Annotated in this window: 49 protein-coding genes and 3 pseudogenes (1 of these 52 running past the window's edge); 15 read left to right on the top strand and 37 right to left on the bottom strand. The window is 45.7% G+C overall.

Translation table 11 applies throughout. The features are described from left to right. The 4 genes in view from pdxA to apaH are tightly spaced (at most 60 nt apart) and all read left to right on the top strand, a layout consistent with a single transcriptional unit that may run on beyond the window. Positions 1 to 120, top strand: the final stretch of a protein-coding gene (gene pdxA, locus VOR_RS0115585) for a 4-hydroxythreonine-4-phosphate dehydrogenase PdxA (protein ID WP_010320629.1). It extends 873 nt beyond the left edge of the window; only the last 120 of its 993 coding nucleotides appear in the window; its start codon lies off the left edge, out of view; the stop codon is at positions 118 to 120. A 13-nt stretch (positions 121 to 133) separates the two neighbouring features. After that, complete coding sequence (rsmA, locus tag VOR_RS0115580; protein WP_010320628.1) at positions 134 to 940, top strand: 16S rRNA (adenine(1518)-N(6)/adenine(1519)-N(6))-dimethyltransferase RsmA; 807 nt, start codon at positions 134 to 136, stop codon at positions 938 to 940. Between the two features lie 60 nt (positions 941 to 1,000). After that, positions 1,001 to 1,381, top strand: a complete 381-nt coding sequence (gene apaG / locus VOR_RS0115575) for a Co2+/Mg2+ efflux protein ApaG (protein ID WP_010320627.1) — start codon at positions 1,001 to 1,003, stop codon at positions 1,379 to 1,381. A gap of 10 nt (positions 1,382 to 1,391) precedes the next feature. Further along, complete coding sequence (apaH, locus tag VOR_RS0115570; RefSeq protein ID WP_010320626.1) at positions 1,392 to 2,195, top strand: bis(5'-nucleosyl)-tetraphosphatase (symmetrical) ApaH; 804 nt, start codon at positions 1,392 to 1,394, stop codon at positions 2,193 to 2,195. Positions 2,196 to 2,257: 62 nt separating this feature from the next. Here the strand turns inward: apaH and folA are convergent, their stop codons facing one another. The 6 genes from folA to rplU form a co-directional block, all read right to left on the bottom strand. Continuing rightward, positions 2,258 to 2,791: a type 3 dihydrofolate reductase gene (gene folA / locus VOR_RS0115565; protein WP_033197485.1), complete on the bottom strand. Its 534-nt coding sequence runs from the start codon at positions 2,789 to 2,791 to the stop codon at positions 2,258 to 2,260. A gap of 72 nt (positions 2,792 to 2,863) precedes the next feature. Continuing rightward, positions 2,864 to 3,337: a threonine/serine exporter family protein gene (locus tag VOR_RS0115560; protein WP_010320624.1), complete on the bottom strand. Its 474-nt coding sequence runs from the start codon at positions 3,335 to 3,337 to the stop codon at positions 2,864 to 2,866. Positions 3,338 to 3,339: 2 nt separating this feature from the next. Next, complete coding sequence (locus VOR_RS0115555; protein WP_010320623.1) at positions 3,340 to 4,101, bottom strand: threonine/serine exporter family protein; 762 nt, start codon at positions 4,099 to 4,101, stop codon at positions 3,340 to 3,342. Between the two features lie 133 nt (positions 4,102 to 4,234). Further along, positions 4,235 to 5,407 (bottom strand): Obg family GTPase CgtA, encoded by a 1,173-nt coding sequence (gene cgtA / locus VOR_RS0115550; RefSeq protein WP_010320622.1) that lies wholly within the window; start codon positions 5,405 to 5,407, stop codon positions 4,235 to 4,237. 221 nt (positions 5,408 to 5,628) lie between these two features. Then, a complete protein-coding gene (gene rpmA / locus VOR_RS0115545) occupies positions 5,629 to 5,886 on the bottom strand; it encodes a 50S ribosomal protein L27 (RefSeq protein WP_010320621.1) in 258 nt (85 codons plus the stop codon). Between the two features lie 21 nt (positions 5,887 to 5,907). Then, complete coding sequence (gene rplU / locus VOR_RS0115540; protein ID WP_010320620.1) at positions 5,908 to 6,219, bottom strand: 50S ribosomal protein L21; 312 nt, start codon at positions 6,217 to 6,219, stop codon at positions 5,908 to 5,910. A 272-nt stretch (positions 6,220 to 6,491) separates the two neighbouring features. Between rplU and ispB the strand changes: the two genes are divergently transcribed. Then, positions 6,492 to 7,463 carry an octaprenyl diphosphate synthase gene (gene ispB / locus VOR_RS0115535; RefSeq protein ID WP_010320619.1) on the top strand — a complete coding sequence of 324 codons (972 nt, stop codon included), beginning with the start codon at positions 6,492 to 6,494 and terminating at the stop codon, positions 7,461 to 7,463. A gap of 97 nt (positions 7,464 to 7,560) precedes the next feature. Here the strand turns inward: ispB and VOR_RS0115530 are convergent, their stop codons facing one another. Continuing rightward, positions 7,561 to 8,967, bottom strand: coding sequence for a basic amino acid/polyamine antiporter (locus VOR_RS0115530; RefSeq protein ID WP_010320618.1), 1,407 nt, complete (start codon positions 8,965 to 8,967; stop codon positions 7,561 to 7,563). Positions 8,968 to 9,260: 293 nt separating this feature from the next. After that, entirely contained in the window at positions 9,261 to 10,196 is a 936-nt protein-coding gene (gene mdh, locus VOR_RS0115525; protein WP_010320617.1) for a malate dehydrogenase, read from the bottom strand. 325 nt (positions 10,197 to 10,521) lie between these two features. Between mdh and argR the strand changes: the two genes are divergently transcribed. The 5 genes and pseudogenes from argR to VOR_RS17440 all read left to right on the top strand — a co-directional run bounded on the left by argR (position 10,522) and on the right by VOR_RS17440 (position 16,384). Beyond that, a complete protein-coding gene (gene argR / locus VOR_RS0115520) occupies positions 10,522 to 10,995 on the top strand; it encodes a transcriptional regulator ArgR (protein ID WP_010320616.1) in 474 nt (157 codons plus the stop codon). Positions 10,996 to 11,461: 466 nt separating this feature from the next. Continuing rightward, positions 11,462 to 12,430: a TAXI family TRAP transporter solute-binding subunit gene (locus tag VOR_RS0115515; protein ID WP_010320615.1), complete on the top strand. Its 969-nt coding sequence runs from the start codon at positions 11,462 to 11,464 to the stop codon at positions 12,428 to 12,430. Positions 12,431 to 12,727: 297 nt separating this feature from the next. Further along, positions 12,728 to 15,314: pseudogene (locus tag VOR_RS18055) on the top strand (TRAP transporter permease). 71 nt (positions 15,315 to 15,385) lie between these two features. Next, positions 15,386 to 15,823: a universal stress protein gene (locus VOR_RS0115505; protein ID WP_010320612.1), complete on the top strand. Its 438-nt coding sequence runs from the start codon at positions 15,386 to 15,388 to the stop codon at positions 15,821 to 15,823. A 168-nt stretch (positions 15,824 to 15,991) separates the two neighbouring features. Next, complete coding sequence (locus VOR_RS17440; RefSeq protein ID WP_010320611.1) at positions 15,992 to 16,384, top strand: DUF2061 domain-containing protein; 393 nt, start codon at positions 15,992 to 15,994, stop codon at positions 16,382 to 16,384. A gap of 11 nt (positions 16,385 to 16,395) precedes the next feature. Here the strand turns inward: VOR_RS17440 and VOR_RS18050 are convergent. Together VOR_RS18050 and rraB are read right to left on the bottom strand one after the other, a co-directional pair. Further along, a pseudogene (locus VOR_RS18050) lies at positions 16,396 to 17,199 on the bottom strand (glycosyl hydrolase 2 galactose-binding domain-containing protein). Between the two features lie 165 nt (positions 17,200 to 17,364). Further along, positions 17,365 to 17,790 carry a ribonuclease E inhibitor RraB gene (gene rraB, locus VOR_RS0115490; protein WP_010320609.1) on the bottom strand — a complete coding sequence of 142 codons (426 nt, stop codon included), beginning with the start codon at positions 17,788 to 17,790 and terminating at the stop codon, positions 17,365 to 17,367. 691 nt (positions 17,791 to 18,481) lie between these two features. Between rraB and arcA the strand changes: the two genes are divergently transcribed. Then, complete coding sequence (gene arcA / locus VOR_RS0115480) at positions 18,482 to 19,702, top strand: arginine deiminase (RefSeq protein WP_010320608.1); 1,221 nt, start codon at positions 18,482 to 18,484, stop codon at positions 19,700 to 19,702. A 117-nt stretch (positions 19,703 to 19,819) separates the two neighbouring features. Here arcA and tldD read toward each other — a convergent pair whose 3' ends face one another. The 26 genes from tldD to VOR_RS0115350 all read right to left on the bottom strand — a co-directional run bounded on the left by tldD (position 19,820) and on the right by VOR_RS0115350 (position 50,059). Continuing rightward, positions 19,820 to 21,265, bottom strand: coding sequence for a metalloprotease TldD (gene tldD / locus VOR_RS0115475; RefSeq protein ID WP_010320607.1), 1,446 nt, complete (start codon positions 21,263 to 21,265; stop codon positions 19,820 to 19,822). Then, complete coding sequence (locus VOR_RS0115470) at positions 21,262 to 22,095, bottom strand: carbon-nitrogen hydrolase family protein (RefSeq protein ID WP_010320606.1); 834 nt, start codon at positions 22,093 to 22,095, stop codon at positions 21,262 to 21,264. Before VOR_RS0115470 ends, tldD begins: the two co-directional genes overlap by 4 nt. A gap of 10 nt (positions 22,096 to 22,105) precedes the next feature. After that, entirely contained in the window at positions 22,106 to 25,990 is a 3,885-nt protein-coding gene (locus VOR_RS0115465; RefSeq protein WP_033197484.1) for a YhdP family protein, read from the bottom strand. 10 nt (positions 25,991 to 26,000) lie between these two features. Next, positions 26,001 to 27,470, bottom strand: a complete 1,470-nt coding sequence (rng, locus tag VOR_RS0115460; RefSeq protein WP_010320604.1) for a ribonuclease G — start codon at positions 27,468 to 27,470, stop codon at positions 26,001 to 26,003. Positions 27,471 to 27,492: 22 nt separating this feature from the next. Continuing rightward, the gene (locus VOR_RS0115455) at positions 27,493 to 28,059 is read right to left on the bottom strand and encodes a Maf family protein (RefSeq protein WP_029627273.1); all 567 of its coding nucleotides are present in this window, start codon (positions 28,057 to 28,059) and stop codon (positions 27,493 to 27,495) included. Then, positions 28,056 to 28,544 (bottom strand): rod shape-determining protein MreD, encoded by a 489-nt coding sequence (mreD, locus tag VOR_RS0115450; RefSeq protein WP_010320602.1) that lies wholly within the window; start codon positions 28,542 to 28,544, stop codon positions 28,056 to 28,058. Before mreD ends, VOR_RS0115455 begins: the two co-directional genes overlap by 4 nt. Further along, complete coding sequence (mreC, locus tag VOR_RS0115445; protein WP_010320601.1) at positions 28,534 to 29,421, bottom strand: rod shape-determining protein MreC; 888 nt, start codon at positions 29,419 to 29,421, stop codon at positions 28,534 to 28,536. The genes mreD and mreC overlap by 11 nt, the downstream gene beginning before the upstream one ends. Positions 29,422 to 29,472: 51 nt before the next feature. Further along, complete coding sequence (locus VOR_RS0115440) at positions 29,473 to 30,516, bottom strand: rod shape-determining protein (protein WP_010320600.1); 1,044 nt, start codon at positions 30,514 to 30,516, stop codon at positions 29,473 to 29,475. A 170-nt stretch (positions 30,517 to 30,686) separates the two neighbouring features. After that, positions 30,687 to 34,418, bottom strand: a complete 3,732-nt coding sequence (locus tag VOR_RS0115435; protein ID WP_010320599.1) for a DUF6701 domain-containing protein — start codon at positions 34,416 to 34,418, stop codon at positions 30,687 to 30,689. Beyond that, on the bottom strand, positions 34,411 to 34,833 hold the full coding sequence (locus VOR_RS0115430; protein ID WP_010320598.1) for a hypothetical protein: 423 nt from the start codon (positions 34,831 to 34,833) through the stop codon (positions 34,411 to 34,413). Before VOR_RS0115430 ends, VOR_RS0115435 begins: the two co-directional genes overlap by 8 nt. After that, positions 34,805 to 35,575, bottom strand: a complete 771-nt coding sequence (locus tag VOR_RS0115425) for a PilW family protein (protein ID WP_010320597.1) — start codon at positions 35,573 to 35,575, stop codon at positions 34,805 to 34,807. The genes VOR_RS0115430 and VOR_RS0115425 overlap by 29 nt, the downstream gene beginning before the upstream one ends. Beyond that, on the bottom strand, positions 35,575 to 36,132 hold the full coding sequence (locus tag VOR_RS0115420) for a prepilin-type N-terminal cleavage/methylation domain-containing protein (protein ID WP_010320596.1): 558 nt from the start codon (positions 36,130 to 36,132) through the stop codon (positions 35,575 to 35,577). The genes VOR_RS0115425 and VOR_RS0115420 overlap by 1 nt, the downstream gene beginning before the upstream one ends. Beyond that, positions 36,122 to 36,619, bottom strand: coding sequence for a prepilin-type N-terminal cleavage/methylation domain-containing protein (locus tag VOR_RS0115415; RefSeq protein WP_010320595.1), 498 nt, complete (start codon positions 36,617 to 36,619; stop codon positions 36,122 to 36,124). Before VOR_RS0115415 ends, VOR_RS0115420 begins: the two co-directional genes overlap by 11 nt. Positions 36,620 to 36,758: 139 nt before the next feature. Then, positions 36,759 to 37,196: a type II secretion system protein gene (locus tag VOR_RS0115410; RefSeq protein ID WP_010320594.1), complete on the bottom strand. Its 438-nt coding sequence runs from the start codon at positions 37,194 to 37,196 to the stop codon at positions 36,759 to 36,761. Between the two features lie 37 nt (positions 37,197 to 37,233). After that, on the bottom strand, positions 37,234 to 37,809 hold the full coding sequence (locus VOR_RS0115405) for a prepilin-type N-terminal cleavage/methylation domain-containing protein (protein WP_010320593.1): 576 nt from the start codon (positions 37,807 to 37,809) through the stop codon (positions 37,234 to 37,236). A gap of 94 nt (positions 37,810 to 37,903) precedes the next feature. Then, positions 37,904 to 38,365 (bottom strand): hypothetical protein, encoded by a 462-nt coding sequence (locus tag VOR_RS0115400; protein WP_010320592.1) that lies wholly within the window; start codon positions 38,363 to 38,365, stop codon positions 37,904 to 37,906. Between the two features lie 18 nt (positions 38,366 to 38,383). Then, positions 38,384 to 39,601: a type II secretion system F family protein gene (locus VOR_RS0115395; RefSeq protein ID WP_010320591.1), complete on the bottom strand. Its 1,218-nt coding sequence runs from the start codon at positions 39,599 to 39,601 to the stop codon at positions 38,384 to 38,386. A 12-nt stretch (positions 39,602 to 39,613) separates the two neighbouring features. Then, positions 39,614 to 41,338, bottom strand: a complete 1,725-nt coding sequence (gene mshE, locus VOR_RS0115390) for an MSHA fimbrial ATPase MshE (RefSeq protein WP_010320590.1) — start codon at positions 41,336 to 41,338, stop codon at positions 39,614 to 39,616. Further along, complete coding sequence (locus VOR_RS0115385) at positions 41,328 to 42,503, bottom strand: tetratricopeptide repeat protein (RefSeq protein ID WP_010320589.1); 1,176 nt, start codon at positions 42,501 to 42,503, stop codon at positions 41,328 to 41,330. The genes mshE and VOR_RS0115385 overlap by 11 nt, the downstream gene beginning before the upstream one ends. Further along, positions 42,500 to 43,345: an ExeA family protein gene (locus VOR_RS0115380; protein ID WP_010320588.1), complete on the bottom strand. Its 846-nt coding sequence runs from the start codon at positions 43,343 to 43,345 to the stop codon at positions 42,500 to 42,502. The genes VOR_RS0115385 and VOR_RS0115380 overlap by 4 nt, the downstream gene beginning before the upstream one ends. Before the next feature lie 5 nt (positions 43,346 to 43,350). Then, positions 43,351 to 44,961 carry a pilus (MSHA type) biogenesis protein MshL gene (mshL, locus tag VOR_RS0115375; protein ID WP_010320587.1) on the bottom strand — a complete coding sequence of 537 codons (1,611 nt, stop codon included), beginning with the start codon at positions 44,959 to 44,961 and terminating at the stop codon, positions 43,351 to 43,353. 14 nt (positions 44,962 to 44,975) lie between these two features. Beyond that, positions 44,976 to 45,302 (bottom strand): MSHA biogenesis protein MshK, encoded by a 327-nt coding sequence (locus VOR_RS0115370; RefSeq protein ID WP_033197482.1) that lies wholly within the window; start codon positions 45,300 to 45,302, stop codon positions 44,976 to 44,978. Continuing rightward, a complete protein-coding gene (locus VOR_RS0115365) occupies positions 45,292 to 45,936 on the bottom strand; it encodes a type II secretion system protein GspM (RefSeq protein ID WP_010320585.1) in 645 nt (214 codons plus the stop codon). Before VOR_RS0115365 ends, VOR_RS0115370 begins: the two co-directional genes overlap by 11 nt. Further along, entirely contained in the window at positions 45,933 to 47,375 is a 1,443-nt protein-coding gene (locus VOR_RS0115360) for a hypothetical protein (protein WP_010320584.1), read from the bottom strand. The genes VOR_RS0115365 and VOR_RS0115360 overlap by 4 nt, the downstream gene beginning before the upstream one ends. 12 nt (positions 47,376 to 47,387) lie before the next feature. Further along, positions 47,388 to 49,376, bottom strand: coding sequence for an RNase E specificity factor CsrD (csrD, locus tag VOR_RS0115355; RefSeq protein WP_010320583.1), 1,989 nt, complete (start codon positions 49,374 to 49,376; stop codon positions 47,388 to 47,390). A gap of 143 nt (positions 49,377 to 49,519) precedes the next feature. Beyond that, the gene (locus VOR_RS0115350; protein ID WP_010320582.1) at positions 49,520 to 50,059 is read right to left on the bottom strand and encodes a single-stranded DNA-binding protein; all 540 of its coding nucleotides are present in this window, start codon (positions 50,057 to 50,059) and stop codon (positions 49,520 to 49,522) included. Between the two features lie 285 nt (positions 50,060 to 50,344). Here VOR_RS0115350 and VOR_RS18045 point away from each other — a divergent pair. The 4 genes and pseudogenes from VOR_RS18045 to VOR_RS0115330 all read left to right on the top strand — a co-directional run bounded on the left by VOR_RS18045 (position 50,345) and on the right by VOR_RS0115330 (position 56,815). Next, positions 50,345 to 50,992, top strand: a pseudogene (locus VOR_RS18045) (LuxR C-terminal-related transcriptional regulator). Between the two features lie 117 nt (positions 50,993 to 51,109). Next, positions 51,110 to 51,979 (top strand): UTP--glucose-1-phosphate uridylyltransferase GalU, encoded by an 870-nt coding sequence (galU, locus tag VOR_RS0115340; RefSeq protein ID WP_010320581.1) that lies wholly within the window; start codon positions 51,110 to 51,112, stop codon positions 51,977 to 51,979. Between the two features lie 185 nt (positions 51,980 to 52,164). After that, positions 52,165 to 54,987, top strand: coding sequence for an excinuclease ABC subunit UvrA (gene uvrA / locus VOR_RS0115335; RefSeq protein WP_010320580.1), 2,823 nt, complete (start codon positions 52,165 to 52,167; stop codon positions 54,985 to 54,987). A 67-nt stretch (positions 54,988 to 55,054) separates the two neighbouring features. Next, complete coding sequence (locus VOR_RS0115330) at positions 55,055 to 56,815, top strand: PglL family O-oligosaccharyltransferase (protein ID WP_010320579.1); 1,761 nt, start codon at positions 55,055 to 55,057, stop codon at positions 56,813 to 56,815. Between the two features lie 114 nt (positions 56,816 to 56,929). Here VOR_RS0115330 and mgtE read toward each other — a convergent pair. Next, on the bottom strand, positions 56,930 to 57,671 hold a 742-nt coding region (gene mgtE / locus VOR_RS0115325), incomplete at its 5' end, for a magnesium transporter (protein ID WP_029627270.1).

Here is a 57,671-nt window from a genome sequence, read left to right as displayed (position 1 = left end):
AGAACATCGGTCGATCATGGCACCGCACTCGAATTGGCAGGGAAAGGGCTTGCGGATACAGGGAGCTTTAGAACAGCACTCGCCTACGCGATTGACTTGGTAGAAAAGAAACCTAATTAATTTCGAGAAAACTATGAGAAATGATGTCCACTTAGGGCACAAAGCGCGTAAACGTTTTGGTCAAAACTTCCTAAACGATCCATACATTATTGATGGCATCGTCTCTGCGATTAACCCTCGTCCGGGGCAAAATTTGGTTGAGATCGGCCCAGGTCTAGGGGCGATAACTGAGCCAGTCGGCCGCGAAGTGGATAAATTCACTGTTATTGAGCTAGACCGTGACTTAGCTGAGCGCCTACGCAACCACCCAGAATTATCGAGTAAATTGACGATTCACGAAGGCGATGCGATGCGCTTTGACTTCACGCAACTAGTGAAACCGAATAATAAACTGCGCATTTTCGGCAACTTGCCATACAACATTTCAACGCCATTAATGTTCCACTTATTTGAATTTCATAAAGATATTCAAGACATGCACTTCATGCTGCAAAAAGAAGTGGTCAACCGTTTAGCTGCCGGTCCCGGCAGTAAAGCTTACGGGCGCTTAACGGTTATGACGCAGTATTTCTGCAAAGTGGTTCCTGTGTTAGAAGTTCCGCCAACGGCTTTTGTGCCGCCACCGAAAGTTGATTCAGCCGTGGTGCGTTTGGTGCCTTATGAAGTACTGCCGCATCCCACGACCAACATGAAGTGGTTAGAGCGTGTCTGCCGAGAGGGTTTTAACCAACGCCGTAAAACCGTACGCAACTGCTACAAAGGTTTGATTGAGGTGGAAACACTAGAAGAACTTGGGGTCAACCCTGGCATGCGCCCGGAAAACCTAACACTTGAACAGTTTGTTGCTATGGCAAACTGGTTAGACGCTCATCACGCCTAATAACGATTGAGCGATAAACGGCCAATGTCTATCGCTCATCTATAAAAACAAGGAGTTAACATGGATATCTCTGAACCTTGTATTAAAATCCAAGTCCATACCCAGTACCTACCCGAGCAGTCCAATCCCGATTTACACCGCTATATCTTTGCCTATGTGATCACCATCCGTAATCTCAGCAACCAGCAGGTACAGCTGATGAGCCGCCGTTGGTTAATTACCGATGCAAATGGCAAACAGATGCTAGTAGAAGGTGATGGAGTAGTCGGGGAACAACCGATTATCTTGCCCAATGACGAATATCGCTATAACAGTGGTACCGCGTTGGAAACGCCAGTCGGTGTCATGCAAGGCCACTATATTATGTTAGATGAAATGGGCGCTGAATTTACTGTTGAAATAGAACCGTTTCGTCTCGCGGTTCCCAATGTTTTAAATTAAAGAGGTAGCCGTGGCGAACTATATTGTCGGCGACATTCAAGGCTGTTTTGATGAGCTGCAGTGCTTACTGGCTCAAGTGCAATTCCAACCACAGCAAGACACACTGTGGGTCGCTGGCGACTTAGTTGCAAGAGGCCCTAAATCTCTAGAAACACTACGTTTTATCAAACAATTAGGTAGTGCGGCGCGTATCGTTCTAGGCAATCACGATCTTCACCTACTGGCCGTCTCACAGGGCATCCACCCATGTAAACCTCGTGATAAAACCTTACCCATATTACAAGCGAACGATGCAGCAGAGCTGCTCACTTGGTTGCGCCATCAACCGCTCCTCGCTGAACATGCTGACTTTGTCATGTGCCATGCGGGGATCTCTCCTCTGTGGGATCTTGAAACAGCGCGCCAAGCAGCAAAAGAAGTCGAAAGTATTTTGCAAAGTGATCGTTGGTGTTGGCTTATCGAGCAGATGTACAGCAACACACCTGATATGTGGAGCTCGAAGCTAGAAGGGATTGATCGCTATCGCTATACCATCAATGCCTATACTCGGATGCGTTTTTGCTTTGCTGATGGGCGTCTTTATATGGCGTGCAAACTTCCCCCTCAAGAAATAAAAGATGAAGAATTGTTACCGTGGTTTGCCCTGCCTAAACGCATTAAGCTCGATAAAACCGCTCTCTTTGGCCACTGGGCCGCTTTAAAAGGTTACCGCAGCAAGGAAGTGATAGGGCTTGACACTGGCTGTGTGTGGGGAGGATGTTTGACCATGCTACGCTGGGAAGATAAGCAGTATTTTGTTCAAAAAGCGCTTTAAAATAACTACTCCAAAAAAAAGCTGGCAACTATCGCCAGCAATATTTGAAAGTAAAAGTACTTCTAACTATTTTTCTCAAGCACTACAAAATGCATGTCAAACTTGTTTCCGCTATCTTTCTTGTATGTTCGTTGTTCAGCTACTTTCCAATCAGCTCCCCATTCAGGGAATCTAGTGTCACCATTAATATCAGCTTCAATAAAGGTCAAATACAATTTTCCAGCTAAGGGGAGAAAAGCTTTATAGATGGACCCACCACCGATAATCATTATTTCATCCACATTGCCAGCGGAACTGATGGCTTCTTCAACAGACGAGACAACTGTAACGCCTTCAATTTCTAGTGATGAATCACGACTGATTACAATATTATGGCGTTCAGGTAACGGACGACCTATAGACTCATACGTCTTACGCCCCATTACAACAGGTTTACCTAACGTATGTTCTCGAAACCAAGCAAAGTCAGCTGGCAAATGCCAAGGCATCGAATTCTCGTTACCGATAACCCGAGAACTAGCATTAGAAAGACACATATCTTGAGATTTATCTATCTTACCGCCATGGGCCATAGCCGCGATCATGCTAATTAACACGTCAAATATACCTTAGAATTCTTGGAGAAAACGGATTATACCTAATTCCCTTATTAGTACAAACCATTGCCCTTACACTATGGGTTTGCGCCGATAGAATAACAAACCCGGCACCGCAAGGCCAACCGCTAAACCTGCGATAATAAACATCGCTTTTAAAAAGTTAGCCATTAGGATCGCCAGCAACTCAGGCGTAAAGCCTAGATGATTAATTTCGACCATTGCAATCATCGCTTTAAAGGCAAAAACGCCGGGAACCATTGGGATCAATGCCGCTACCGTAAATACTTTAGGGTGAGCTAAAAATTTACGCGACCAACGCACGCCAATCATTCCAACGATAGTTGCAGCAAAAAAGCTCGCCCACTCAATGGGAATACCAAATTGCATCATTAGGTAACGTGAGCCATGACCGATCGCGCCACCTAACGCACAATATTTTAGTGCTGGTACAGGAACATTGAACACCAAAGCAAAACCAACGGCCGGGATTGCAGCAAAAAACATGTCATTGGCTAGACCGAGTAATAAATTCATCCAATCCATCGCTACCAACCCCACACGCCGGTTAAACTCATCGCCGCAACGATGCCTAAGCTGGTAGCCAGTGTCAGCAAACTTGCCATCACAAAACGGGCAATACCCATGTTGATATAACCTTTAAGCATATCCGCGACGGCATTAATTAAAGGAAAACCGGGCACCAACATCAACACCGAAGAAGCCATCACAATGGTTGGTTTATTACCTAATTGATAGATGATGGCCTGCGCTGAAATGATCGAAGTGACAAACGAAGTCACCGTAAAGTTGACGAGCGGATTAAATTGTCGATGCCCAATCTCTTGGCGGACGATCATACCGACGGCGGACGCAAAAAACGTCATCATAAATACCATCCAATCTCCGCCAGCTAAACGGGCAAAAGCTGCGCAAGAGAGGCCAATCATTACCACAACCAACCAACGGTTATAACGTTCATGACTGATTTTATTGAGTTTTTTTTGAGCAAAAGAATAATCTAAAATCCCTTTTTCCATCATGATGCAGATGCGCTGGACTTGCGTCACTACCCGCATATTGATCCCACGATCAGGACAACGGCGCGCAGTCGTAATGCAATGGCCATCGTAAACCGTGGTTAGCACAAGTGAACTCGCCGAGAGCGATACTTCCACTTCACTCATGCCACACGCCGCTCCCATGCGACGCATAATATCGCCCACCAGTGTGCTTTCCGCACCATGAGCCAACAACATTTGCCCTGCTTGAGCGATCAATCGAGAAACTGGTCTCTGTTTGGATGTCATGATTCCTTTCCGAACGTCCTAAAAGCCCAATAGTGTGCCCGAAATTGGGTGCTTTAAATATGATTTAGCTATAAAAAATCCGCAATAATTATTGCGGCTCAATCAATTCTGGAAAATTAATCACGAACGAAAATTAATCACGAACATAGATAACGTGACCGTCATCTTCTTCGTCGTCCCAATCATCCCAGTCATCACCATCTTCAGTGATCACATTTTGGCTGTTCATCTCATCTTTATGGTAATCATCCCACATGAAATCGACTTTCTGAGCTTCACTGAGCTCTTCCTGCTCACGAGGTAGCGTTTCCATATAGTCAGCCAACTCACGGCACAAATCAGCCGTACCTTGTTGGTTTACGGCCGAAATTTTGAAGTATCGCCCTTCCCAAGCTAGCGCATCTAAGATCTCTTGGATCTTTTCATCAGCTTCTTCTTCAAGCATCAGATCAACTTTGTTGAACACCAACCAACAAGGTTTTTGTGACACTTTTTCGCTGTATTGCTCTAGCTCATCAAAGATGGTCAGCGCATTTTGCGCAGGATCACTTTGATCAATAGGAAGAATGTCGATCATATGCAGCAACACTCGGCAACGTTCTAAGTGCTTTAAGAAGCGAATACCTAAACCAGCACCATCGGCCGCGCCTTCAATCAAGCCCGGAATATCAGCGATCACGAAACTTTTCTCAGGAACCACACTCACCACGCCTAAACTTGGGATCAGCGTAGTGAAGGGGTAATCAGCGACTTTTGGCTTCGCTGCTGAAACAGAACGAATAAAGGTTGATTTACCCGCATTCGGCAAGCCAAGCATACCCACGTCAGCTAACAGTAAAAGCTCAAGGCGCAATTCGCGCACCTCACCTTTTTTACCCATGGTTTTTTGGCGTGGTGCACGGTTAACGGATGACTTAAAGCGAGCATTACCTAAACCATGCCAGCCACCTTTAGCGACCATCACTTTTTTGCCATGCTCTGCAACTTCACCCACCACTTCATTGGTGTGAATGTCAACCGCTCGAGTCCCAACAGGCACCTTCAAAGTAATGTCTTTACCGCGCTTACCTGTACAGTTAGCACCGCCACCATTTTGGCCGCGCTCAGCAGCGTAAAAGCGTTGGAATCGGTAATCAACCAAGGTATTTAAGTTTTCATCGGCTTGGATATAAACGTCGCCGCCATCGCCGCCATCGCCGCCATCAGGGCCGCCTTTCGTCACGAATTTTTCACGCCAAAAGCTCACGACACCGTTACCGCCATCACCCGCTTCGACTTTAATTATCGCTTCATCAACGAATTTCATTTGTTACTCCACGCTCTTTGCGTTGCGATATCATTGTCACACAATGATATAAATTCTAGCAGATACACATTCAGGATCGACCGTGATCATCCTTCGTTTTATCCACAATTGGAACACATAAGGAGAAACTCTAGTGATTAGAGTGTCTTCTTTTCTGTTCGGCTGATAAATAAAAAACCCCACCGTAACGGCAGGGCTTTTGAGTTCAGTTAGGTATAAATTTATTCAGCGTCGATGCTAACAAATTTACGGTTTTTAGGACCTTTAACTTCAAATTTCACTTTACCTTCAGTAAGAGCGAAAAGAGTATGGTCTTTACCGATACCAACGTTAGTGCCTGCGTGGAACTTAGTACCACGTTGACGAACGATGATGTTACCTGCAAGAACAGATTCACCACCGAAACGCTTAACACCAAGACGTTTGCTTTCTGAATCGCGGCCGTTACGAGTAGAACCGCCAGCTTTTTTGTGTGCCATTGTTAAACTCTCCTAAATTACTTAAGCGTTGATGCCAGTGATTTTCACTTCAGTGAACCACTGACGGTGGCCTTGTTGTTTACGAGAGTGTTTACGACGACGGAACTTAACGATTTTAACTTTATCGCCACGACCGTGTTGTACTACTTCAGCAGTAATTTTACCGCCTTCAACAAGAGGTGCCCCAACAGTGATTTGCTCACCGTTAGCAACTAGTAGAACTTTATCAAATTCAACAGTTGCACCAGTTTCAACGTCTAATTTCTCTAAACGAAGAGTTTGACCTTCGCTTACACGGTGTTGTTTACCACCAGATTGGAAAACAGCGTACATATTTTACTCCGCTCTTTCCGCACAGCCGTATGCTTTTTATTTGAGCAATTTGGGTGTGCGCTAAACTAATCATCAATAGGGCGCAGATTCTACGCGAATGAGTACCCCAAGACAAGCCATATTTTGAAAAAATTGGCGAAAAGCTAATCGCCAATGAAAAGTGGCGCAATCATGCCTTTAAGCCTTGTATTAATCAACGTTTTTTAGTGTATTATTCGAGAATTATAGAAGAACACAACACCTTATAGGTTCTAACTTCAGCCGGATTAACCATGGATTTTAAAGCTATCCAAACGCTTACTGCCAATGACATGGCAAAAGTGAATGAAACGATTCAAGCTCAGCTCAACTCTGATGTATCTTTAATCAATCAATTAGGATTCTACATCGTCAGCGGAGGTGGGAAACGCCTGCGTCCTTTGCTGGCTATTTTGTCGGCTCGAGCCCTTGGTTATCAAGGTGAAGCGCACACGACTACCGCTGCATTTATTGAATTCCTCCACACGGCAACCTTGCTGCATGACGACGTTGTCGATGAATCGGATATGCGCCGTGGCAAAGCAACAGCGAACGCAGCATTTGGCAATGCAGCGAGCGTGTTAGTGGGGGATTTCATCTACACGCGTTCCTTCCAAATGATGACTACACTAGGATCGTTAAGGATCCTTGAGCTGATGAGTGATGCGGTGAACGTTATCGCTGAAGGCGAAGTGCAGCAATTGATGAACTGTAATGATCCAAACACTACCGAAGAAAATTACCTACAAGTGATCTACTCGAAAACAGCGCGTTTGTTTGAAGCTGCGACCCAGATTGGTGCGATATTAAGTAACGCTTCTCCTGAAATTGAAACGGCACTACAGAACTATGGTAAGTACCTTGGCACAGCCTTCCAGCTCATTGATGACGTGATGGATTACACCTCTGATGGCAGTGAAATGGGCAAAAATGTGGGCGATGATTTAGCAGAAGGCAAACCAACACTTCCTCTATTGTACGCAATGCAGCATGGTACACCCGAGCAAAAAGAGATGATCCGTGAGGCCATCGAGAAAGCCAATGGCATAGAACAGCTTGATGCGATTCTAGCGGCAATGATACAAACAGGCTCGCTTGAATACACAACCAACAAAGCGCTCGAAGAAGCCGATAAAGCGATCAATGAGCTGTCTATCCTGCCAGAAAGTGAATATAAACAAGCACTGATAGCTCTAGCTCATATGGCTGTGAATAGAACAAAGTAGAACAGCCGCTAGCTTGGACGAAGAATCGATCTTTGCCTAGAAATGCACCGCTACAAAAAGAGCCTCAGTTGAGGCTCTTTTTGATTCTAAGCGTTATTTAAAACCCGCCTTGCCAAATCATGCCAAATGCAAAAACAGCCACGATCGTTAAAGCACAAGCTCCTAACTTTTCTTTGCCTTGAAAAGGATCAATGCCCTGCTCTCGTTTGGCTTTCATGTAGAAATAGAGCCCAGGTAAGTAGAGTAGCGCGGAGAGCATCAAATAGTGCAAACCAGAGGCATACAAAAGCCAAATTCCATAAATGGTGGCACAAGAACCTATTACCAAAAGTTTGCCTTTATTCTTCTGTTCAATCGCGATCTTTAACGTAAAGGCGCCGATCAAAAAATAGGGAACAAGGATCATTTCTGAAGCGAAGATCAGCAGCGTATCGTAGGTGCTGCCTGCGTACATCACCAGAATCAGTGAGACCTGAATGCAGACATTGGTTAGAGTTAAGGCTTTTACTGGGCTCCCCGCTTCGTTTTGCTCGGCGTAGATGGCAGGAAACATCTTATCTCTGGCACATAAAAATGGCGCTTCAGAGGCTAGGACCGTCCAGCTAAGAAAAGCACCGCACACCGAAATAATTAATCCAACACCTATGATGTACTCACCCCAAGGACCAAGAATAGTCATCAGCACTTTGGCCATTGAAGGATTCTGATATTGCGCCAATTCAACGGGTTTAATCACGCCCATCGACAATAAGGTGACCAATACATAAATGGTCAACGCCGTAAGCAAACCGAGAATAGTCGCTTTACCGATATCAGCACGGTGGCGAGCGCGGCTTGACACAACAACCGCTCCCTCTATTCCGATGAACACCCATACCGTGATCAACATGGTGCTTTTTATTTGATCCAGCAGATCATGGCCAGCACCGAAGTGCAAGCCTGTAAAATCCAATGTGAATTTGTCCCAAGAAAAAGCAAAAGCGGCACAAATGATGAACAACACTAGAGGGATCATTTTCGCAAAGGTGGTAATCAGATTAATAAATGCGGCCGTTTGTACTCCTTTTTTGACCAACGCATGCACTAACCAAAGTAAGACCGATGCACTCACAATCGAAAGCCACGTATTACCCGCACCAAACATCACGTTATCTGGTGTATCAAACAACATGCCTAAGGTACTAAAAACAATCACCAGATAGGAGACATTAGCCACCATGGCGCTAAACCAGTAGCCCCATGCGGAACAAAAACCCGCAAAGTCACCAAATCCTTCTCGAGCAAAACCAAATACACCACTATTGATATGAGGTTTATGGATGGCAAGTTGTTGAAAAGAGAGCGCAAGGAAGATCATACCAACGCCAGTAATCCCCCAGCCGATCATGACCGCCAAAGGGCTAGCGACTGAGGCCATGTTTTGTGGCAGGCTAAAAACACCAGCGCCAATCATTGAACCAATGACCAGTGCTGTCAGTGAGCCCAAACCAAGCTTATTATCCATGAGAACTATCCAGTGAGTATCGACACATTAGAAGAAGGCGCTATTTTAGAGAACATATTTACCAAACATCAATCCCTATGTGGTCGCGGTCACTGAGATAGTGAGTCAATAGTCAAATTCATTGCTAGGGATCAAAGAGTTTATAAGTTCACGACGAAAATAGTGCACTGCTCAGTAAAAAAAACCGCATATTACACAGTTCAAAGCATCATCATACAAAAATATCGGTAAAAACCATAAAAAATGCCGCTTGGATGAGCAAGCGGCATTTTTGTATAAGATAAGGTTACTCTTTATTTGGCGAAATCAACACCCAGTTGAATATCACCTTTCAGTGTTGTCAGCATTCCATCTAACGCGGCTTGTTCATAGGCACTCAATGCACCATAGCTCAACACTTCTTCGACACCCTCTTTACCGAGTTTAATCGGTTGTGCAAAGAATGAAGCATGCTCACTACCACCGTCAACGTAGGCACATTCCACAACACCTGGTTCACCTTGCAGTGCTTTGACTAATGATAAGCCAAAACGGCAAGCCGCTTGACCCATTGACAGTGTTGCACTGCCGCCACCCGCCTTCGCTTCCACCACTTCGGTGCCTGCGTTTTGAATGCGCTTAGTTAGGGCTTCCACTTCTTCGGCCGTGAACTCAACCCCTTCAATTTGTGAAAGCAAAGGAAGGATAGTGACGCCTGAGTGGCCGCCAATCACAGGCACAATAATCTCGCTAGGGTTTTTATCTTTTAGCGCCGCGACAAACGTTTCTGAGCGGATCACGTCCAACGTTGTCACACCAAATAACTTACGCTTGTCGTAAACGCCTGCTTTTTTCAAGACTTCCGCTGCAATAGGTACTGTTGTATTGACAGGGTTGGTGATAATGCCCACACAGGCTTTTGGACAGACAACCGCAATCTTTTCAGTCAATGCTTTCACAATGCCAGCGTTAACATTAAACAGATCCGCGCGATCCATACCCGGCTTACGAGCGACACCAGCAGAAACAAGGACTACATCCGCACCTTCAAGCGCAGGTGTTGGATCTTCGCCAGCATAGCCTTTGATCGATACAGGGGTAGGAATGTGGCTTAGATCGGCAGCAACGCCCGGAGTCACCGGTGCGATGTCATACAGCGCCAGATCGGAGCCAGCAGGAAGATGGTTTTTAAGTAGAAGTGCTAGGGCTTGACCGATGCCACCAGCGGCACCAATAACAGCTACTTTCATCGTAGTTCTCCTTGAGAATAAATCTCTTATAAATGTTTTCGTGTAGGGTATTTTTAAGCTAGAAAACTATAGTAATCACAATATGATTACAATCAATTAACGCTAGCTTTGCGACCTCGCGCAATTCGCTAAAATCGAGCTACAGCAGCGATGGCAATTATGACCTTGTTTATCTTTAGCGACAAAGAGTTAAGTTGCCATTCGACCAAAGTTTTACACAAATGTTTACAGTGACTTTTTAGACACTTTTGGACGATAATTTGGCGATAACTGCATAGCTATGCGAGAATATGCAGCAATAAATGGCTAATCGAAGACGATAACTATGCGCAACAATAATGATAAGCAAGATAATCTGGTTCGTGCTTTTAAAAATCTATTAAAAGAAGAGCGTTTTGGATCTCAAGGTGACATTGTCGATGCCCTGCGTAATGAAGGGTTTGATAGTATCAACCAATCCAAAGTATCTCGCATGCTGACTAAATTTGGTGCGGTGCGCACACGCAACGCAAAAATGGAAATGGTCTACTGCCTTCCTGCTGAGCTCGGTGTACCAACCGTATCAAGTTCACTGCGTGAGTTAGTGCTAGACATAGATCACAATGCCGCGCTGGTAGTGATTCATACCGGACCAGGGGCGGCACAGCTTATTGCTCGGTTACTTGATTCTCTGGGCAAATCGGAAGGCATCTTGGGTGTGGTGGCCGGTGACGATACCATTTTTATCACACCGACACTGAACGTAACGACAAAGCAATTGTTTGATTCAGTCTGTGATCTATTTGATTACGCAGGGTAATTTGTCCCTAAACGTATTTCATCTCACTCTCTAGTAGAATCACACTGCGTCAAGTCGGCGTGATTCTCTTCACATCTTCAGCAATAAGTTGTCACAACAGAAAGAGAAATAACTCCTTGATAGGCAAGCTATTGTCATATTTTGACTCTGATAGTGACGCTTATTAATAGCAAATTTAGCTACATTTTTTAACATTTATGTAATTATGTGCCGATTTTTTGGTATTATTTAGCCGCTTTTTCAATACTCAGATTGAAAAAGATGCCGTTTCCAGATGAGGAAACTCCCCCGATCCCCAAACATCTTGAAGTGGCGGATAGACGACAAATGAGTCAGTTGTCATATAGCATGGATAAGATTCTGTGATTGGGGTAAACCAACGTAGCCAACACCACAGCAACTTCAACTGAGAAGGGTGTAACAACAATTATCTATGGGATTAATAATGAATAAGGAAGGGAAATTCATGGCGTTGAATAAATTGATTAAAGTTGGAGTAATTTCAGCAGCCGTCATGGGGGCAGGAACGGTCAGTGCACAAGAATTTATTACTATTGGTACGGGATCCGTCACTGGTGTTTACTACCCAACAGGTGGTGCTATTTGTAAGCTGGTTAACAAAGGGCGTAAAGACCACAACATTCGCTGCTCAGTCGAATCAACCGGCGGGTCTATCTACAACGTGAATACCATTCGTTCGAATGAGCTTGATTTTGGTATCGTTCAATCTGACTGGCAGTACCATGGTTATAACGGCACTAGCGAATTTAGCGAACAAGGCCCGAATAAAAAACTGCGCGCAGTATTCTCTCTTCATACCGAACCTTTTAACATCATTGCTCGCGCCGATTCTGGCATTGAAAACGTGGCAGACTTGAAAGGTAAACGTGTCAACATTGGTAACCCTGGTTCGGGTGACAGAGCCACGATGGCAGTGGTGATGGATGCATTTGGTTGGACCAATGACAGCTTCAAGCTAGCTTCTGAGCTCAAAGGCTCTGAACGCTCTCAAGCGTTATGCGACAATAAAATAGACGCCTTCATTTACATGGTTGGCCATCCAAATGGTTCAATCAAAGAAGCAACAACCTCATGCGATGCAAAACTCGTCTCTGCCACTGGCCCTGAAATTGAAAAAATTGTTGCCAATAACCCTTACTACGCTTACAGCACCATTCCTGCTGGCATGTATCGTGGAACAGATAAAGATGTAACCAGCTTTGGTGTGGCAGCGACATTGGTATCAAGCACCGATGTGTCTGATGAAGTCGCCTACAACCTAGTCAAAGCGGTATTTGAAGATTTTGATACCTTTAAACGTCTTCACCCTGCTTTTGCTAATTTGAAAAAAGAAGACATGGTTAAAGCCGGGATCTCTATTCCCCTTCATCCAGGTGCTGAAAAATACTACAAAGAAATCGGTTTGCTAAAATAATTTCGCATCGCGAACACTGACAATAACAATACCGAGTCAAAGGGGACTTACTGTCTCCTTTGATTGCCCGTTCAATTACAGGTGATATGCCCTTGATCCCTTTGCGTGATGTTCAAGCAGTGGCGGCGATGATCGCCCACCGTCTTACGTTCACAACGACTCACTGGGCACCTTTGGGTCTTAAATGATTTAACGACCCACCTTTTGTTCTGTTCCGCAATAGCCAGCTTCTCAGTAGCCGGGAATTGACCCTGTGGTCAACCGAGATGTAGGCAGTCAATAATAAGGATAACGTACATGACGAAGACACTCACTCCGTCGACTGATGTGCAGGAAATGGTAGCGCAATCCGATACTGGTGCAAGAAATCCTCACGGTTTGCCAGGGCGCATTTTGTGGTTTGTCCCACTATGTTGGTCCCTATTCCAACTTTGGTATGCTTCACCGCTGCCTTTTATTTTTAACTTTGCCATCTTAAACGATACACAGGCACGAGCGGTTCACCTTACGTTTGCCATTTTTCTAGCCTTTACCGCCTATCCAGCATTAAAGAGCTCACCGCGCGATCGTATTCCACTGATTGACTGGCTCCTTGCCTTAGCCGGTAGCTTCTCTGCCGCTTATATCTATTTATTTTACAACGAGTTGGCTGGTCGTTCTGGCGCACCAACCTTGATTGATATAGCGGTCTCCGTCACAGGAATGGTGCTATTACTTGAAGCAACACGCCGAGCGTTAGGACCACCACTGATGTTGGTCGCTGCACTATTCTTGCTCTACACCTTTGGCGGCCCACACATGCCAGATGTGATTGCTCATAAAGGAGCAAGCCTAAACAAAGCGATGTCTCATTTGTGGCTGACCACTGAAGGAGTTTTTGGTGTGGCTCTTGGGGTTTCCACCTCTTTTGTGTTCTTGTTTGTTCTATTTGGTGCAATGCTTGAACGAGCTGGCGCAGGTGCCTATTTTATCAAGGTGGCCTTTTCACTGTTGGGCCATATGCGAGGCGGCCCAGCGAAAGCAGCGGTTGTGGCCTCAGGCTTATCAGGGCTAGTGTCTGGCTCATCGATTGCAAACGTAGTTACCACCGGCACTTTTACCATTCCATTGATGAAACGCGTTGGCTTTTCCGGAACGAAAGCTGGCGCGGTTGAAGTTGCCGCTTCCACCAATGGCCAATTAACACCGCCGATCATGGGTGCTGCCGCATTTTTAATGGTGGAATATGTCGGTATTTCCTATGTTGAAGTGATCCGTGCTGCGCTACTGCCAGCACTTATCTCTTACATTGCTTTAATTTATATTGTCCATTTGGAAGCCTGCAAAGCAGGAATGAAAGGCCTACCTCGCCGTCATACACCGACATGGGTGCAAAGCTTACTTTCATTTACGGGTACTATTTTAGGGCTTTGTGTTCTCAGCGCTGTTGTTTACTACGGCATTGGTTGGACCAAAGAGGTGTTTGGTGACGCTGCTACTCCCATTGTTACGGTCGCGCTTTTACTGACTTATGTCGCTCTGATTAGAATCTCATCTCGCCACGCCTCAGAAAGTACAATGGACATGGATATCCAAGAAGTACCCGACCCTGGGCCGACGGTAAAATCAGGGCTTCATTACCTGCTACCTATTGTGGTGCTAGTGTGGTGTTTGACGGTTGAGCGCTTCTCACCCGGGTTATCCGCTTTTTGGGCCACGATATTTATGGTCTTCATTTTGATCACTCAGCGGCCACTCATATCGTTACTTAATAAAAGCAACGATTTGAACAAGCAAGTGAAGGCTGGGTTTGTTGATCTTGCCGAAAGCTTGGTTTCGGGCGCGCGAAATATGATTGGCATTGGCGTGGCAACCGCAGCCGCATGAACCGTCGTTGGTGTCGTCACCTTGACTGGCATCGGCTTAGTGATGACCGATTTTGTTGAGTTTATCTCCGGTGGCAGCGTCATACTGATGCTGATTTTTACCGCCGTGATCAGCCTCATTCTTGGTATGGGCTTACCGACTACCGCCAACTACATCGTCGTATCAACCTTAATGGCTCCCGTCATTGTGACACTGGGAGCCGCTCATGGACTTATCATTCCGCTGATTGCCGTACACTTATTTGTGTTCTATTTCGGCATTTTGGCCGATGATACCCCCCCCGTTGGCTTGGCGGCATTTGCCGCAGCGGCTATCGCTAAATCAGACCCTATTCGTACAGGTATTCAAGGGTTTGCTTACGATATTCGTACCGCCATTTTGCCCTTTATGTTCGTATTCAACACTCAACTACTGCTAATGGGAATTGATACATGGTGGCACTTAGCGTTAACCATTTTCTCAGCCATTACCGCAATGCTGCTGTTTTCTGCTGCGACTCAAGGTTGGTGGCTAACTCGCAATAAGTGGTGGGAAACCGTCTTGCTGTTGGTGTTAACGTTCTCATTCTTCAGGCCCGGTTTTTGGTGGGATATGATTTATCCTGCAACAGAGCTGCATCCTGGCACTTCTATTAATCAAGTTGTTGAAAAACTCCCCGTAGGTCAACCTATCAAACTGATTGTTGCAGGTGAGAAAATCGATGGGAATTTCACATCAAAAACCGTACAACTGCCTTTTGAGGATCAAGCCGCAACGGCAGAGCAGCGTATTCAATCAATGGGACTAACCTTGAAAGAAACCAGCAATCGTATGCTGGTGGATATGATTGAGTTCGGCAGCCCAGCAGAGGCAGCAGGTATAGATTTTGATTGGGAAATCCGCTCAATTGTAGTGGAAAGCCAACGTCCGATGAAAGAGTGGGTCTTCTTACCTGCATTATTACTAGTATTGACCTTAGCTTGGAATCAGAAACGCCGTATGAGAACACAAGAAATACGCGCTTAATCAATATGCCTAGCACGAGCTAGGCATATACTTTACGGAAACAAGGTGCTCTAAAGCACCCTATCGTAGATGAGATAATCCATAATGTATAAACACATTCTTGTTCCAGTAGACCTTAATGAAAAAGGCTTTTCTGACAAAGCCGTTGAACTTGCTGTTTGGCACGCGACACATTCCAATGCTGAAATTCATCTTTTAAATGTATTACCTGGTATCCACATGTCGATGGTCGCCACATACTTCCCGAAAGATGCCGCGGCGAAAATGAAAGAAGACGTCAAGCAACAGCTAAAACAGTTTGCTGATCAACATATCGCTGACGAAGTAATCTACAAACTGCATGTAGCGGAAGGTAAAGCCTACACCACCATTTTAGATTACGCAGAGAAGCTCGGAGCTGATTTGATTATCATGCCAAGCCATAAACGCTCGAAGATCGATAAAGTGATGCTGGGATCGGTGGCCAGTAAAGTAGTGCAAAATTCGCCAATCAATGTACTGGTCGTCAAGCCGCAAGGATAGAAACCCTGCATCGTCATAAAAAAGCGCATGAGGCGCTTTTTTTTATGCCAACGATAAGCGCCTCAGTTAGGAATTGGCTATCAAACTAATAGGTTCAATCACCTTTACTTGTTGAGAATAATTATCAATAATGTTTACATCAACCAGATAACCGTTTAGGTGAACATTATGAAAAAAACGCTCAGCTTTGCCGCCATCCACTTCAGTATCGCGTTTACTGTCGTTTACCTACTTACGGGCGACATTATTCTTGGTAGTCTGATTGCCATGCTTGAGCCGATGGTCAATACCGTTGCTTTTTACTTTCATGAAAAAGTATGGGCACACTACGCCCCGCTGCGCCGCTACTCACAATCAGCTAAAATTAAAACAGGTAGCTTCGCTGTAGTACACTTTAGTGTTGCATTTAGCGTGGCATATATCATGACCGGAAGTTTTATCATTGGTGGTGTGTTAGCTATGATCGAACCGAGCATTAATACTTGTGCTTACTACTTCTACGAGAAATTCTGGCAAAAGAGGCATCCACAAGATTGGTCAGCAATGAAGTGCTCTCATTAACATCAGCTCAATCAAATAGGGAAATGAGTAACACAGAGGTCTTCGCTTAACGCGATATGGAAGGATTGCTGCTGACCATCAAGTTGCACCGATAAGGTATACAAATCATTCTAGTTAAGCTGTGTAAGATCTGCGTACTTCGGCGCTTCCACTTGAAATAAAGCACTGGCATGCTGATGGCGCACATCAATAGGCAACTGATAGCTCATACCATTAAATTTTACTACCGCGGAAACTAATCCTGGTGCGTAGGTTTGATAATGTAAGTGAACCAAAAACTCACAGCCGCCGCCATAGTGCCAGATTTGCTCAGCGGTAACATGCTCTAGACGAACATGACGAATGCATTGTAGATAAGGCTCTTGCCAAATCCCCATTCGCTCATCGTATTTCTTCACCGCGTGGTGCCCTAGCGGGCATAATTGCGGCAAATCTGGCTCATCAAGCAACCACTCTTCTTCTTGCTCAACAAACAAAATTTCGAACCGGTTGCGACCGAGTTGTAGCAAAGGCCGAATGTCTTTTTTATACACCGCTTGGCTGCCATCACAATCGAATAGTGCCACACCGTTTAAACGTATTTCCGCATAAAAATCGATGCCCTCAAGCACAAGATCAATTGCAGCGAAGCTAAGCATCGCTTCATCTACCTCAACATCATGCATCAAATGCCACTCTTGCTCGGCAATTTGTACTTCTGTCATATCGTGAGGTAATACTTGGCTAAGAGGCGCAGGAAAACAAAGATCCTCTTGCGGGATCGATAAATCAGTCAACGGTGAAAGCTGCCAAAAGCCAGCAAGAGAAATTCGCATAATAAACTTGAGCTAGATCAATGTTGAACGATTATATACAAAATAAATAAAGATGTGCTGACAAAAATAATGATTCGTCATTAAAGTGCCCCCCGTTAGCTTTGCATAGCTAAAAAAATACCAGCCAAAAGGCTGGTATCTCACATCAAGGTAAACAACGCCTAATCACTCTTGGTCGTCTTCATCTTCTTCATCGTCGTATAGCGCATCTTCACCAGCGTAGTAAGTGCCCCAGCCGTCGTAAATAATGTCATATTTTTCAGCAAGTTGAATAAGCTTATCTGCCTGCTCATCGATCGCTTCGGCCTTCAGTACCGATTGCATCGTCGCGTCGCAGCACAACAGTTTATTGCCGTCTTCATCTTCTGTTTCTTCTGCTTCAAGCACTTCAAAGCCCATTTTAAAGGCTTCAACAACCGCTTTTTCTAGCGTGTCAAAATCTTCAGCAAATAGGTGGTGCTCTATCTCATATAACGCATCTGGATCACTGCCATCTTCGAGCAGTGCTTGAATGATGTCGCGAGTATCTTCTTTTTGAATTTCAATTAACTCTTCAACGGATACATAATCATCTTGCTGAGGTTGAGACATAAGGTGCTCCAGATTTGGCTAAATGTAAACTATACACAAACAGCTTGACGTTTCAGTTAGGCGGAAAATGAGTTCATCCCCTCGCCAATTACATAGATAAACGATGTGATTGGAGTAAGCGAACGTATCAAATACCGCTGCAGCTTCAAGTCGGAAGGGTATAAATGAATTTCGACGAAATATGGCATGGTTCGCCTAAAATTGCCACCAACAACGTACCGCGATCTTTATCTTTCTAAAGGATCACTGCTCAATCAAGTACAGATCAAAGAAAAAACACTTTAATTTAACAATTTATTTTCATTTTGCTAATTCAGTAGATTATCTGCCTGATGATTTGCTCTTTCACCGCATTAAACTGCCTGTTTATCAAACATTCATGCATAGCGAAAAAGGTCGCTTTGGCTAAATCTGCCAGCATTATGCACTTTTTATGTAAATAATCGCATAAAAAATCACTTATTCTTCATGCTTAATTCACCCTCCTCTGAGCCAAAAACGCATAACAAAGCACTTTGTCGTTATTAGGCTTATTTGGCTAGTTTTGGAGTTATTTTTTAATAATCGCACATTCTAAAGCATACATAACCATAATCTCACAAAATAACAGCGAACATCACCACCAAGTAGACTTGCATCGTTCGCTTAAGCTTGTCATAAAGAACATGAGAAATAAGAGTAGGGATACAAAATGAATAAGCTGTACGTTGGATCTGAAGTTGGGCAACTGCGCCGAGTATTACTCAATCGGCCAGAGCGTGCCTTAACTCATCTTACACCGTCGAACTGTCATGAACTGTTATTTGATGATGTGCTTGCCGTAGAAGATGCAGGAAAAGAGCATGATGCCTTTGCCAACACGTTGAAGGATCAAAATGTGGAAGTGCTGTTGCTGCATGATCTCTTAGTCGAAACCTTGGCCGTTGCCGATGCCAAAGCGTGGTTGCTCGATACGCAAATTTCTGATTTTCGCTACGGTCCCACTTTGGCGCGCGATCTGCGCTGCTATTTAGCTGACATGGATAATGAACACCTCGCCACTCTGCTACTCGGTGGTCTTGCTTATTCCGAACTGCCTATCCACTCCTCTTCGATGCTACCTAAAATGCATCGTCCGTTAGATTTTGTGATTGAACCGTTGCCCAATCATCTCTTTACTCGCGATACCTCGTGCTGGGTGTATGGCGGCGTATCGCTTAATCCGATGATGAAACCAGCACGCCAACGTGAAACCAACCACTTACGCGCCATTTACCGTTGGCATCCTGTATTTGCAGGCGAGGATTTTATCAAATATTTCGGTGATGAAGATCTGCACTACGATAATGCCAATATTGAAGGGGGCGACGTACTGGTGATCGGTAAAGGTGCGGTGTTGATTGGTATTTCCGAACGCACGACAGTGCAAGGGGTAGAAAATTTTGCTGCGAGTTTATTTAAACATGGGCAGGCCAAAGAGGTGATTGCCGTTAACCTGCCTAAACACCGCTCCTGTATGCACTTAGATACGGTGATGACACATATGGATGTCGACACCTTTTCTGTTTACCCCGAAATTATGCGTCATGATTTAGAAACATGGCGTTTAACGCCGAAAGGCGATGGCCGGATGAACGTCGATTCAATGCCAAGTTACGTTAATGCGATTGAACGCGCGTTAGGTTTGGACAAACTCAAAATCATCACCACTGGTGGTGATAGCTATGAGGCTGAGCGTGAGCAATGGAATGACGCCAACAACGTGCTAACGGTTAAACCCGGAGTTGTGATTGGCTACGAACGCAATGTCTACACTAACGAGAAATACGATAAGGCGGGCATCAAAGTATTAACCATCCCCGGCAATGAACTAGGTCGAGGCCGAGGCGGCGCGCGCTGCATGAGCTGCCCGATCGAGCGAGATGATATTTAACCTTTTTAATTCAACGTGATAAATAAAAGAGATAAAAAAGCGGCGCATCAAAACGCCGCTTTTTATTTGCTTACGCTGCGCGATACAAACCACGTCAGCTCTGAGCGAGTAACAACGTTATTCGGTGCCACCAACAGTGAGCGAATCTAGCTTAAGCGTAGGTTGTCCTACTCCAACAGGCACACTTTGTCCTGCTTTACCGCACACTCCAACGCCGCGATCAAGGCTCAAATCGTTACCCACCATTGAGACTTGTTGCATTGCCTCAATGCCAGAACCTATCAAGGTTGCACCTTTGATTGGATAAGTAATTTTGCCGTTTTCAATCATATAGGCTTCAGAGGCAGAGAACACAAATTTACCCGAGGTGATATCCACTTGGCCACCGCCAAAGTTGGGCGCATAAACGCCTTTCTTCACTGTTGAAATGATCTCTTCTGGCGTATGTTCACCCGGCAACATGTAAGTGTTGGTCATGCGCGGCATCGGTAAATGTGCGTACGATTCACGACGCCCATTACCCGTGGGGTTCACCCCCATCAAACGTGCGTTGAGTTTGTCTTGTATGTAGCCTTTCAACACGCCATTTTCAATTAAGGTGTTGTATTGACCATTGACACCTTCATCGTCGACATTGAGCGAGCCACGCAGATCTTTCAACGTGCCATCGTCAACAATCGTACAAAGCGTTGAGGTTACTTTCTGGCCAATTTTACCGGAGAAGACAGAAGATCCCTTGCGGTTAAAATCACCTTCTAAGCCATGCCCTACCGCTTCGTGAAGCAAGACGCCCGGCCAACCAGAACCAAGCACAACTGGCATCGCACCCGCAGGAGCTGCGACAGCTTCAAGGTTGACTAAGGCTTGTCGGATAGCTTCATCGGCAAACTGAAACGCAACTTTACGGCCATCTTGTTCGGTGAGGAAAAAGTCATAACCAAAACGACCACCACCACCAGAGCTGCCTCGCTCGCGGCGATCACCTTTTTGTGCTAACACGCTGATCGACAAACGGACCAAAGGGCGGATATCGCCTGCGTAAGTCCCATCGGTTGCAGCAACTAACATCTGTTCATGCACACCACTTAAGCTCACCGAGACTTCTTGGATCAAAGGCTCTTTGGTGCGAATGTAAGCATCCAGCTCTTGCAGTAATTCTGTTTTTTGCTTTTTTTCCCAACTGGCTAGCGGGTTATCCGCCGCATAATAGGCTTGATTATCGCTACGTTTAAAGGCTTGAACACAACCACTTTTGCCTTGCTGCGCAATGCCTCGTGCGGCTATTGCACTCTGTTTCAAACCTTCTAATTGGATTTGATCTGAATAGGCAAAACCGGTTTTTTCACCCGTGACGGCGCGCACACCAACACCGCAATCGATATTAAATGAACCGTCTTTAATGATGCTGTCTTCGAGCACTAAAGACTCGTGCCAGCTCGACTGAAAATAGATATCGGCATAATCAATTTGACGAGTGGCAATTGTCGCTAGTGTATCTGCAATATCTTGCTCGGTTAATCCTGCCGGTTTTAATAGTGCATCTTCAATGCGGTTAATACTCATAGTGTGCTCTTATTCTCTATAAACTGATTGGTGAATCGGGTGTGTGCAGCAATGGGCATTTTTTGTCGAACTTGATCAACGTAAGCCAAGTCAATATCGACAACTAAATTCCCCACTTGCTGGTTTAAGCTTGCAATAACTTCACCCCAAGGGCTGATGACCATCGAATGACCCCATGTCTCGCGCCCACATGGATGAAGCCCAGCTTGCCCAACCGCAACAACCCAACACTGATTCTCTATCGCTCGGGCTCTTAACAAGACTTCCCAATGTGCCTTTCCGGTCACCGCCGTAAAGGCCGCAGGAACCACTACTATCTGAGCACCCTGCACTCTTAATTGAGAATAGAGGTGCGGAAAACGCACATCATAGCAGATGGAAAGGCCAATTTGACCAAATGGCGTCGACGCAACACTCAGCTTTGTGCCGCAGGTAAAAGTTTCCGATTCTCGATAGCGCTGGTGGCCGTCAGCGACATCGACATCAAACATGTGTAGCTTGTCGTAGTGCGCGACAAGATCGCCACTGGCGTCAAACAGCAAGGAGCTGGTCGTTACCCCAACTTTACGACGAATAGGCATGCTGCCCACCAACAACCACACCCGATGAAAGCGGGCCATGGCAGCCAATTGGCTCTGCAAGGGCCCCTGCCCCAATGGCTCGGCATATTGGTGGTACTGTTGTCGCGTGCCAAACACCAGTGCATTTTCCGGCGTGACAATCCACTGCACGCCTTGCTCCACAAGTAGTGACACTTGCTGTTCGATATAGGCCAAATTCTGCGCAGGTTCAGAGCTTGACGTCATTTGAATAAGTCCAACGCGATCCATGCCTACTTCCCTATTTTTCAGTCAATTTTCTCAACTTTTCTGGCAATTTAAACTCGCCCCTACTACGCGAAAGCTCTTTAACCGCCGGTGAATTAATTGGCCCTTTGACCTCATAATTGACTTGGGTAAAGACCTCAACCACAGGTGCAATCACAGTCGTAATAGCGAGGACATACAACGCTGTTTGCGGCGTCACCGCAAAAGCCGTTAAGACGGGAATTCCTGATGTGATATCTGGTACAAAATTCACCTCAGCATCAACAGTGCGGTCGTTGAGATCCGCTAAGCCTTTGATAGTCATTTCACCGGCCACGGCATCCATTTTGATGTTGTTGGTAACAAAAATCCCTTGAGAAATTTCACCACTACCCGTAATTGAGTTAAAGGCCATCCCTTGATCAAACACGTCGCTAAAATCGAGCTGCATTTTGCGAATAATGGAATCTAAACTGAACAATCCGAGCAAACGAGCGGCACCTCTGACATCAGAAACGACACCTTTACCCATAGTAGTCTCTATCTTGCCTTCTAAGCTGTCGATCTTCATTGACCAAGGCGCGCCATCCCACTCGGTTTGACTCGATATTTCAAATGGCGCTCGTTGGATCCCCGAGCTAATACCAAAACGCTCCATCAAATCGCTATTATTATCACCTTTCATGGTGAGATTCAGTTGGGTATGGCTACGCTCATCACCTTGTGCGTCTTTATCCAACGTCCAAGCACCATTGATATTGACTTGGTTTGAACCACTACTGATGTCAATCTTCTTCCATTGCAAAGTATCACCTTGCCGCTCGAAGTCCATATTCATCTTGCCCACCTTGTAACCCTGCAACCAAAGATCATCAATGGCCAAAGTTAAGTTTGGCACTAATCGATGAAACTGTCGGTCAAAATCAGCAATAAGCGGCTCAGACTGGCGAGCTTGATCGACTAATAGGGACTTTTTGGCGCTTTCATCAAGGTCGGGAATGTAAACGTGCAAACGTTCAAGCGAGACGGACAAATCATAAGGTTCAATATAACTTGCTTGGCCTTTCGCTTCTTGGCTCTCGAGCTGTGCGTACCAACCGAGATTTTTACGTCTGGCATTAAAATCAACATCGTGCCACTCAATTCCCGCCAGTAGAAGTGCTTTGACGTTGATGTCCACTCTCTCTGGTGGTGGGATCTCGGGAGTATTCATCTCCGCTAGAGCTGATTTTTTCTTCGGCTGAGGCTCATTGACCAAACTCAACCATTCATCCAAATTAAAGGTATCACTGCGGATCTGCGCATGGTGGCCAACCACTGGGCTGATTTTAAAATTGCCGATCCCTACTATGAGATTGGTGGCCGTCAGGCGTGGTTTTTTCGATGTGATATCGATTTCAGCTTGGTATTTCGCTTGTGGTAATTGTAGGCGAGCGGTGATCGACTCTTGGTTACCCGAGGCTTGCAGTTGGGCCTTACCTGCTACCTTGAATGCTTTTTTCAGCGGGTAAGGATAATCACTTTCTACCATTTTTAGATCGGCTAAGGTGTCGATTTGATAAGTAAAACCAACATCATTGAGCTGAATATCAACGCCCATTTGCCAAGGAGCATGGCCTTTTAAACGACCAAGCCAACGTTCTCCAACAAAAGGTGTCAGGGGTTTAATATCCCAGTCTCCTAGCACATCAATATTGACTGCGTAACCTTGGCTGGCATTTTCACCTTTAAAATCAATCGCGATCGCTTGGGTCAGCAGATCGGCCGACAAACCGGCTGCCGTCACGACATCATTATCAAATTCAATTTTGCCAGAGACACCCTCAAGCACCATTGGTGGTGCATCCATTTCCACGTGGTTATTGTTTAAATTCGCCCAACCCCATGCTCGGGGTTCCTGCTCACTATCAAAAGGAATATGAAGCTGAAATTCAGATTGCACGTCGCCACTGACTTGAATCGCCGTTAACGCCGCCCCTACTGAGTCGACTAAAGGCGTTGAGGTCATGTAGTCACGCACGGCATTGCCTTGGGCTGTTGCACTGGCTTCGATTTCGATGTATCCACCTTCGGCTAGCTCAGGTATTCGCCCCGTAATCCTCTGGGCAGTGACATCCATTAAGGTCGCAGAGTGTGAATCAAGATACATTGCATCGTTTTCAAACAGCAGATCGAGTTGCAAATTGGTTATCGGCGGCCACGCCGTATCAAAACTGAACTTTGCCTCTTTTAACCCAACCCAAGCTTGGAATACGCCATTATTTTGTTGGTAGGGGAAATCGCCAAGCTCTCCATACCAAAGCAATTTAGCCGTATTGGCTTTACCGCCTTGTATCGCAGTAGAGAGATAATCCGTCAAGTCATGGCCTAAAGCCAAGGTAGGCAAATAACGCCAAGTTTCACCCGCATTGTATAAATCAGCTTCCGCATAAAACGAAAGTAAAGGACTGCGTTTTTCAGGAAAATCGAGACGAAATGCTCCGAGCACTTGCAAATCAGGTGTCGCGGCTGTCACTTTACTGGCCCACAATGACCAGCCATCAGTTTGCTTTTGCCATACCACATCGGCTTCACCTTGACGAATATTCAATGGTGCTTGGAAAACTTCACCATAAGGTAACACGTCATCAATCAGCGTTACTTTGGCGCGAGCACTCTCCATGCTACCTGCAATGGAGGCTTTGAGATGGTGTACTTGCGGCAATAGTTCCCATTGCGCCATGGCGCCATCACTGAGTTCAGCAGAATAACGAAGCGATTGCAGGCTATCTCCTTTGCTGAGCCGAATATCTTCTAAGGTGCCCCCCAAATCCAATTGCTGCAAAAGCTCGTTCGTTTGGCTGGAATCGGGCATCATTTTCACAAAGGGAAGCAAAGTTTTTATGTCCAACTGCGACAAGTTCAAACGCCATTGCGTCGGTTGCCATTCAAACGCAACATCAAGTTCAGGCCACACTTCGTCATCCGTGCGGAGCCGAAGTGAGTAAGCATTAACTTGCCATCCTTTTTCGATTGGTGAGAGTTTAATGATCCCTGACTCTAACAGCAGTTCATGCTGGCGTTTTTCATCCCAAATCCGCTCCGATGGCTTAAGTTCAACATAACCATCTTTGGGTTGGTTATGCTCTAACGTCAGCCAGGCATTAAAACTCACCTGTCCTTTCTTAATGCCGGTTTCATCTTTGAGATAACGAGTCAACCACGGGTTTATTTTGATATTGTCAGCGCTAACATAGAAGTGACCTGAAATATCGCGTAGTGAACCATGATCTTCAAAGTTAGCGCTCACTAACAAAGAGTTTATGCTGGTATCAGCGATGCTCACCACGCCTTCCGCTTTATGCTGCTGAGCGTTATTTTTCCACCGAAGGCGTTCAATATCTAACTGGCTAATCTCCCCCGCGACAGATTGATAGAAAACCGTCGAGTCGAGTAGCGCAAAATCATCCAATTGCCGCAACAGTAGGTTGTCTAAACGCTCAATGACATTGCCTTGTGTGCGGCTCTGTTGGTTATCTTCCGCCTGTAGCTCAAGCCAGTTTACCGAGCGAATATCCAATTTGAGTTGATGAACACTGAGATCCGCGACCACAGGTTGCATTTGCAGTATTGACTGAATGAGGTCAAATTCAACATCGATTTGTTGCGCAGAAAAGTGAATTTGCGATCCATCAGGTAGCTTTGCTTTTAGCCCCTTAAGTGCAATTGACGGGTGAGTATTACGCCAAAAACCAGTGACCTCACTTAATTCAAATTCAAAACCTGAATTTTGGTTGATCAAGGTTTGTATTTCGCCTTGGAAACGATTCATTTGTGGCAAAAACACACGCAAGGTGGTGACAGCAACAGCCAGCACCACTAGCACGCTAACGATAAAGCACAATACTATTCGCCAAAGGCGCGTAAAAGTTGAGATCACAAAAACCCTACTACATCATCACAACGTCAAATTGTTCTTGGATATAAAGTGGCTCCGCTTGAATGCGCACTTCTTTTCCAATAAACACTTCCAACTCAGCAAGGGCATGAGACTCATCACCTTGCAAGGTTTCTGCCACCGCAGGGGATGCGTAAACCACAAATTTATCCGCATCGTAAGCGCGGTTGACACGCGTGATTTCACGTAAGATTTCGAAACAGACGGTTTCAACGGTTTTCACACTGCCGCGGCCTTCACAGGTTGGACAACTCGAACATAACACGTGTTCAATACTTTCACGGGTGCGCTTACGCGTCATCTCGACCAAGCCTAACTGCGTAAAACCATTAATATTCGTTTTGACGCGATCTTTAACCAGAGCGGCATCTAACGAGTTGAGCACTCGCTTACGGTGCTCTTCAGACATCATATCGATAAAATCAATAATGATGATGCCCCCTAAGTTGCGCAAACGTAACTGACGGGCAATGGCTTGGGTCGCTTCCACATTAGTATTAAAAATGGTTTCTTCGAGGTTACGACGGCCAACAAACGCGCCAGTATTGATATCAATTGTGGTCATGGCTTCGGTTTGGTCGATGATAAGGTATCCACCAGACTTGAGCTCCACTTTACGCTCGAGAGAACGCTGAACCTCGTTTTCGGTGTCGTACATATCAAAGATAGGCTTGTCACCTTCATACAGTTCAAGCTTATCGGTCAACTCAGGCACAAACTCTGAGGTGAACTCTTTGAGGTTCTCAAATTCAAGGCGTGAATCGACTAAGATCCGTGTCAAATCAGTGCCGACAAAATCTCGTAAAATACGCTGAGCTAAACCCAATTCGCCATACAGTGTCGAGCGTGTTTTGTATTTAACTCGACGCTCCAACACTTTCAGCCATAGCCGTTTAAGAAAGGCGGCATCTTGTGCAAGCTCTTTCTCATCAGCCCCTTCAGCGGCGGTACGAATAATGAACCCACCGTGCTCATCACAATAATGAGACACGACTTTTTTGAGACGATCACGCTCTGATTCACTTTCAATGCGTTGTGAAACACCAACATGACTTGCGCCGGGCATAAAAACGAGATAGCGCGAAGGTAGGGTAATATCTGTCGTTAAACGGGCGCCTTTAGTTCCTAGTGGATCTTTGACCACTTGCACCACAATATCTTGGCCTTGACGAACTAGCTCTGAAATATCACGAACTTGAAACTGCTGCTTTTCGTTCTCAGCCACACATTCAGTATGAGGAACAATGTCAGAAGCGTGAAGAAAAGCGGCCTTGTCTAAACCAATATCGACAAAGGCGGCCTGCATTCCGGGAAGAACTCGGCTGACTTTTCCTTTGTAAATATTGCCCACAATGCCGCGTTTCGCTTCTCGCTCAATGTGGACCTCTTGAAGAACTCCGCCTTCAATCATCGCCACACGAGTTTCACTCGGGGTGACGTTTAGTAACAACTCTGCACTCATGAGTACACCTCAATATTTTTAATTATATAAATTCGTGCAAGAGCTGGTCAGTTTCAAATAATGGTAATCCTACAACGGCGTAATAACTGCCTTCGATCTTCGTTACAAATCGTCCACCCAATCCTTGAATGCCATAACTGCCAGCTTTATCGCAAGGTTCACCCGATTGCCAATATTGTTCTATTTCTTCATCTGACAAAGGTTTAAACCATACCTCCGTCGTTACCACGACGGATTTAGAATGATCATGTGTTGCTATGGTTACCGCCGTCATCACTTGATGTTTTGTACCAGATAAGCGGCGTAACATCTGTTGTGCTTGAGCAAAATCAGCGGGTTTTTCAAGCACTGTTTCACCTTGCACGACTATAGTATCAGACCCAATAACTATCGAAGCCGGGTTGGATAAAGCAAGGCCTGCTAGCGCCTTATCACGAGACAAGCGTTGAACGTACTCTACTGGTGCTTCATATTCATTACGGCACTCTTCAACATTGGGCACCACAATATCAAACTGATAACCTAGTTGAGTCAGTAACTCTCGTCTTCTTGGCGAGCCAGACGCTAATACAATTTTTTTATTCATCATCTCAGATGCCAGTGACGTCGCACACGACGAAGCAGTAAGAACATCCAAGGCCATAATATGCAGTTGATGACACCAACCCATAGCGAGAGCGGGTTGAATGTCACATCTTGAATTAAATATTCGCCGCAGAAGATCAGCACTTCGAGCAACATAGATAACACGCCAATGATTACGGCTTGTTGCCATAACGCCATATTACGCAGCACTAAGAAGTTAATCGCCACTAAGTAGACAACAATGGCCATCATCATGCCACGAATGCCCAATGTTGAACCAAGCAGTAGATCCCATAACAAACCGAGGATCAAAGCCGACCCTACATTGACTCGATGCGGCAACGCTAAAACCCAATAGCATGTCACCAGCAGTAACCACGATGGACGCAGCAGATCCAGCTCACCCGGCCAAGGGATCGTTTGTAAAACCAGAGCAAAAAGAAATGATGTGCCAATCACTAATTTACTTTTCACCATGCTATTGGCCATCGGTTGCTTCCTCTAACATTTTCTCTGGTTTCACTTGCAATACTTTTTGCTGCCTATCTTCGTTAGGCCAGATCAACAGCAAATAGCGTAGACGATCAAAATCCACCACGGGATCGGCGGTGATCGACGCAAATTCACGCTGGGTATCTTTGTCGACCACCGAAACGTGTGCGACGGGATAACCTTCAGGATATACACCCCCTAAACCTGATGTGACGAGCAAGTCACCCACTTCAATATCGGTGCTGGTGGGAATGTGCTCTAACTGAATGCGGTCAATCTGACCATTACCAGAGGCGATCACTCGGATATCATTACGAATAATTTGCACTGGAATCGCACTATTGGTGTCAGTCAGCAACAACACCCGGCTGTTATGCGCCGCCACAAAAGTCACTTGGCCAACAATACCTTTGTCGTTAATAACGGGTTGCCCTTCGTAAACACCGTCCGCTCGTCCTTTATCAATCACAACTTGATGACGATAAGGTGAGGTATCGACCGCCATCACCTCAGTGACAACCTTCTTTTCATCACGAACAAAAGAAGATCCAAGCAACTTGCGTAAGCGTTGGTTCTCTTCACGGTATTGATCAAACAAGATCAAATCACTTTTTAACGTCAAGGCTTCTCGTTTCAAACGTTGATTCAATTCAATCAGTTTTTGATGAGTGGCTAATCGCTCATACAGATCATCAAACATACTGCGCGGTAAATCCGCCATGTATTGGATGGGAGCGACTAAGCTATTAAGAAAAAAACGAACGTTGGAAAAAGCACCTAAACGACTATCAGCCAGCATAAGACTGGCTGATAAAATCACGGCAAAAAAGAGACGTAGCTGAAGAGATGGTCCTCGACCAAATATTGGCTTCATTCTATAAAAATCCTAGATGTCATAATGGGAGCTTTACGGCTCCCAAAGCCATTATTCTTCGCTAAATAGGTCGCCACCGTGCATATCGATCATTTCCAACGCTTTACCACCACCAAGGGCAACACAGGTTAGAGGATTATCGGCAACCACAACTGGTATTCCCGTTTCTTCGGTCAAGAGGCGATCAATATCTTTGAGCAGCGCTCCGCCACCGGTTAATACCATACCATTTTCTGAGATATCAGAAGCAAGCTCTGGCGGGCACTGTTCAAGCGCAACCATCACCGCAGAAACAATACTGGAAAGCGGTTCTTGCAGTGCTTCTAAGATTTCATTGGAGTTAAGAGTAAAGCTACGAGGAACCCCTTCAGCAAGGTTACGACCACGAACTTCAATCTCCATCACTTCATCGCCGGGGTAAGCCGAGCCAATCTCATGTTTGATTTTCTCTGCGGTCGCTTCACCGATTAAGCTGCCGTAGTTACGACGCACATAATTGATGATCGATTCATCAAAACGGTCACCGCCGATACGCACAGAGGAAGAGTAAACCACACCGTTCAAGGAAATAACGGCAACTTCAGTCGTACCACCACCGATATCGACCACCATTGAACCCGTTGGTTCAGAAACACGTAGACCAGCACCGATGGCCGCCGCCATAGGCTCATCAATCAAATAGACTTCACGCGCGCCAGCACCGAGTGCTGATTCACGAATCGCACGGCGTTCAACTTGGGTGGAGCCGCAAGGCACACACACCAGAACGCGAGGGCTTGGTTTGAGGACACTGTTGTCATGCACCTGCTTAATGAAGTGTTGCAACATTTTTTCGGTCACGTAGAAATCCGCAATCACGCCGTCTTTCATCGGACGAATTGCAGAAATATTCCCCGGCGTACGACCAAGCATCTGCTTAGCGGCATGACCGACAGCAGCAACGCTTTTTCCACCACGACCTTTATCTTGGCGAATAGCAACAACGGAAGGCTCGTCGAGGACAATACCTTGTCCTTTAACGTATATAAGAGTATTGGCGGTACCTAAATCGATCGATAGATCGTTGGAAAACATGCCACGCAGTTTTTTGAACATATTCTTCGCTCGTCCTGCAAGAATTAGAAGATAGAAAATTGCACTAAATGTACCAATGCCTTGCGATCACAGCAAGGCGTTGACGCATAAACATGGACTGAAACACGCAATTTCTAACAGATTCCTAACTTAGGTAGAAAAATCTCCATGAATTTGTGTGAATTATCCGGTTAATTTTTTTCACGCCACCAGATTACCCGGTCGCTGCCTCGGTACAATCCAAATTGTACTCGGCCTGAGACTTCATTTTCAAAAGCACCATTTTGATCATTGTAGGGACGCAACCAAGGCAACCCATGAGCATTGAGATCAAGCAAAGTATCAATAAATCCTTGATGACCAGCCCCCGGAGCCGTGAAGTTGATATTCGCTACACCTGAAGCTAGCGTTTGACTGACTAAAGTAGAATCGACTTCAGGAGCACCAGCAGATCCAAGAGTCAAATCGGTCGGTGTAAGTGTAAAATTCGCCAGTGCAGGTAATAACGTACAACGATCAAAGTTATTGGTAACAAACCCGTTTGAAGTGAAATATTCGCTCGTGATTAGCTGGCTCAAGGCGCTGGTTTCTGGGCCATAAGTGTCGTGGATTACCAGCTTACCCCAGCGCAGTTTCATCTCATCATCAATATCTGTAATCGTATAGCCTAGGCAAGGACTGCTGGCCGTTTCGCGGTAGCAAACCCCATCAAGATCTGTAAGATCGGATGCCAAGAGGGTAAGATCTAACTTGCTGTTAAAAGGCTCTATTGGTTGTGGTGGCTTTTGGTAGATCAATGTCTCCCCAGAGAGTTCAATGCGAGAATCAACGCCATTGACTCGGTTCACACTCGTCAAATCGCTATCAAAGCTGATTGGTAAACTATTCACAGTATCGTTATAGTTTCGATTATCCCACTGCCGATCATAACGCCACCAAGCACTGTCGAAATAATTGACCGTTTCACTGCCTGACGCAGATCTTGGGTGTAAGTAAATACCCGGATTGTCTTTATATCCAAATGGTTGCCCTAAATAACTGAACGACTCCTCATTAGGAGAAGTCACCTCACACTCAGCCTGTAAGCTGGTCACCACCGAAGAAGGAGAAAAATAGGCTGGGATAAAACGACCTATCTGGCCCGTTGAGGCAACGGCAATCGGCAGATTCTCACTCGCTAAATCGAGTCCAAGATAGGTCGTTGGCGCGTTCAGCGAGAAATCAAACACCCCAACCTCACTCACTCTTTGTTGTACAGTCGTCGAGCTACCTAATTGGTGATCATATTCAACTTCGCCGAGAGCACCGGGCACGCCTGTCGCTGGTGCGATTAGAGTATGTTTAAGCTCAATGTTTGCTTGTTGATAATTTGTCACTCCTAAATTATTAGTGAAGTCATTATCCTCAATCGGTGCCGCCGCCACCGCTTTGATATTAAGATTAAATCCTTCCCCAGCCCTTGCAAAAACCAAACAGCTTAAGTCAGCAGCAGAGCAGTTTCCATCTGGATGAGCTAAGTTATAAGAGTGATTGGCGCTAAGCACTAAAGCACGAGGAACTCGGGTAAAAATGCCTTGCCCTTCTAAAAGCAAATCCTGCTCATCACCACTTCCCGTTAAACGAGCATTCAAAGCAAGGCGACCAGCCTCACGATAGGAGACGTTAATGCTCGCCTCACCGTTTTGGTTGAAATTGAGCACCACTGGCGTCGCAGTATTGGATGACTGCCCTACCGCCACACTATTCACACCAACCGATAAAGCGCTAAAACCTTGCCCCCCATTAGGGCTCAAGTAATCACTCCAAAAGGAAACGGGTTTTTGTACATTTTGAAAACTAGGCAAACACAGTTGTGAAGCGTTATCTTTTCGTACCGCTTTAATGGTCCCAGTTACCGATTGATTGGCGTAGGAATTGGGTACATCCAAAATAAAACCACTGTCAACGAAATTGAGTGTACAATTTTGGGCAGAATATCCACCACTACCATATCGACAAAGATTGGTCGAAAAAGGTTTCGCACTAGGTACTGAGCTCTGAAGCCCCACAGTTACATTTCCTGCGCTATTTTTACGAAGCTTCAGGTTGGCAATACCATTCGTCATATTAACTTGGGAGCCACCTTGCCATCCACCGCTCGCAGAAGGTAATGAATTCGGTAGTAAAGTCGCGGTGACCGGCTGCAGGTAAAGCTCACTACAACTGCTATTTGCACAAGCTTGTATTTGTACATCAGCGGCGTTACAAGTTAGCCCATCTGACGATGGTAAAGTAAAACGAAAATGATCAACCTGCTCCCCGACGTCACGAGACTTCAAGGCACAAACCTTAAAGTTTTCAATCTCATGGTTATTAACTGATCCACCCGTTGAGCCTGCAAGAGAAAGTAAGAACTCTTCGGGTGTCGCACCTTGATTAGGATTCGATAACACATTAAACCAATCGATAACTGTCTGCATATTGCCATTCACCAGACGATCCACACGAACATAAACCGCGTTATTATTTCGTGAATCGATGGTGATGAAATAGCGATGCCCAGGACCTGGCCCCGGGAAAGAACAGCCCCACCATTGACAAGTACGACGTACATCCATCTTGGGGTTCAAATTAGCGGCAGTTCCTACTAGATAGCGGTAACTTGCGGCTTCAGAGCCTCGAATAGCAACGGCTTGGCGACGAAAACCAGGCCCTCCGACTCTTCCCTCTGTTGGGTTGGAATAATTTCCCCATTCATCCAAACCAACCCCAAGCCAACCTCCAGCAAAACCCGGCTTAATTGGATTGGAACTTATGGTGGGTGCATACCCTAAAGAGCCGCCAAAACCACCTGTTCTGGGGATAATCTCGGCATCCGAAAAAATAACCGACACCCCATCAGCACCATCACCGGTTAAATTAGCCCACGCATAGTAATCAAACTCAACAGTAACTAAGTTGCCAGCCGCTGGGAAAATTCGTTGGTAAGTCACTGCGGTTGCTTGGTTATTTCGATCCTCAGTTAAACGTAAGCGATTACTGATCAAACTCGGCGTAAAGCTACCAGTACTGGTATAAGGGGTCCAGTTCTGGCCAAGCGAGGAGCGGTTAAAATCATCCTCAAAACAAGCATAGCCTTGCTGCTCATTTTGATTGATCTGAGTATTCCCCTCCATCATTAATCGGCGGATTGTCGTACGGCCATTGACTATCGATGTTTTATGGAGCGTCAAGGTGCCACCGACATAAAGATAGGCATTCACTTGATTTGCTTCATTCAGCGTTATGTTGTTATAACCAACAATCGTCAAGCTTCCTGAACCAGACACATTAATCTGAGCACCAGTCCAGTCGGAACTATTTTGGATAAAAAGACGTACGTCGCCATCAACAATTATCTGACTACCTTGGTTTAATTCTAGAGACTCAATCCAATAATCCGCCGAAGGAAGAACAACCGTAGCTCCACCTCCCGCAGTGAGTGATTTCACTTTATATTCGGTCTGATTGCTAAAAGTTAAAGTACAGGCCTGATATAACTCGATACGCCCATGATTGGATTGCGTGACTTGTAAACTCTGCCCGCTCTGACATCCGTTAATTTGCGTACTCGTATTCGAGGAAGGTTTGAATTGATTAATACCGCTAAGTGTCAGTGAGGGGACGGTATTACCAGAAACCTGACAAAGATTATTATCACAGCGTGCATTGATACGTTCTGACGTGGAATTGATGGAACAGAAATCGACAATCGAATCATTCGTCCCGCTAATTCTTGCACTATCGTTTTGAATAAACTGAGGATTTGGTGCAAAGCTACAACTACCATGCCCTTGAGCTACGCTCTGGAAATAAATGGTTTTATCGATATTCTGAAACGACCAAGCGCAAGCAGGCAGCAGTACCAAACACCCCACGAGCGTTTTAACTAACGATCTATTCACTTTTCACCCCCACTTCGATGACTCGCTGCAACGTCCAATCGCCAGCCTGACAACGCCCGGTTGAAGTCAGTTCATAAACAGTGCGACCATCATCCATATCACCCACTGAGTTACATTCAACCTGTGCGCTACATTGCGCTAACCCTTCACCTTCAAAAGTGAGTGATTGTACTGAATTAGTATGGCAACTCCCGTCGGTTGTCGTTTGATAAAAACGACTCAGTTCAACGTTGATCGCCGATCGCGCCGCCATTTCAGCCCTTGTCCCTAACACCATCGAAACCAATTGCTGGCTATTGCGCTGTTGATTACGGTTCGCGACCGATGCAACAAAGCCGACCACCACAATGATAAAGATGACCAACACTAAGCCGCTGCCTTGCTGTTTACGGCGTGTTGTAGATAAGCGCGTCATGGTCAAACTTTACCTCCTCGCCGCGGTCGGAAAATGTCAGTTCAATTTTCACTAAGCCGTTGCGTTGTAGCTCTGGCTGCGTGACGTGAAAGTTGGCTTGGCTAATGTTTTCAGCCATCAATACTGGAGTGCCAAGCTGTTCAGGGCTGAGCGCACTGCGATTAAGCGCGTAATCCACGTAACGATAAATACGACTGTTCTGATAACAAAAAGCCACTGGCGTGCGATAAAAATAGACTCGCTTAGCTGGCGATTGAATTACAAATCCTGTTGGTTGTGTCAACTCAACATCAACCATGATCGCGTCGTTGGGTGGCGTAAAATCAACATCTGCGTTTACTTGCGCTGTTTGTCCGCTTGCATTTGGCGCTTGGCGTAGCGAAGCGGCGTTGGTTGGGAACACAACCAGACGATCGCCATTGAGTACTTTTTTGTCGATCGGCAATAAACGCACCGCAGCCGAAGGCGATTGCACGGTTGGCAGGTCGTTGTAGATCGCGCTGTCAGTGATCGGCAAAAACTCAATGCAACCATTTTCCACCAACACGCTGTTTGGCACCGCTTCACGCAGTTCTCGGCTCAGCCGCTCAGTAACAAAGCGCCCTTGTTGGATCAAAGCTTCGCGGGCGGTGGTATCAACATAAATACCCATACTTTGGCGGATCACAGAGCCTAAAAATAACCCGACTACCGACAACAGAATAATCGTAATCACCATTTCAATCAGGGTAAAACCACGCATCAGAAATTGCCCTTAATCGCCGCAAATGGGTAGCGATTCCCCTTCGGGTCAATGATCACCACAGAAACCCGCTTATAGTGAGTCCGTTGATTAGCGTTCACTCCGCTGAGTTGCCCACCACTGTCCTGCTCATAAAACGCCGCAATCGTCACAGTAAAACCTCGATAACTGCTCGTATCTAACAGTGTGCCGAGCACATCTTCAATTGGCCTTGGCTGAGCCGTGATAAAATCATCGACATCGTTGTATTGGTTAATGCTCGCTTCGCCATCTTTACCCAGATCGTCGTGGGCAGTGCACATTTCCTCTACAGCTCCGCTAAGTAAACACTCTGGCAATCCACCATTATGGCCGGAGTTTTGGTCAAAGGCTCGGCCCATCACTTCATCCATAACCGCGCGACCTAACTCGGCGGCTTTTACTGCTAGCACCTGTTCAGCGCTTTGCTGCGAGCGAGGATAAAGCGCTGCCGTAATGCCTGTCATGGCTATTGCCGTTACCGTGATAACGATGATCATCTCAATGAGAGTAAACCCGCGCGGCGCGTTAACACGCATAAATGTACCCCTCGCTATTGATGCACACTTGGCGAGATTCACCCGATTGCAGATTATTTAATGTAACGGTGCAATTTGCCGTTAAGCACTGCGCGGCGCGACCTAAATTATCAAAATCTAAAAAATAGCTGCCATCGTTATTGGTTAACGTTAGGGTGATATCGTTCGCCGCCGCGTCAACAAAACTACTGTCGGTTGCAGGGCTGAGCAGTGAAGTGGTGCAAGCACCAGCAGAAACGGAAGGAGATACTTGCTGCGCTTGATTATTGCTGACCAACCAGCGATTACAGAGGTCGGTACGCTGCATGGCGCGGTTTTGGGTCAAACGCAGTGAGGCCAACACTTCGCTTTGTGTGGTCACACTTGAAAAGGAGGAGATGCCGGTATAACGGCTTGCAGCGTACACAGCGACAATGCCCAGCAGCACAATCACCACGACCAGTTCGATCAACGTAAAACCACGCCGCGCTGCTAAATGTTGCTGCATTTTATACCTCTAGCGAAAAAACAAGTGCTTAAAGTATATAAGAAATTCCCGTAGTGGGCTTAAGTTTTACTGACTTTTGTGGATGAGAAATAACTCTCGTTATAGATAAAGTAAAGGCCAGCAACGCTGGCCTTTAGTATTAGCAGCCAGTATCAGTCACTGCTGTAGAATACACCGCACTGCTAGTAGCTTGATTATAAGTAACAGCACATGTTGTACTTGTGTTTGATTTAAAACCATATGTAATTGAAGTGGCCCCACTGGTAGCTACGTTCCAGTCTGAATTAAGACCGACTACTGCATTACCAATTCCATCACTGCTAGCTTTGGGATAACCATAAATAATCTGAACATTATCTACAGCTCCCGAAGCCGATTTTTCCAGACCTGCCAATGCTGCTTTACCATAAACAATACCCGCGGCCCCATCAATTGCACCTTTTAAACCCTGCAAGGAAGCTTTACGAGCATCTCCCTGAAAATTCAAAAAACGTGGTGCGGCGGTGACGGCGAGAATGCCGAGAATCACAATCACAACCACAAGTTCGATTAGGGTGAAACCGTTTTGTCTTTTCATAGTTACTTTCTCTCTATGTTTTAATCAATGCGCAGACTTACTGCAAAGTGACGGTCACACGACCCGTTTTTATCTCATACACAAACTGGTGCGCGGTTCCGCCCTCTTTTTGCACATAAGTACAAGTGGCTTGACCGTCATCGGCTTGTGCTGAATATTTTACATTAGCGTTATTGGCTGCATTAGCGACTGTGTCAACTTTTGGTGGATTTTGCAGCAAATTATCCATTAAATCAATACATGACTGATCCGTAATCGCCGCTGGATAACTGGTATTATCGGTATTGAGCGCCAACGGATAACCGTCCCTAAAACCGGTCGCGGCGCCACTGCTAGCTGTAGAGCGAGTCAGCCAGAAATTGACACCATCATAGTTGACGGTGTTTTGTTTTTCCGAGCCCAAAGTCACAGAGGTTCTTGCCTGAGCTTCCCACTGAGCACGCGCCGATAGAACACCTGTAGCAAAACCACCGGCAACCCCTTCGATGCTGGCTTTTTTCGCTTCATCGGTGACATCTAGAAAGCGGGGTAGCGCTGCAACGGCTAATAAGCCGACAACCACAATCACTACGACTAATTCAACTAAGGAAAAGCCCGTTTGTTTGTTATCCATGCTCTACCTATCTCTTTGTTATTACCGTGTATTATACGCATTTGTTCTCGCATCGCTACGAGCGAGTGCCCATTTCACTGCTTATGTCGAAAACTCATGCTGAAAAATCGACGCTTACTGTAAACTTATCCCTTAAAAGCTCAATGGTTATCACCTGTTTTTGGCTGTAAACATAGCGACATTGATACAGGTTCGCTTGATGGGCCGATTCAATTGAAATCACTTTGCTCTCAAGCAGTTGTTCATCTGGGTATAGCAGGCTTAACCAATAACGACAATTTATACTTGATTCATTCGCAGCCAATGGTAATACCCAGCCTGTTGCACTCATATTGAGTAATCGACCATTCGCGATTAAAGTTGAGGGCCGCCCCTTTAATAACCAATCTTGCTTATAAAAATTGGCACTTTCTACGATTTTACTGCTCGCCATCGCTAATGCGGTTTGATTGGATTCTTTTTCTATCGACTTCCATGCTGATAGCAAAGCCATCAAAAGAACAAAGACAATCAACCCCCAAATTGCGAACTGAGAACGCTCTATCGCCGTTTTCATCTGACAACCTTTATCCTTTTATCCTTTGATCGCGTCGAGCATTCCCCACATTGGCAAAAAGATGCCAAGTGCAAGCACCAACACCATCGCAGCGACAATCACCAATAAAATCGGCTCTATGCGCGCGGTGAGGGTTTTGAGATCGTAATCCACCTCTCTATCATAGAAGTCCGCGACTTCAAGTAGCAACTCATCAATGCACCCTGTCTCTTCACCCACCGAAATCATCTGAATAACTAATGGCGTAAAAATATTGGCGTTTACCGCGGTGGTGGATACGCTTGTTCCCGCTTCAATGGCCGCTTTCATTTCTAACAGGCGCGATTCTAGAAATTTGTTATCCAACGCTTCGGCAGATAATGCTATCGATTGGTTTAACGGCACCCCCGCTTTCAGCATCAAGGCAAATGTTCGAGAAAAACGCGCCAATTGCGCTCGGTTCACTATGCCGCCGACAATCGGCATGCGTAAGCGAAACTTATCCCATTTTTGACGCCCTGCGGCTGTGCTAAACCAAGCTCTGAAAGCAAACAAACCGCCGACCAATATTGCTATCATCACTGGCCAGTAGTTGACAAAGAAATCTGACATACCCATTAAAATGCGAGTTGGCAGCGGTAAATCAACACCGAAGCGGCTAAACATACTAGTAAATTGTGGGATCACTTTGACGTTAAGTACAAACATTGCCACTAAAATAAAACTGATGACAAAGCTCGGATAACGCATCGCCGTTTTGATCCGTTTACGAGTTTCGACTTCTTGCTCGTAGTAATGAGACAATTGCAGTAAGGCTTCATCAAGCCGCCCGGTGTTCTCACCGACGTGGATCATCGACACAAACAACGGGCTAAAGACTTTAGGGTACATCTGCATTGAGCTCGATAAACTGCGCCCGTTGGTTAGCTCATTACTGACCGCTTCCAATGCTTCTTTAAGCTGTTTATTAGCACAATTTTGGATAAGTCCTTTCATCGAACGCAGCAGTGGCACACCCGCTTTGGTCAAGCTGTAAAGCTGACGACAGAAGATTACCAGCACCTCAAGTGGCACCGTTGGGGTAAACAGCGATTTCCAATCAATCGAGAAATCAGCTCCTTGGTCTGACGAAATTAAGGTCGGAATAACGCCCTTGTTAAATAACGCTTCTGCCGCGAGCTCTTCCGTCGGCGCATCAACCTGCCCGGAGGTTTTGCTACCATCTAAATTTCGACCCTGATAACGATACGTTGGCATGATTAACCTTAACTATAAATAGATGGCTTGAATGATGCCGGATGAATCACCTTCACCTAAGCTCATCACTTCATCTAAGCTGACAACCCCTTGTAGCGCCAACTCCATCGCCGAGGCTAGCAGCGGTTTGTACTGCTTCGACTGACGAGCGGCTTGCGCAAAACTAACCGCATCGTTGGCGCGTAGCGCATCCATCATCTCATGTTCAAGTTCGAGCATTTCAAAAACCCCAATTCGTCCACGGTACCCCGTCAAATTGCAGTGTTGGCACCCACGCCCACGCGTAAAAGACGCTTCAATTTGATTAGGGAAACGCACCGTCAGCCACTGTTTGCGCGCTTCATCAACCTCATCCGCTGCTTTGCAATCGGGGCAAACTTTACGCACTAAACGTTGGGCAACCACCGCCCGCACAGCGCTGGCCACTAAATAACCCGGCGCGCCCATGTCCATCATGCGCAAGGCGCTATCAACCGCATCATTGGTGTGTAAGGTGCTCAACACTAAGTGGCCGGTTAAGGCCGCGCGCAAGCCAATTTCAACCGTTTCTTGGTCACGCATCTCCCCGACCAGAATAATGTCTGGGTCTTGACGCAAAAAGGTTCTCAGCACCGTTGAAAAATCAAGGTTAATTTTAGGGTTGATCTGCACTTGGCTGATGCGTGGCAATCGATATTCAACCGGATCTTCGGCGGTAATGATTTTTTTACCGGGAACATTGAGCTCTGATAACGCGCCGTACAGCGTCGTCGTTTTCCCTGAGCCTGTTGGACCAGTGACTAAGATCATGCCGTGAGGGCGCTTAAGCTGGTGGCGCAAACGCCGTAAAATATCGGTAGGAATACCTGACTCTTCCAGTTTACGAACCCCGGATGATTGGTTGAGCAAACGCATCACCACCGACTCACCGTACTGTACTGGCATGGTCGACATACGAATATCGACCGATTGGCCTTTGGCTCGGATATTAAAACGGCCATCTTGTGGGAGGCGTTTTTCAGAGATATCGAGATTGGCCATCAATTTTAAACGCAGCACTAAAGCCGAAGCGATGTTGGTTTCATTGAGTAGGGTTTCGTGTAATACCCCATCAATCCGCTGGCGCAAACGCAATACGTTAGCATCAGGTTCGATATGAATATCAGACGCCCCGACTTGAATCGCATCTTCAAATAGAGAGTTAATCAGCTTAACAACGGTCACTTCGTCGCTGTCATCATCACCGATATCGAAATCAAAAGCGGTATTGCCTTGGTGTTCCAGTTGTAGCTGCTCGGCAAAAGACGCAATCTCTTTGGTGCGGCGATAGTAACGATCAAACCCTTCAACCAATTGTTTTTCTGGAGCAATAACAAATTCAAAACTGTATTGGGGTAATTGAGTGAGCAGAGATTCTTGAGCAAACAGATCCGCCGGATCACTCATTGCGATGCGCAGCGTGTCGCCATTTTTGCCAATGATTAAGGCGCGTAAACGGCGTGCATGTACCTCCGGGAGGATTTGCACTGCATCAATATCGACATTGGCTCGGCTGAGATCGATCAGCGGCAGCGAAAGTTGCTGTGATAAGAAGCTCAGCATCTGCTGCTCTGACAAAAAGCCGAGTTCGATCAGCGTGTCACCTAGTTTACGTCCACTGCGTTTTTGCGCAGCGAGCGCTTGTTCAACTTGATTTTCAGTGATGATCCCTTCTTCAACCAGCAGATCACCTAAGCGTTTTCGTAGCTTAATTTGCACTCGTACTCTCCTCTAAACTGCTTAGTACGACTAGGCGATCACGAATAAACAGTTGCGACTGACTCGAGAGGCCAACTTTCGCAAGCGCTTGTTGGTAGGTATATTTGGCCGCCTGAAAATCCATCGTACGCTCTTGTGCTATCGCAAGCCCTAACCACCAGCGTGCATTATCAGCATCGAGCTTGACTAAGCGTTGATAGCTTTCTAATGCGAGTGAATCTTGCTTGGCTTTTTGTGCCAAGGCGGCCCTTAGCGAGAGATAATCGATCGAAGCATTGTCAGGTAAATGAACTAACGGGGTTAACGCCGCTTCACTCTGCTTCTCTTTAATCAGCAATTTAGCTAACGCGATCCGCAAGCTTTCTCCATTATGATTGAGCTTTATACCGCTTTGTAAAATTTCAAAAGCTTTGCGTGCATCACCTTTGCCGTAATAGAGCGCGGATAATTTTTGACGGGCAAGTTCATTATCTGGAGTAAAGCGTAGCACTTCACTGTACGCATCCAGTGCCTCTTTGAGCTCATTGCTGTCCACGGCTTTATCAGCGCGGCTCATTGCTTTTACCGCCAGTTGCTCTGGCGTCAAATCCACTTGTTCAATCAAAACACTTGAGATTTTTTGGCCACTTTCAGCACCGAGCGCGACCGCACGGTTAGAATGCAACGGCTGTTGATTGGCTAAGGCCGAATCCTGTTTAACCGTCACTGTGGGCGTTGCTGAATTTGCCGTTTTTTTGTCCACTGCAACAACGGCAGTTTGGTAAACGGGACGGTGAACCGGAACAATTTTGGTGGTTGGGGAAACAAGCGCAGGCGAAGAGCTTCTCTCATCAACCTCTAACAACAGGCTCTTAGGTTCATTCACTATCGCTTGATTGGCCAGTGTCTGACTGACCACTGTTTGGCTGACCATAGTTTGACCGACAATAGTTTGGTCAACCGCAGCTTGGTCAACCATAGCTTGGTCAACCATAGCTTGGTCAACCATAGCTTGCTGCTGTGACACCGCCCATCCACCGACCGCTAAGCTGGCAGCAAACCCGGCTACCATCCACAACCAAGCGCGGCTGCGTTTTACTTTCGCAACTTGCGCTGGTTGCAAGTTCACCACCGATTGGCGTTGCGCTTGTGCCAGTTTTGATAGTGCATCGTTCATCGCACTCATGATTGACTCCATCCCCACATAAAAGGGCGTTTAAACTTAGGCTTACAGGTATCAAAGGTATCGTGAATCACTGTAAATAGGTGCTGATTGCGAATCGTGCTGTCGTTTTGCGTAAAAGCCAGCAACAGAGCTTTGTGACACACTTGATTAATCAAACGAGGGATGCCATAACTGGCTCGCCACAACGCTTTTTTCTGTTCAAGATTAAACAGTTGCGCATCGCCTCCGGCTTTGCTCAAGCGGCTCTCGATATAAGCGACTGTTTCATCTAAAGAGAGCGGCCGCAGATAAGCGCTAAAAGTAATTCGTTGGCGAAATTGGCGCAGATGGTGCTGCGCTAAACGCTCATCGAGCTCTGGTTGGCCGATCAACACCAGTTGCAACAACTTTGTGTATTCTGTTTCTAAATTGCCGAATAAACGCAGCACTTCTAATGCATCGTCTGGTAACGCTTGTGCTTCATCAACAATCGCGACTACTCGTTTCCCCTGCTGCTTTAGCACAATCAATTGTTGCTGAATACGATCAACAATATCCGCATCATCTTGCTTACTAAGGCCTAGTTCGCTGGCGACAGCTTGGCGAAGTTCTCGACCATTAAGCGCTGGGTTGGGTAAATAAATCAGTGCAATATGATCATGTAAATGATTGATCAACATACGACACACCATGGTTTTTCCGGTTCCGACTTCTCCGGTTATCTTGATCACACCTTCGCCTAAATCAATGGCGGCACTCACGGTCTGAATCGCCTCGTAATGTGGCGCTAAGCCTAAAAACAGTGATGTATTAGGCGTGAGATGAAAAGGCAGTTGCTCAAAACCAAAGTGCTCAAGATACATGATGTTTATTCTTCGTCTGGGAACCACTCCTGTAGTAGTTCACGCGAGCGTTCGAGCTCTTTTTGCCACGTATTAACACCCACAACCGTTGGTTTAAGCAAAATCACCAATTCGGTTTTCTCAGTCAGCTCAGAGGTGTTACGAAACAGATACCCTAAACCGGGTAAATCCCCCAAAAAAGGGACTTTAGATACTTGATTGGAGGTGTTGGATTTCATTAATCCACCAATCACCACCACGTCACCATCTTGCGCGCGGATTACCGAGTCTGATTCGCGGATGGTACTACGCGCCAATGGTAAAATGATCTTGGTGTTTCCGTAATCAATCTGTTTATTCTGTTCTGCCACCTCAATCACAGCAGGATGAACGTGCAACAGCACATTGCCTTGATCATCAATTTGTGGCGTCACATCAAGCGATATACCCGAGAAAAATGGCGTGAGTTGAACATCTGGTGCGACATTAGAGTTCTCGCCATTTCCGACTACACCTGTCACATCGGTGACGTAATATTCATCGGTACCGACTTTGATCACTGCTTTTTGGTTGTTAGCCGCGGTCACTCTTGGGCTGGACAGGACATTTAAATCACCCTGAGTGCCCATGAAATTGAGCACAGCTTCAAAACTGCCATCTGAAATAGTGACATTGGTTTGGCCTTGCAGAAGAGTGCCAATCGCATCCATCCCCGGCAATAACGAAGCGGCACTACCGACCTTATTAATCACGACGTCACCATTGCCAAACGACATATTTGACCAATTGATCCCTTGCTGGTAGCCATCACTCAAGGTGACTTCTAAAATTTTCGCCTCAAGGATCACTTGTCGCTGCAAACGCTGTTGGGAAATGCCTAGAAACTCTCGCACTTCACGTATTTCATCAGGGTAGGCTCGCACAGTGATTACGCTCGCTTGTGGAGTGACAACAACGCCTTGCCCTCTACCCGAACCAATCAAATGTGCTACCGCATTTTCAAGTTGTGGCCAAAAATCACTTTCACTGGTGGTTTCAATTTCCGTTCCACCTTTAGAATTACTGGATGAGTTGTTTGAACTAGAGCTAGAACTACTCGAGGAACTAGAACCGGTATACGTATTAGTGATCGTACCGGTGGTGATGGAAGTTAAAGAACGGCCCGTACGTTTAAGTTGTAGATAATCAACCGGGATAGTCACCGTACGCAGGCCTGACGGGTAAACCTGAATCACTTTACCCTTTTTGATAATTTCATAGCCATACATGTCGCGCACGACGGCCAATACATCATCCAAAGTCACGTCGGTTAGATTTACCGTTACATTTCCAGTAACTTCAGGGTGGATGGCGGCACTAAATTCAGTTCCTTTCACTAAACTGGCAAAAAATACCCTTGCATCCACATTATCAGCTTGGATACGAAAGCGTTTGACCGTTTCTTGACTACGCGTAGTGATTCCCTCTATTTCAGGCATCAAGTCCGCTTCTACGGACGCTGGTAGCACGGCTAGGTTTCGGCTGTTAGCTTCATTAATCGCCTGATTCAAAGACTGTTTCATCTCAACTGGATCGCGATGCCCCATAGAACAGCCCATTAATGATGCGATGACTACGCCTAATACGATTTTACGCATACGATTTCTATACCTTACTGCTTGATGTCCAGAGAAAAGAGGCCTAAATTCCACGTTTTTCCTCTGCGAGAAAGAGTCACTTGCTGTGGTTCAATGGCTTCTACTGTGTAGCCAAATAGTGACTCTCCGATGCCAACGACTTGATCGTTAAGTACTGCCACACAAGGTATGTTTTGTTGGCATACAATACTTTGCAACCTTGGTAACGGGTAGCTCTCTGTCTTATTGGCAGGTGATGCACTCTCACTTACCCAACCTAATGGCGCGGTAGGATCTTGCGCTGCCCAACTACTGCATACAACACACATCAACAGCAGTGAAAAAACGGATCTAACCACCAATAAACTCCTGTCTAATGCCTAATGTGTACACTTCCATAATGACTCTGGCTTGAGGGTAGTTTTCTACCTTGTATTGGAAATGACGCCAATAATACTTCATCGGTAAACTTTCTAAGTTGGCCAAATAATTCAATATTGCGAAGTAATTACCAGTGAACTCCAATCTCACAGGATGAACATAATAACCTGAATATTCAGAAGCTTGATTGTTATTTGCAATCGGCTCTGCTGCTAATGATTCCATGGAGACAAAAGTGAGATCCGGACTGGTTGCCAAAACGCTTTCAAGCAATTGCGCCATCTTCGCAGGAGTAATCAGTGAATCAACCAAGGCGGATAGTTCAAGCGAGAGCGCTTGGCTCTGTTCCATTAATTGTTTAAATTCTAGGTTAATCTCTTGATTCGGGTCTTTATTAAGCTTAGCAGTCAATAACAGAATTTCACCTTGCATGCGCTGGTTTATCTGCTCAACAGACTGAAGCTGCAACTGATTAGCCGCCACCGATTTCATCGCAGGTTCGAGTAACAAGCTAAACAGGAGCAGCGCAATCACTACTAAACCGCACAAGGCGATCAACATTTTTTCACGCGAACTGATGGCTAAGAATTTGTTGCTGATGCTCTGCCAATTCATTGGCTATCCTCCGCTTTGGTTTTGAGCTCAAAGATGAGAATGCCTTGCTCATTGCGCGCAATTTTTAACTTTTCAAAACTACGTCCCACTAGGTTAAGTTCGCTTTTAAACTGACTTAACCAGTTTGGAATATCTTTCGCCTCTCTGGCCAAGCCTTGCAAATCGAGCTGCTCATGATGGATGGTAATAGTCGTTAAGGAAATATCATCTCGGCTCAGTGTGGCTAGCGATCGCATCACCCCGGAGTAACCGACCTGTTGTGATTGGTCAAACTCATTAATTGAATCCAATGTGGCTTGTTTGGCCTTAATTTGATCTTTTAAACGCTCAATCGCTGCGATTTTTTCAGGCGATGGTTTATGTTTCTCTACTTTCTGTTTGGTCGTTTCTAATTCAGCAGCAAGGGCTTTATTTTGCGCTTGTTCGGTTTGCAATTGCAGTTTTAATTCACTATTTCGCCATTGATAACCGGCATAAGTGAATAGCATCACTAAAGCAACAGCACTCCAAACCGCACAAACCATGGATAGTGAAAAGTACTCTTTCTTCGGCTTCAGATGGGCCGGGTATAAATTGAGCATTGAATCGTCAATGCGAGTCACTTGCTCCACCAGCAGATGTGCCGAACTCGGTAACCGCTCATCAAGCAAGGAAACTTTGACACTTAGGCGCTCATTTAATGCACCGACCAACTCTTGCTGATCTTCTTCATCACATAGCACTTTTAGCTGATGTAATGAGGCACTTTTAAGCTGCGAGGAAAGGTAATCAATCGAACGTTGCAGTTCTAATGCTAGACCATCGAGCTGTAAAATCGAGCTCGCGACGCCAGTAATGGGAGAGACAACCCCTCTCATTGTGCGTTGAAAACAGCATTTTCGGTCCACAAATGCGTCAAACTTAAAGCTGCTGTTTTTACTGCGCTGTAGCAGCAAAAAATGCTCAAGCTCACCAGCACTTCTCGCCCATACTTCATCTTCGGGAATCACTTTGCCTAACAGAAACCCCATCGAACTCAACTGCGAAGCTACTTCTAATACCGTACGTTTTGAAACCACATAAGCTTGAATTTTATTATCAGTAGGTAATGGGAAAGCATCAGCGATGATATCGGTAATTTTCTCTGTCACCAGATCTTTCAATAAAAATGGTAGAGCGACTGACCACTCTTGTTTGGGTAACTGCGGTTTTTCTATTTGATAAGTTTGATAAAAATGAGCGTGGAGGACAAGGTTAATTACCGTACCCTTAATGTTGAGCGGTTTGAGTGCGTGAAAGAGTACCTGTTGCCAGGTCTCTCCATTCAGCGGGATCTCTGTCGGCAAAACCGCATCATCCAAAGCCGAGAAATAGAGAGCATCAGGCCTTACGACAACGAACAATTGCCGCAACGTCGCTTTAGATGGTTTTAATTTATCAATCAGTGACTGAAGATTCATATAGGTTCGCTTTTATTTTTTACGCCAACGATTTCTTCGCCCTAAGGTCACGCTAGGGCTAATTATTTTCTCAGGTAACAAAGGCTGTTCTTCTTCAAACAGTCGGCCTTGCCCACCATGAATGCCTAGGTTTTTTAGCGTTTGCCACTCTTGCTCTGTTTCGACACCGACCGCGATAACTTGAGTCTGAGTACCACCACAAGCACCAAGCATGCTACGAACAAACAGTTGATTCTCATGCCGTTGATCGATTTTCTTCATCAAGCTGCGGTGCAATTTCAGGAAATCAATCTTAAGGTCTTTGATATAGTGAGTGCTGACAATGGTTCTTCCTGCTTGCCCTACTACTACCTTAGCACCAAGTCCGGAGATCATCTTAATAACGGGGCGCATATAATCGAGATGCTGTACTAACCGACCTTCAGGAAACTCAAAGGAGAGCTGCGATCTACTACTCGAGGTCAGTTGCAGCAATTCATGCCGGAACCACTTAAAATACTGCTTATCGGCGAATGGAATCACATGCAAGTTCACTGACACATTGGCCTTAACTTCAGAGCTTTTAAGCAAACGAACGACTTTAAGCAATACGGCTCGATCCATCACCATTTCATAACCAACCGTTTCTAAGGCAGAATGAAAGCGAGAGGTTTTTATAACACCTTGTTCTGGATCATCAATACGCGCAAACAACTCATCATGCAACCATACTAAATCATTCGTCTTTTCAAGCAAATAGCAAGGTTGACGGAATAAAATTATTTTCTCAGGCGTCAGCACCTGATCAAACAAAGTTCGCCAACGCACACTGCCCCGTTCCTCTTGGAAAAAGGTACTCTTTTTAAAGCGGCTCCATGTATTCACTCGCTGTAACTGAGCACTTTTTAGTGCCGTTTCTGCCTCATCCAACACTCGGCCACGCCGCTCGCCTTCGCTGTACATACTGATACCTATATGGCACCAGTTTTCTTTATCGAGCGGCTCAGGAGGCGATATGCGCGCTAAAAGATTCAAGCATTGTGTGGCAATAGAAGCAACCTCTTTCACCCCTTGATGTGGCACAAAAATGGCAAAATCGGTATCGTAATAACGCGATAAAATCACATCTGGGTAACGCTGTATGACGTTGGAGATGTTCTCACCGACTTCCACGACGAGATCATCAGCCGCTTTTTTATCATTTTCTTCGCACAGAGAATCCCAATCATCGATACGCACTAGCAAAACGCCACCACGCGCGCCATTTTCTAACAAGGCTGATTCCAATTTGCTATCGAAAAGGACACGGTTGGCCGTACCCGTCAATTTATCTAAGAAGGTTTGGGTCCGGATGAAAGTATCAAAGCGGCTGCGCTCTTGACGAGCATCTTGTAGCTCATCAATCAGGACATCGAGCGCCTCACTCGCCGTATAAGGCCACTCGCGGTGATCACCTTTGGCATATTGCTCAACTCGACCGGCGAGAATCATTCGCCCTCGCTCCTCCAACAATTCAGATCCCAGCAATTGCTCTTTAAGCCACTTTACTCCACGAATCAAACAAAACACGATCAAACCAACGGCTAATGTGATGGACCACATAGCGCCAAACGAATAGTTATAACTGAGATAGGGAGGAATGGCTTCAAAACTAATGATGTAGTCAGGATTACGTTCAAGGATAATATCGATATGGTACAAACGGGCGGGGTCGACTTTGGATGAGGTATCTTTAAAACGGTAAATGACGCCAGCGGGTGAAGAGAGCTGCATTTCAACAATGCTACTGGCTTGCAACATTTTTGGCATCCAACGTTGCAATGAGTAAGCAGCATCAGGATCTTCTATTTCTTTATCGACCACCTCCACAATTCCTGCTAGGTAGTGATTGAGATATTCTTGTCCAAGCCGTTGAAAAGACAAAGTTCCACCAACAAACAAAATGAACATTGCACTGGTTACGATGAGCGTAACAAAAGCCACTAACCGAGTACTCAGTTTCAGTGTTGGTGTATACCGCATGAATGCCGAATTCCTTTTCAACGTAAATTTTGTCGATCACTAAGCTGTGCTGACAAATAAGAAAATGCTACTAAAAATGCTACTAATAGTGATAACTATATAAAAAAGCCGCGGTTTTCGCGGCTTTTTTCAGCATTCTTTTGCTAAAACGGGATGTCGTCATCAAAATCCATTGGTGGCTCATTATACTGAGGTTGAGCCTGTTGAGGAGCTGACTGCTGCTGTTGCTGTGGTTGCTTTTGCATCGCAGGCTGCTGAGGTTGCCCCCATCCGCCACCTTGTTGCTGTTGTGGTTGCGGCATTCCACCTTGCGCTGTAGCACCACCTTGAGCACGGCCACCCAACATTTGCATCACACCATTAAAGCCTTGTACGACAACTTCGGTGGTATAACGATCTTGTCCACTTTGATCTTGCCACTTACGAGTTTGTAGCTGACCTTCAATGTATACTTGTGAACCTTTACGCAAGTATTCACCAGCCACTTCAGCTAATTTGCCAAACAGCGCAACACGGTGCCATTCGGTTTTTTCGCGTTGTTCGCCAGTTGCTTTATCACGCCATGAGTCTGACGTTGCAATGGTGATATTTGCCACAGCAGCGCCACCAGGCATATAACGAATTTCTGGGTCGTTACCTAGGTTACCCACTAAAATAACTTTATTTACTCCACGGCTTGCCATGTTTTGCTCCGTCTTCCATCATGAGTGTTCTTTAAATAGCTGACTAGGATACCACGCTTTATGCGAGGCACAAATCTTCACAGAAATAGTTGTCAAAATTCATCTCACAATCTTGTTCAATTTCCTATTTTTTAGAACCGCCACCTCTAATTTAAGGATGACAAAACACTCAGTTACCTTACTATATGAAACTAAGCGCAATTTTATTTATCTCGTTGGCTTTATAACCTAATTTCCGTCATTTTCTAGGCCGTTGTCTAACATTCTCGTCAACAGGAAGTGACCATGAGAAAAGCAAACTATACCCGCACCATTTACTTTCTTTGCTTAGATAAAGAGCAAGAACACCCTTATATTGACCATTTAACCGATCGGCTTGGACTGCCCATTCCGAAAATTGAGCCAGAAACCCTGCGCCAAGCGTATTGTTCAGATAAACACAAAATATTGATGATTGACCACGCCGATTATGCGTAGTTGCAACGACGCTTGGGAAACTGCCCATTAAACAGTCAGCATCATGAAACGATCCTCATCAATGTGTTGCAAAGATTAACCACGAATGACTTATTAACCTTTGGCCATTTAAAAGGGCTATTTTATAAAAATGACACCTTAGATAAAATTGCATTCGGGCTTGGCGAAATCATTAATGGACAAAATTGGCTACCCAGACACGCTGTAAGTCAGTTACTGCACTACTATCGCTACGCGTTTGAGTCCCATACTGCTCAAGTGATTACAGACTTAACCGCCCGCGAAATACAGATCCTCCGCTGCTTACAAACTGGCGCATCGAATAACCAAATGTCGGAAGATTTATTCATCAGTGAATTCACGGTCAAATCACATCTCTACCAAATATTCAAAAAGCTATCGGTCAAAAATAGGGTCCAAGCGATTGCATGGGCCAATCAAAATATTCTGTCTTAATTATGTGCTTTCACGCAGAATTTAACTGAGTTCGCCGCTTTAGTGGTGATAGCGTTTCATAAAGCATGATAAGGTTGCGCCATCAATTAACAATTCAAATAAAAATAAGGTTATAGCATGATCAAAAAATGCCTATTCCCAGCCGCTGGCTACGGTACACGTTTTCTTCCAGCGACAAAATCAATGCCCAAAGAGATGATGCCAGTCGTCAATAAACCCTTGATCGAATATGGTGTTGAAGAGGCGATTCAAGCTGGAATGACCGGGATGTGTATTGTGACTGGGCGTGGAAAACACTCGATCATGGATCACTTCGATAAAAACTATGAGCTAGAGCATCAAATTAGTGGCACCAACAAAGAAGAGCTGCTGGTTGATATTCGGGAAATCATTGATACCGCCAACTTCACCTACATTCGTCAACGTGAAATGAAAGGTTTAGGCCATGCGATTTTAACGGGTCGAGAGTTAGTCGGCGATGAACCTTTTGCGGTGGTGCTGGCCGATGACTTATGTGTCAATCAAGAAAAAGGCGTTTTGGCACAAATGGTCGCTCTCTATAAACAGTTCCGCTGTTCTATTGTTGCCGTTCAAGAAGTGCCTGAAAAGGAAACACATAAATACGGTGTTATTTCCGGTGAAATGATCAAAGACGATCTGTTCCGAGTGGATGACATGGTTGAAAAACCAGAACCAGGCACCGCACCAAGCAATTTAGCCATCATTGGTCGCTACATTTTAACCCCAGATATTTTTGATCTGATTGAGCAAACAGAGCCGGGCAAAGGTGGCGAAATTCAAATTACCGATGCGCTACTCAAACAAGCGCAATCAGGCTGTGTATTGGCGTATAAATTCAAAGGCCAACGCTTTGACTGCGGTAGCGTAGAAGGCTATATCGAAGCCACTAACTACTGCTTTGAAAACATGTACAAAAAGAACGAACAAAAAGTCGCGTTGGATAAACATTCGACTCATAAAGCTTAAGTAAGCTAATGCGTTAGTCACCTAGTGCGTTAGTAACCTAGTGCGTCAGTAACCTAGCGCCTCCCCAATAAAAACCACGGCAAGTTCCGTGGTTTTTATTTACTGTTTTTTTATTCCAGTGTCTATTTGCACAAAACTCACACTATGCAATACTTGCCTAACTTGTGTTACATAGAGCCTAGATGATGGACAAAATTGAAGTTAGGGGCGCTCGAACCCACAACCTGAAAAATATCAACCTGACCATTCCACGCGATAAATTAACAGTGATTACAGGGCTATCAGGCTCGGGGAAGTCATCTCTCGCCTTTGATACACTCTACGCAGAGGGCCAACGCCGCTATGTTGAGTCGCTCTCTGCCTATGCACGCCAATTTTTATCTTTGATGGAAAAACCGGATGTTGACCATATTGAAGGTCTTTCACCGGCTATCTCTATTGAACAAAAATCAACCTCGCATAACCCTCGTTCTACGGTTGGCACCATTACCGAAGTTTATGACTATTTGCGCCTGCTTTATGCGCGAGTCGGTGAGCCGCGCTGTCCTGAGCACAAAGTTCCACTTCGCGCTCAAACCATCAGCCAAATGGTTGATAAGGTGTTGGAATTAGCTGAAGGTTCAAAACTGATGCTGCTTGCACCGATTGTGAAAGAGCGCAAAGGTGAACACGTTAAAACGCTGGAAAACTTGGCCGCGCAAGGTTTTATCCGCGCCCGTATTGATGGTGAAACGTGCGATCTGACTGATCCACCAACCCTTGAACTGCACAAAAAGCACACCATTGAAGTGGTGGTTGATCGCTTCAAAGTTCGTCCTGACCTACAGCAACGCCTAGCCGAATCCTTTGAGACAGCACTCGAGTTGTCAGGCGGTATTGCTGTGGTTACTGACATGGATGGTGAAGGCGAACAGATTGTATTCTCAGCCAATTTTGCTTGTCCACACTGTGGCTACAGCATGCAGGAGTTAGAGCCTCGGCTGTTCTCATTTAATAACCCAGCGGGCGCATGCCACACCTGTGATGGTTTAGGCGTACAACAATATTTTGACCCTGAACGCGTTATCCAAGATAGCCAACTCAGCCTTGCGCAAGGAGCGATTCGTGGCTGGGATCAGAAAAATTACTACTACTTCCAAATGCTCACATCACTCGCTGCGCATTATGATTTTGATTTACATACCCCATTTAACAAACTGCCCAAAAAGGTTCAGGAAATCATCTTGAAAGGCTCGGGGAAAACTGAGATTGAGTTTAACTACATTAATGATCGTGGTGATATTCGGGTTAAACGCCATCCGTTTGAAGGCATTCTCAATACACTTGAAAGGCGTTATCGCGATACGGAATCTAACTCAGTCCGTGAAGATTTGGTGAAATACATCTCGACCAAACCTTGTACCTGTTGTAATGGCACCCGTTTACGCATCGAAGCTCGCAACGTATTTATCAATGATACCGCGCTACCGGAAGTGGTGGAACTGAGCATTGCCGATGCCTTGCAATTTTTCCAATCTCTTGATTTAGAAGGCCAACGAGCACAAATTGCTGAAAAAGTAATGAAAGAGATCAATGACCGTTTGCATTTCCTCGTCAACGTTGGGTTGAATTATCTCAACCTTTCTCGGAGTGCTGAAACCCTGTCAGGAGGGGAAGCACAACGGATTCGCTTAGCGAGCCAAATTGGCGCTGGACTCGTTGGGGTAATGTACGTCTTAGATGAGCCATCGATTGGGCTCCACCAGCGTGATAACGAACGGCTATTAAAAACGCTCACGCATTTGCGCGATCTAGGCAACACGGTATTGGTTGTAGAGCATGACGAAGACGCCATTCGTATGGCCGATCATGTAATTGATATTGGCCCCGGCGCTGGTGTGCATGGTGGGCAGGTCGTCGCAGAAGGGAATGTGAATGACATAATTTCCAACCCTAATTCGCTCACAGGACAGTACCTGAGCGGCGCGAAAAAAATTGCGATTCCTACCGTGCGTACCCCGAGAGATCCCAAGAAAACGGTGGAGCTTATCGGTGCGTCGGGTAACAACCTCAAGACGGTTGATTTATCGATTCCTGTTGGCTTATTTAGCTGCGTAACAGGGGTTTCAGGCTCCGGTAAATCAACCTTAATTAATGATACCTTTTTTAAAATTGCTCATACGGCCTTAAATGGAGCCACCACAGCAACGCCTGCTCCATATCAAAAAATCAAAGGGTTAGAGCATTTTGATAAGGTCATCGACATTGACCAGAGCCCGATAGGCCGAACTCCCCGTTCAAACCCAGCCACCTATACAGGCATTTTCACGCCGATCCGCGAGCTATTCTCTGGCACTCAAGAGTCTCGCTCTCGGGGCTATAAACCGGGTCGTTTTAGCTTTAACGTACGTGGTGGACGCTGCGAAGCATGCCAAGGTGATGGTGTGATTAAGGTTGAGATGCACTTTTTACCCGATGTTTACGTGCCATGCGATGTGTGTAAGGGTAAACGCTATAATCGTGAAACATTGGAAGTCCGCTACAAAGGCAAAGCGATTGATGAAGTGTTGGAGATGACCGTCGAAGATGCTTACGCTTTTTTTGAGCCCGTACCGATGATCGCTCGCAAACTCAAGACCTTGATTGACGTGGGTTTATCCTACATACGCCTCGGACAAGCGGCGACGACTTTGTCAGGGGGCGAAGCTCAACGCGTCAAACTGGCTCGTGAACTATCAAAACGCGATACAGGGAAAACCTTGTACATTTTGGATGAGCCAACGACAGGCTTACACTTCCATGACATCCAACAGCTCTTGACCGTACTGCATCGCTTGCGCGACCACGGCAATACCGTGGTGGTAATTGAACACAACTTAGATGTGATCAAAACCGCAGACTGGGTGATCGACCTAGGGCCAGAAGGTGGACAAGGCGGCGGCGAAATTATTGCTCAAGGAACGCCCGAAGATGTGGCTCAGATCGAAGGTTCACACACGGCACGCTTTCTTAAGCCTATGTTGAAATAGAAAAAAACGGTAAAGTAGAGAAACCAGCAACTGGTTGCTGGTTTCTTTTAATTGGAACGCGAGACCTATGGCAACATTGCATCTAAGCGGCACACAACTTGAAGCACAAACACCCGCCATCCCCTTAAACAAACCCTTTTTGCTTTCGATTGGCATTCTCTATTTACTGGCAATGCATTTTTTTATGCCTAACCCTGGTGGCTCAGGTCTAGCTTTATCTTTTAATCCAACCACTTGGCTTGCTCTTAGTTTTACGCTCTCATTAGGTCTGTATCAACTCGCATCTAACCGTAGGTTACGCTATTCCAAACTGACCATCGGTCTTTTTATCAGTTGTACCATCATGACGGTTCCGCTGCTTTACACGAATGCTCAAATTGACGCATCGCTGAGTCGAATGCTCGGGTTATGGACTGGGCTGCTTTTTTTTGTATTGCTGCAACAATTTCGTTTTAGCAACAAACATAAGCAGCGATTGCTCTGGTTTATCGTACTCGCGGCATTGATTGAAGCCCTATTTGCTCTGTATCAATACTTTTTGCTTTCACCCGAGAATATTTTTGGCTACGACTCCCTTATCAACCGCCCTTACGGCATTTTTCAGCAACCGAATGTGATGGCGAGCTTTCTCGCGACAGGGCTGGTTATATCTGGCTATTTACTGGCTCGTCAACCGAAGAAATACAATCAGCATCTCAGCGAAGTGAGCCTACTTTATGTCACTCCACTGCTCACTGCGCCGTTGTTGGTGATATTAGCCTCGCGCACTGGTTGGATTGGCGCGATACTCGGAACACTTTTTGTTCTGCCTTACTTGTCTAAATTTTCAACGCCTAAACGATTTTGGGGATGGAGCGCTGCGACGCTATTGGGTATTGCTTTAGGGTTTGTCGCTGTCTATTCCCAAGGCACGGGCGATTTTCTAGAGAATAAGGCTGATTTAGAGAGCCCTCGCCGTTATACCTTTCCTCAAACCATCGATATGGTCATAGAAAAACCCTTCACGGGTTATGGCTATGGCAGGTTTGAATCTGAATATTTGCTTTATACCGCAAGGCAACACCAATTAAACCCTAGCTACCAACCGGGGTTGGCGTCGATGGATCATCCTCATAATGAGTTACTATTCTGGGCAGTGGAAGGCGGTTTGTTACCTGTGTTGGGGATCGCACTGGCTATGCTTTTCGTGCTCATGCGGATGTATTCGGCCAAGAAAGGGACTAGGCTTGCGATGTTCGCCCTTTTCATCCCTATCGTGTTACATAGCCAGCTCGAATATCCGTTTTACCATTCGGCTATTCACTGGGTAACCTTCATCATTCTTCTTTTTTGGGTTGATCAGCGAGTGGCTAAATACCGTTCAATTCCTTTTAGCATGATCAGTAAATCCCTGTTTCGAGTGTTGAGTTTAGTACTACCGATCTTAACGAGCTTTTATATGCTCAGTGCTCTGCACAGTAACTATGTGCTTACCCAATTTGAAAAATCTCAACCCAAGAATCCAGATATCCTGAAAAAGGTGACAAATCCCGTAGTTTGGCAAGACCGCTTTGATTGGGATGTCTACAGCACTTACCTCAACATTGGCCTGTATAATCAAGATCCTAAATTGATTACGCCGTACATCGACTGGTCATTGGCCATCATAAAACATAAACCGCGTCCTGCTTTTTACAATAATCTGATCTTGGCTTACCAAGGTATTGGTGACGAAAGCCGCGCCGAGCAAATTCGCTCCGAAGCCGCATTTTTGTTCCCCAATATGGATTTCAGTGAGGTGCAGTATAGCCCGCCAGCCAGTTCGGCTAATCGTTCGTCTGCCAATTAAATCGAGCATATGAGCCTTATTCATAAAAAAAGCTTTCCCAAAAATAGAGAAAGCTTTTGACCGTTGGGCTTATTTCACACTCCAACCAGTAGATCTCACGGCAGGATGGGTGGCTTACGTCACTGGTGGAAAATCCAACACCATGGTAGCAACGCTGAAATAGATGATCACCCCGATAGAATCAGCAATGGTCGTGATCAACGGAGCACTGGCTGACGCAGGATCGAGCTTAAACTTATTCAGAATGAATGGGAGTAACATTCCGACGATACAACCAATAATCACCACAATTTGCATCGTTACCGCAACAACAAAAGCAATATCACTACCGCCTCGCCAAAAACCCAATAAAGAGACAGCGATAGCCATTGTTGCCCCTAATAACGCCGCAATCCCTAACTCTCGCACCAACATGGATAGCCAATCTTTCATCACCACTTCACCAGTGGCTAAGGCTCGAACCATCAACGTTGCTGACTGGGATCCTGCATTACCGCCGCTATCAATCAACAGTGGTAAGAAGAAGACCAAGGCGACATAGGTTTGAATCGTCTCCTCAAAGTACGCAATACCGGCACCAGAAAAAAGATTACCAAAGACTAACAACACCAGCCAAAACACACGTTTCTTGTACATTAGCCATACACTGGCTTCTTTAAGGTTACCGGTAAAACCAACCGCAGCGACTTTATGAAAATCCATATCCGCTTGCTGCTCGGCCACGTCCATCGCATCGTCATAAGTCACTATACCGACCAAACGAAATTGCTCATCAAAAACAGGCACCGCAAGTAAATCGTATTTACTGATGGCTTGCGCTGCACACTCTTGATCTTCATCAGCTCGAACAAACACT

The sequence above is a fragment of the Vibrio ordalii ATCC 33509 genome (assembly GCA_000257205.1).
Taxonomy (GTDB): Bacteria; Pseudomonadota; Gammaproteobacteria; order Enterobacterales; family Vibrionaceae; genus Vibrio; species Vibrio ordalii.
This window is presented reverse-complemented; position numbering and strand designations above follow the sequence as displayed.

Bases quoted from the DNA above. Each gene is read 5' to 3' on its own strand.
- rsmA (WP_010320628.1), top strand. From the start codon at position 134: ATGAGAAATGATGTCCACTTAGGGCACAAAGCGCGTAAACGTTTTGGT.
- apaG (WP_010320627.1), top strand. From the start codon at position 1,001: ATGGATATCTCTGAACCTTGTATTAAAATCCAAGTCCATACCCAGTAC.
- VOR_RS0115560 (WP_010320624.1), bottom strand. From the start codon at position 3,337: ATGGATTGGATGAATTTATTACTCGGTCTAGCCAATGACATGTTTTTT.
- VOR_RS0115555 (WP_010320623.1), bottom strand. From the start codon at position 4,101: ATGACATCCAAACAGAGACCAGTTTCTCGATTGATCGCTCAAGCAGGG.
- cgtA (WP_010320622.1), bottom strand. From the start codon at position 5,407: ATGAAATTCGTTGATGAAGCGATAATTAAAGTCGAAGCGGGTGATGGC.
- rpmA (WP_010320621.1), bottom strand. From the start codon at position 5,886: ATGGCACACAAAAAAGCTGGCGGTTCTACTCGTAACGGCCGCGATTCA.
- rplU (WP_010320620.1), bottom strand. From the start codon at position 6,219: ATGTACGCTGTTTTCCAATCTGGTGGTAAACAACACCGTGTAAGCGAA.
- ispB (WP_010320619.1), top strand. From the start codon at position 6,492: ATGGATTTTAAAGCTATCCAAACGCTTACTGCCAATGACATGGCAAAA.
- VOR_RS0115530 (WP_010320618.1), bottom strand. From the start codon at position 8,967: ATGGATAATAAGCTTGGTTTGGGCTCACTGACAGCACTGGTCATTGGT.
- mdh (WP_010320617.1), bottom strand. From the start codon at position 10,196: ATGAAAGTAGCTGTTATTGGTGCCGCTGGTGGCATCGGTCAAGCCCTA.
- argR (WP_010320616.1), top strand. From the start codon at position 10,522: ATGCGCAACAATAATGATAAGCAAGATAATCTGGTTCGTGCTTTTAAA.
- VOR_RS0115515 (WP_010320615.1), top strand. From the start codon at position 11,462: ATGGCGTTGAATAAATTGATTAAAGTTGGAGTAATTTCAGCAGCCGTC.
- VOR_RS0115505 (WP_010320612.1), top strand. From the start codon at position 15,386: ATGTATAAACACATTCTTGTTCCAGTAGACCTTAATGAAAAAGGCTTT.
- VOR_RS17440 (WP_010320611.1), top strand. From the start codon at position 15,992: ATGAAAAAAACGCTCAGCTTTGCCGCCATCCACTTCAGTATCGCGTTT.
- rraB (WP_010320609.1), bottom strand. From the start codon at position 17,790: ATGTCTCAACCTCAGCAAGATGATTATGTATCCGTTGAAGAGTTAATT.
- arcA (WP_010320608.1), top strand. From the start codon at position 18,482: ATGAATAAGCTGTACGTTGGATCTGAAGTTGGGCAACTGCGCCGAGTA.
- tldD (WP_010320607.1), bottom strand. From the start codon at position 21,265: ATGAGTATTAACCGCATTGAAGATGCACTATTAAAACCGGCAGGATTA.
- VOR_RS0115470 (WP_010320606.1), bottom strand. From the start codon at position 22,095: ATGGATCGCGTTGGACTTATTCAAATGACGTCAAGCTCTGAACCTGCG.
- rng (WP_010320604.1), bottom strand. From the start codon at position 27,470: ATGAGTGCAGAGTTGTTACTAAACGTCACCCCGAGTGAAACTCGTGTG.
- VOR_RS0115455 (WP_029627273.1), bottom strand. From the start codon at position 28,059: ATGATGAATAAAAAAATTGTATTAGCGTCTGGCTCGCCAAGAAGACGA.
- mreD (WP_010320602.1), bottom strand. From the start codon at position 28,544: ATGGCCAATAGCATGGTGAAAAGTAAATTAGTGATTGGCACATCATTT.
- mreC (WP_010320601.1), bottom strand. From the start codon at position 29,421: ATGAAGCCAATATTTGGTCGAGGACCATCTCTTCAGCTACGTCTCTTT.
- VOR_RS0115440 (WP_010320600.1), bottom strand. From the start codon at position 30,516: ATGTTCAAAAAACTGCGTGGCATGTTTTCCAACGATCTATCGATCGAT.
- VOR_RS0115430 (WP_010320598.1), bottom strand. From the start codon at position 34,833: ATGACGCGCTTATCTACAACACGCCGTAAACAGCAAGGCAGCGGCTTA.
- VOR_RS0115425 (WP_010320597.1), bottom strand. From the start codon at position 35,575: ATGCGTGGTTTTACCCTGATTGAAATGGTGATTACGATTATTCTGTTG.
- VOR_RS0115420 (WP_010320596.1), bottom strand. From the start codon at position 36,132: ATGCGTGTTAACGCGCCGCGCGGGTTTACTCTCATTGAGATGATCATC.
- VOR_RS0115415 (WP_010320595.1), bottom strand. From the start codon at position 36,619: ATGCAGCAACATTTAGCAGCGCGGCGTGGTTTTACGTTGATCGAACTG.
- VOR_RS0115410 (WP_010320594.1), bottom strand. From the start codon at position 37,196: ATGAAAAGACAAAACGGTTTCACCCTAATCGAACTTGTGGTTGTGATT.
- VOR_RS0115405 (WP_010320593.1), bottom strand. From the start codon at position 37,809: ATGGATAACAAACAAACGGGCTTTTCCTTAGTTGAATTAGTCGTAGTG.
- VOR_RS0115400 (WP_010320592.1), bottom strand. From the start codon at position 38,365: ATGAAAACGGCGATAGAGCGTTCTCAGTTCGCAATTTGGGGGTTGATT.
- VOR_RS0115395 (WP_010320591.1), bottom strand. From the start codon at position 39,601: ATGCCAACGTATCGTTATCAGGGTCGAAATTTAGATGGTAGCAAAACC.
- VOR_RS0115385 (WP_010320589.1), bottom strand. From the start codon at position 42,503: ATGAGTGCGATGAACGATGCACTATCAAAACTGGCACAAGCGCAACGC.
- VOR_RS0115380 (WP_010320588.1), bottom strand. From the start codon at position 43,345: ATGTATCTTGAGCACTTTGGTTTTGAGCAACTGCCTTTTCATCTCACG.
- mshL (WP_010320587.1), bottom strand. From the start codon at position 44,961: ATGCGTAAAATCGTATTAGGCGTAGTCATCGCATCATTAATGGGCTGT.
- VOR_RS0115365 (WP_010320585.1), bottom strand. From the start codon at position 45,936: ATGAATTGGCAGAGCATCAGCAACAAATTCTTAGCCATCAGTTCGCGT.
- VOR_RS0115360 (WP_010320584.1), bottom strand. From the start codon at position 47,375: ATGAATCTTCAGTCACTGATTGATAAATTAAAACCATCTAAAGCGACG.
- csrD (WP_010320583.1), bottom strand. From the start codon at position 49,376: ATGCGGTATACACCAACACTGAAACTGAGTACTCGGTTAGTGGCTTTT.
- VOR_RS0115350 (WP_010320582.1), bottom strand. From the start codon at position 50,059: ATGGCAAGCCGTGGAGTAAATAAAGTTATTTTAGTGGGTAACCTAGGT.
- galU (WP_010320581.1), top strand. From the start codon at position 51,110: ATGATCAAAAAATGCCTATTCCCAGCCGCTGGCTACGGTACACGTTTT.
- uvrA (WP_010320580.1), top strand. From the start codon at position 52,165: ATGGACAAAATTGAAGTTAGGGGCGCTCGAACCCACAACCTGAAAAAT.
- VOR_RS0115330 (WP_010320579.1), top strand. From the start codon at position 55,055: ATGGCAACATTGCATCTAAGCGGCACACAACTTGAAGCACAAACACCC.